Below are 55,250 nucleotides of genomic sequence, written 5' to 3'. Positions count from 1 at the left end.
ATTCAGTACAAACGAGTGACACCACGTTTCTTTGCAGTGTCCAGCATTCGCAATGGGCGAACCTGGTACAACCGCTGTAACCGGGTGAACGAATACATGAATTGCGTCCTAATAAATTATCCAGCCGCGGAAGACCGTCAGTGGGATTCGGTCGTCACTCGGATCAGCCTGTCGCTCGGAAACTAGCAGGCCTAAGATCTAGCGCGAGAATGTGGGTCAGTAACCGGTACCGGTACCTGACCAATTTCAATCCCGGCATACCGCCCCCCGGAAACCACCATCCCTCGTAACCAATATCCGGTCTCAGCCACGGTCGAGCAAATTAGCAGCCACACTGGCGATATAGCGGCGGCGAACGAGGCGTGTGTCAGGGCATGATGGCGTGGAGGGGACCGGACGTCATGCGGAACAAATCGGTCTGCCCATCGTATCCGGAGGGAGGCCGAACGACGAGGCATGGATGCGCGACCCAAACACCGTCGCAGCGATTGTCAACGCCTTACGGCAAGTTTATGGCGACGACATCGCGCGGGTCAGTTTGAACGACGGCTTATCTCTGGCCGCGCTGATCGAGGTCCTGTTGTATTCACCGCTGAAAAACCACGACGCGATCAAGTTGATTACGCGGGCGCTTAGCTCCGGCGATTTCATCGTGACACCGGACTTTGGACCCGTCTGGCATCTCAAATATTTCTATGACCGTCCCAGATCGCTGCACGTCGTGGACATAGCCGTCATGACCCTGGATCAGGGCACTATTCCAAGCACGGAGATCCACTTACGCCTGCCAAACGACAATTGACAGCGCCCGAGACCGCGCCGCACGGTGACGGTAAGCGCGTGCGGATGGCGTCAGGCGACGGGGCGGTGTGTCGTAGTGGAAATGGAGTCGGCGCAACAAGCCGTCACCGGAAGCTGGGGTAAGACGGTGACGGCCTCTGCTTCGCTCACGCAATACTAATGTCCCCAGAAGGACGGGCCGATGGTGTTCTGAGCCGGTTCACGATCCGTTAACGACACGGGATGCTCACCGATTAGGAGCCGCGACGTTTGGATGGGCGCACCGTGTGATAAAGCCAAGGCGCTGCAACGGCCATTGCCGCACGATGCACTCAGGATCGCCACGCGCGGGGCCGACAAAGAAGCTAGCGCGCGCGAACGCAATTCAACGACCCTTTCCTTGACGGCCTCGGATGAAGCGGCGGCGTCCTCCGGTTTCACCGACCCGTGCCTGCCGACAAGACGGGGCGATCTATTGACATCAGCGCACACCACCGAAATGCGAACGAACTACGAGCCGTAATCCGAGGCCGCGACCGCGCGCATTCTGGCGAGCGCAACCGGCATGGCCGCTGCCTTATCTTGCGGATGCGTCTTCGCAGCTATCGTTTCCGCGCTCTTGCCACGGCTTTCGTGACGAGGGATGTAGAAACCCTCTGCGGAATACACGGAAATCTTGTTCCGAAGCGACCGCACTGAGACGCCAAGCAGATGCGCCGACACGGTTCTATTCCCTTGAGTATGAGCGAGGGTTTCTAAGATCAGGTCCCGCTCTACGACACTAATGGTCGAGCCGACCAGCCGCCGAGCGAGACGACGGCGTGACGAATAGGAAATTGGAGCGTGAGTACTCATTGCCTGATACTCCACAACACAACGCCCAACCCACCCCTTCGTCAGGACACAACAATATAGTTAATAGTTTATGAAGGGTCTGAGATCGGCTGCGGTCATGGCTAGTCATGCCGATAGGTCGCCTGTCAGGCCCCTCACGCATGCCCATCGGATAGAGGGCATTGTGTCAAAGGGCGGATGAGCGCAAGCGCGAGGAGCAGTGGCGATGGCCTTGCTGGGCCTTTATCGTGCGCCTATGGGGGTGGAGGCGGACCTGCGCCATCTGCCGCTGATCGAGAAGCGGCGGCTCGCCAAGCTGAGGCCAAGCGGCGCTCCATGCAGGTCGTTGAGCATCTGCCAGTGTTTTCATCCACGCGATCCGTGCGGCGATGATCTCAGTGCGGCTCGGACTTTGGCGGCGATGATGCTGATCGGGTTTTGACCGCCGCGCAGAACTGCTCCGTGACCGCCGCCCTTTCGGCGGCGACGTCCCAGCCATTCGTCTCGGCGTTTTCCTTGGCCAACTTATGCTCGATCTGAAGTACCTGTTTGAAGGCTGCGTACGATTTCCAGTCGGCCTTGGACAGCTTGGCCGGGGGCGCACCGCAGACGTTGTGGGCAATCGCGTTCCGCACACCATTGCTGACGTCGCTCATGTGACCCTCGATCACGGCGGTAAAACGCGCCTTGCCGTATTGGCTGTTGGCTGCGATGAAGTCCTTGCAGAAGGCGATCCGTTGTCCTGCGTCGCGGGCCTTGATGTAGGCCGTCTGCGTTTCGTAATTGAGGCGGAAGGCGAGTTTTTGGGCGTTCGGGTCGGATTTGACCGCTGCGAGCATGGCGGGGTGCTCACGCAAGATGGCGTCATTGATCCTGATGTCACAAAATTTGGCGAGGGAGACGACCGGAACGTAGGCCCGCACCTTGGCTTCCAAGGCATCGTTGGCGTTCGCAACTGGTGCAAACAGGCTGGCGGCGATTGTGAAAGCAGCGAGACAGCGTTTCATTGGTGACATTGCTCCAGATCACCGAACGGCAGCAGAGCCGGGTCGGGATCGCGGTGGCCGACCGCACACGCCAGCGCGGCTTCTCAGCCGTCAACCACTGGGCGAATTCCTCGGACGGCTGTCGAGCAGCAGCGTTGATCTGAATTATGCTGCGGGATGTGGCCGTCCTGAGGCCGAGGCCGCTTTGGCAAAGAGCAAGGACTTCGGCCAGCGACGGGAAATCATGAGTGGATATAACCGGTAGCAGTACCTGACCGATTTCAGGCCGACATACCGCCTCCCGGAGGCCCCCACCCCCTCTAGCGATTTCGCCAAGCAAACGAGACCGTCAACTGGATTGGACTAACTGCAGTGCTTCGGCGGTGTCCCCATTGCCCCAACGGCAAAAACGAACGACGGCGACCACGGCCACGCTGAGGACGACGGTGGCGATCCCGGCAACTTGGATCTTGAACGCCCGTCTCGGGTTAAATGGCATGCGCCATTCTCGACGGCAGGCGAGCGACCGCTTTGACCTATGTCAAGCAAGGATTGACGATGCTGTCCCTTGCTGGCTGGGTTGAACCGCCCGGCTGCTGCTCGTGCCAACGGTCAAAGGAGATCGCCGAATGTCCAAGGACAGCAAACTGACGAAAACGGCTGCCGTCTCCAAGAGAAAGCCAAGGAAAAAGGGCACCGTGTCCAAGGACAGCAAGCCGATGAAGACGGCCACCGTCTCCGACGACATGAAACCGAGAGAAAAGGGCGTAGCTGGCGAGACGCCGCTTTTTGACTTCACCAAACTTATGAGCCAGTTCCAACTTCCGGGCGTCGACTTCACGGCGCTTGTGGACCGTGAACGGAAGAACATCGAAGCTCTCGTCAAATCGAATAGAATCGCTTTCGAGGGCTGGCAGCGCCTCGTTCGGAGGCAAGCAGAAATGCTTGAGGAAACGATGAAGAAAGTGGTTGCCGATGCTGGTCAGGAAGACCCCAAAAAGCGCGCGGATCTCGCAAGAGAGGGTTTTGAAAAGGCCTTGGCCAACATGCGAGAACTAGCCGAGATCACCACCCAATCTCAAAAAGAGGCCTTCGACGTGGTTCGCAAGAGAATCGAAGAGAACGTGGAAGGCATCCGAAATTTTGGAAAGAAAGCTGGCAAATGAACTACATCTCCGGCAGGTGCCTGACGGGATCGGGCGCCCGGAGGGCCATTGCTGTCGCAGCGGCTGATCTCCTCGGCTTCGCCCACGATGTTCGTCATGTGCCGCCTCCAATCCAAGACTGTCTGTCCCGGCCTTCATGATGTCGGACCGGTAGCGGTACCCGATGCGGTGGCATATCAGTGCAGGCTCTGCGATCATCGACGGCGAGATCGTTGTGCCGGCCGCGGATGGCACGACCGATTTTTCCGTTCTGCAGAACGAACTCAAGGGCAAGTCCGACAAGATCGTTTTCGTCGCGTTCGACCTGCTCTATCTCAATGGTTACGATCTCCGGAAGCTGCCGCTGATCGAACGCAAGACGCATCTCAAGAAGCTGGTTGTTGCCAAAACGTCGATTCAGTTCAGCGAAAGCTTCGAAACCGATGGCCCCGAGATCTACGCCTGCAAGGTCGGCCTCGAAGGCGTCGTCTCAAAGGTACGCGACATTCGCTATTCGTCCGGCCGCGGTAACGACTGGATCAAGAAGACCTGCGCCCAGCGCGAGATGCTGACGATTGCCGGCTTTGCGCTCGACGGTAACGATTGGGACGGTATCTATCTTGGTCGGCGCAAGGGCAACGACCTCCTCTACGCCGGCAAGGTCGACCACGGCTTCGACAAGACATCCGCGGCAGAGTTGCGCCGACGTCTCACGCCGCTGATCCGCAAAACCCAGCCCTATTCTAAGCGCATCGCGCATCGAGGCATCTGGGTTGAGCCGGAGCTGTTGGAATACCGAGCAAAATCGGCCGAAGGCAAGGTTCGACACCCGTTCTTCAAAGGCTTGAGAGAACTCTCTGACGCGGTGTACGCGTCATCGGCAGCGCCCCCCGGAAGCCGCGGCTGCGGCTTCTGAAGGTTATCGACTAATGTGGAGATGTTCCGGTTTCCCGGTTTAGATATAGCCGCCCCGCCCCCCGCTGTTGGTAAGATATGCGGTCATATGAGCAAAAGCGCCAGCAAAGTCTCCTTTTTTGAAACTGTCCCTAGCTGCTGTTAGATCCGCGGCGCCGGGACGACCACCAGCCACAACCGCGATATTGTCGTCCGTCAGTTCGCCACTTTCACGAACTTCGCGGCTCTCGGTACGCTTTGTGTTGCTCATGATCTTCTCCATATAGGCCAGCGCGGGCCATCCGTCGCTGAGTACCACACTCGCTCAACAGTCCCCGCAGTACCGTGAGGCAAATCACTGACGGGAGAGCAAATCGACATTGTTGTGATGGCAATCACAAATCTCGCGGCGATTTTATGAGTACACCCCCAAGATCTCGCGATCCCGCGTGGATGGTTGTGGCTGCACGAGAGTGGCACGTATGCGAAATTTACACCCGGGGCGGCACTGTTCGCCTGAGATCGCGAAAAGCCGCGCCTTCAATTATAGCACGCCCACAAAGGCAGAAACGACCAAGATTGCCGCTCCCACCGCTAGGATTACCACATCAACTGTTATGCGTCGCCTGGCAGATTCGGTCATGGCTGAACCCTCCATCCACGGGAGCGCGTTGTCTGACCAATCGCGACCAAGCACTGTGCGTCAGCTCACATACATATCAGGAAAGTTCACTGAAGCGGGTGCGGATCTGTTGGCCTAAACCAGCTGACGCAGTCACCTGCGCTTCAATCAACGGGCAAAGCAACCGCCAGCCCGGCCTAATACAAACCCGGCCTGCCTGGATCTAGCGTCATGATCGGCTGGACGACCTCGCGCTAGATGTTCGACCATTGAAGACTACGCCATTCATCAACGCCAACCAAACGAACGGCCAATTTGGCGCAGCATCGTTGATACCAAATGCCAGTAATGACCATTATAAAATTCGTAGTCGATAAAAATAACGACTCCAACCGCAACGGCAACAATCCAAAATATTCTCATTAGCAATGTCCCCGATTAAATGATGGTGACAAGCAAGACAACGAATGAAAGTGGCCGCCAAGGGAGGCCCTAGTGTGTCTCCAATTCAATGCGGTTGCACCCGTAGCAACCGAACACCTTGATTAACGGCTTGGTCCCAATAGCTGGCAGCTTGCCGAGCGGCATCATCTCAGCACGGCAATTCTCGCACTCGCGAATTTTCGAAATTGATTCGATCATTTTGCGACGATGCGCGCCAAACCAGTCGGAACGATGAAGAATTCCTCCGTAGGACTACGGCAATCACAGGCCCTGCTCTGTCGATGCGGGCGGGATAAAGTGGCAGAACAACTTTTAATCGTACTTATCGTTGAGGACGATGCATTAGTTCAACCTATCGTCGAAGACGCATTGAACGAGGCAGGCTTTGAAACTGCGATTGCTCAATCGGCTGAGGAAGCTATTACTTTACTAAAGAGCAAGCTCACAAATTACCGCGCGCTGGTGACAGATATCAATCTCAAGGGCTGTATGAACGGTTGGGATGTCGCAAGACAGGCTCGCGAGATCGATCCTGCATTCCCAATCGTCTACATAACCGGAGCTGCAGGAGGTGATTGGGCGTCGCAAGGTGTCCCCCACAGTATTCTGCTCGAAAAGCCTTTTGCTCCTGCCCAGCTTATCACAGCCGTCTCCCAGCTTCTAAACTCGGCTGCGCCGAACGGGTGAAGCGAGATGGGCATATCCATATTTCTCGTTGAAGATGAAGCCCTCATCCGGAGGATGCTCGTCGAGATGCTCGAGGAGCTTGGGCATCGCGTTGTCGCGGAGGCGGGAAGCGTCCAAGAGGCGGAGCCATTCGTTGCGGCACGAGGCCAGCCCTTCGTATTTGTCAGCGGCTACGGTCCCGAAGGAGCACCAGCCTCGTTCAAGGACATGCCGGTATTGCGAAAGCCATTCTTGATCGAATTTCGCCGACATGATCAACGCGGCGGTGAACGAAGCGAAGTCGGCCAGTCCTTAGGCCCAAACCCCATCCTTGCGACGTACCAGCGGCGGTTCTGGGCTTAATGGCCTACGGTCCTAGTCTAGCGGAAGCGCCTAGCAGAACAGGCAAAGCGCCTGCGGCGCGCGGCACCCCGCCCGGAATTGAGCGTGAGAGGCTAATCCGCAGGGCGCGGCAGGCGGACCGGCGCCCATATGCAGGATTAGCTAAGGCTGCCCGGCCTCCAGCCTCCGAAGTAAACGATGCCAGCATGGGGTATTATGCCTACGTCATTGGCGACGACGGTCATATCCGTAATCGCATTGAGGTCCACTGCGACAATGACGAGGAAGCCAAACGCTGCGCCGAACAGTTAGTAGACGGGCACGCGAGAGCTGTGGCAAGAGGCGCGCAAGGTAGCCACCTTTCGACCTAAAGGGTAAGTCCGACGCTGTTTTTCAAACACTGTTTCAAACATTCGCAGTCATCAAACTACACCTGAACGTCTAAAAGCGAACCGACACCTTTAAAGGCCCTTACTATCTTGACGGTACGCAACTGGGGATCGTGGGGCGCGGCCGTGTTGGAAGTGTTGGTTACCAAGCGAAGCCCGAGCAAGTGGGAATGGCGGGTCTGCGACCGCTACGGGGTCACGATTATCGGCGGGTTTGAAAGCACCCAGCCAGCGGCCAAGTACCGGGCTAATCGGGCGCTATTTCTTTTGTTGTCTACGCGCTGGACACGATAATTAGCGAAGTTGCGCGCTAGAGTGCGATCAGCAGTCGAAGTAACTAGCGGCATTAGCATTATTGGGATGGCGGGAGCTAACAAATGGCCCCGAGGCTATTGCGCATCGAGGCCGTTCAAGATCTTCCTGCCGGTTAAAAGCAAGCGCTGATCACGATGCCTGACTCGCCGAGTCATTATGGGCGGGCCGCAGAGGCTTCAGTGTGCCCCTGACCGCGGTCACCGGCCGGATAGTTGGCCCCTGACTCTGTAATATGGCGGCGTACGGCGGCGACCAACGCGTCGATATCACGTGTCTCGATCGCAGAGACGATGTCGACGTGGTGCGCGGCGCTTCTTTGGAGATCGGCATACGAGGGCCACAGCGCGATCGGTCCGGGAATGACGCGATTGCGGATTTCGACGACGAATTTGGACAGCGATCGGTTCGGCGCATGACGATAGATCTCGTCGTGAAAAGCCGCGTTGGAGTTGGCCTGGTCCGCCTTGCTGCCGCGGGCCACCGCGTTCTCGAACGCTTTCTGAGCGGACTTGATCCGTTCGAGCTCGGCCGGACCGATATGCGGCAAAGCTTGTGTGACGGCCTCGACTTCCAGCAGAATTCGGATCGCCAGCATCTCGCGAACGACCGTCAGGTCCGGCCGCATGACCTGGTATCCGCGATTTGCAACGTGGGTCACCATACCGCGCGCAGCCAGTTCGCTGAGTGCGCTGCGGACATCGAAACGTTTGGCAGCGAACGTCTCCTCGAGATCGATCTGTCGCAACCATTCTCCCGGGCGATAGGCGCCTTCCGTGATCGCGGCCGCGATCTCCGCTGCCAGATGCCGTTTTGGTTGTTCCTTCCGGATTTTTGTCATCGCCTCGCCTGCACCGCCCCTTGACACCAATCCATTATTGCGCACAAATTGGCGCCAATATAAGCGCAGATCTACAATAGCGCAGATCGGGAGAAATACAAAGATGCCAAGCATCGATCGCAGAAGCGTGCTGGTGATGTCACTTTTGGGAGCCGCCATGGGCCTCCCCGCCGCCCGCGCTCAAACCGGACCGAGCGGCTATCCCGATGTCTATCGCCAGATCATCGCCGATGCTGAGCGCGAAGGAAGCCTGCTGATCTATTCCATCATGTCGCCCGAGAACTGGCGGCCGGTTATCGAAGGCTTCAACAAGCTCTATCCAAAGATCAGGGTCGAGACGCTGGATCTGCCGGCCTCGCGTGAAAGCTTCGAGCGCTATTTGGCCGAGCGCAGCACCAACAGCCGAACCTGCGATCTGATCGCCACCGCAGATCCCGGCGGATGGATCGATTTCCAGAAGCGCGGCGAGATCCTGGACTACATGTCCCCCGAGGCGCAGGCGTGGCCGGACTGGGCGAAACCATTTCCCGGCGTCTACACCGTCTCGTCCGACCCCATGGCGATGATCTGGAACAATAGCCTGGTGCCGGAGGGCAAGCGGCCCAAGACGTTCGCGGAGTTCGTGGCGCTCGCGACGGCGAACGAGCGGCCCTGGCGAAACAAGATCACCAGCTATGGCGTGCATCAGACGACCTTCGGCTATGGCATCAACTACGCCTTCGCAAAGAAACACGGCGAGAAGGCATGGCAGTGGTTCGCGGAGCTCGCGAAGCTCACACCACGCTTCGAACGCTCGGGTGGACCGATGACCGAGAAGGTTACCGCCGGCGAGTATGCGGCTGGGTATTTCGTCTCGGCCATCACCTTCTGGCCGCGCCTGAACGATCCGGCGCGGGCACGCATCCTGGGCTGGAGTTTCATCGCCGATGGTCAGCCTGTGGTACTGCGCGGCGTGGCGATCCCGAAAGGATCTCGCAATGTCAACGCCGCCAAGTTGATGATCGATTACATCATTTCCGAAGATGGCCAGCGCGCGTTCGGACGCGGCGGGCTGACGCCGGCGCGTCCAGGTATCAAGCCCGGCGATGGGATTCGGCACACCTACTCTTCGATTGCCGAAGCGGTCGGCGAACAGAATATTTGCTATATCGGCTACGACCCGGACGCCCTGCGGGATTACGACGCCTTCGTGGCGCGCTGGAAACAAACCTTCAATGTCTCCTGATCCCGGCGGCGCGCAGACAGCGGCAATAGCCGATGCCTTGCCGACACCCCTACCCGGCCGCGACACCGCCGTACAATACGGCATGGCGCTGCTGACTGTTATCCTGGTCGCCGCGCCGCTCATTCCCGTTCTGTACCAGTCGCTGCTAGATCGCGCGCTCTACGACGCCGGGCAACAGTTCACGCTGGGCAATTTCGGACGACTGTTCCAGACCAACGGCTTCGGCCTGGTGGTCTGGAATACGGTCGTTTTCGCAACACTTACCACCGTGATTTCGCAAACGCTCGGCACCCTGGCGGCGGTGCTGTTCGGCCGCACCGACATGCCCGCCGCGCGGTTGTTCGGCGAACTGTTCCTCTGGCCGATCTATCTGTCGGCGCTGGTATTGTCGTTCGGGTGGTACACGATCTACGGCCCCGCCGGTTATCTCACACTGTTGACGCAGGATATCTTCGGCGATGCGCCGTGGAATCTCTACACTCTGCCGGGAATGGCGATGATCGCCGGCGTCTCGCAAGCGCCGGTCGCCTACATTTACTGCATGTCCTCGGCGACCATCACCGATCCCTCGCTCGAGGAAGCAGCGCGCGTCGCCGGTGCCGGTACCCTCAGGACGCTGTGGCGGATCACGCTGCCGCTGTTGCTACCGGCTATCACCTACAGCGCGGTGTTGAACTTCACCGTGGGACTGGAACTGCTCGCCATTCCCTTGGTATTCGGCGATCCCGCCGGCATCACGGTGCTGACCACTTTCCTCTACAACAACGGCGTAGCGTCGGCCCGGCCCGACCACGGACTGGTAGCGACCGCTGCCGTACTGATGCTGATCGTGGTCTGCGTACTGGTCTGGCTGCAAGGACGACTGCTCGGCAATACCAGGCGCTTTGTCACCCTCGGCGGCAAAGCCACGCGGCCGCGGCCATTCCGTCTCAACCGGCTGCGCTGGCCGCTGTGCCTGGTTTCGGCGATCTATATTCTGGCGACAGTGGTCGCACCGATCGGTGTGTTGGTGCTCCGCTCCTTCACCAGCCTGTTGTCGCCGATGGCGCCGCTCGCTGAGGTGCTGACCCTCGGCAATTTCACCAGCATGCTCGAATATCCGGTCTATCTGCGCTCGATCTGGAATTCCTTCCTCGTCAGCGCCGTCGGCGGAGTGTTGGCGACGGCTATGATCGCGCTGATTGCCATTATCGTGCTGCGTTCGGATTTCCGGTGGCGCGGGCCACTGCATTATGTCGCTCTGTTTCCGCGCGCAGTCCCCGGCGTCGTCGCCGGCATCGGGTTTTTCTACGCGTTTGCACTGGTGCCGGGCCTGGGAAGCTTGCGCAACACCATCTGGATCCTGATCATCGCCTTCACCATGCACTACATCCCCGTTGGTCTCGGCGCGGTGGCGCCGATGCTGATGCAGATGAGTCCCGACCTCGACCGTGCCGCGCGCGTTCAGGGTTCGGACTGGTGGACGGCCAGCCGCCGTATCGTGCTGCCTCTGATGCGGCCGGCTTTAGTTGCTTGCTTCATTATTCTCTTCATCACCTTCTTCAAGGAGTACACCACTGCGATCTTTCTGTTTGCGCCCGGCAGCGAGGTCATCGGCACCACGCTGCTGCAGGCATGGACGCAAGGTGAGGTCGGCTTGGTGTCGGCGCTGGCGACAGTCCAGGTGCTGGTGATCGGAATCTGCGTCACGGCTGCGCGCGCGATATTCGGGGTGAAGCTTTATGGCTGAGTTGTTGATTGAAAACCTGCACAAGCAGTTCGGGCCGGTTCGCGCCGTCGATGACGTCAACATCCGTGTCGCCGACGGTGAATTCGTCACCCTGCTCGGACCGTCGGGCTGCGGCAAGTCAACCACGCTCGGCGCCATTGCCGGATTGGATCAGCCGACCAGCGGGCGTATCCGCGTCGGTAGCAAGACCTACTTCGATGGCGACAAGGGAATCTTCCTGCCACCGGAGGCGCGCAATTGTGGACTGGTGTTCCAGAGCTATGCGTTGTGGCCGCACATGACGGTCTACGACAATGTCGTGTTTCCGTTGACCTTACGAAAAGTTTCCTCAGCCGATCGAAAACGGCGCGTGGCGGAATGCCTCGCGCTGGTCGAGATGGAGCGATTTCAGAACCGTTATCCACACGAGTTGTCCGGAGGACAGCAGCAGCGCGTCGCACTGGCTCGAACGCTGGTCTATCAGCCGGAAATCCTGTTGCTCGACGAGCCACTGTCGAACCTCGACGCCAAGCTGCGCGACCGCGCGCGAACCTGGCTTGCCGAATTGCGTACGCGCCTTGGACTCACGACCATTTATGTTACCCATGATCAGGTTGAGGCGTTGGCGCTTTCCGACCGCATCGTGGTCATGAATGGCGGCCGGATCAGTCAGATCGGCACACCACAGGACATCTACGAACGGCCCGCCGACAGTTTCGTGGCCGACTTCATCGGTACCACCAATTTCCTCGCCGGCAACGTGGTCGAAGCACCGCGCGCCAACGGACAAACGCTGGTCAGCCTCGCCGATGGGCAGCGCGTCACGATCCAGTCCGCCCGCCGCCCGGCATTGGGTGACAAGGTCACCTTTGCCTATCGGCCTGAACAGATGCGGATCGCCACCGACAACGAGACAGCGACAGACGGCACCATCGTCAATGCAGCGGTGATGAGTCATTCCTATGTCGGCGGCCGTTGGCAGATCGGACTCGATGTCGGCGGCAATCAGATCCGCATTGAAACGCAAGCTGCAACCACCGACCGCCGGTTGCGCTTGTGGCTTCCCCTAACTGGCGGCATTCTTTTTACAGAACAGGCCCATGCCCAATCCCACTGACGCAACCCAAGCCGTGTCCGGACTGCCGCGCGCGGACTACACGCCCGGCGCGCGCGGCCCGCTGAGCGGGCTTCGCGTCATCGATCTCTCGCGTCTGGTTGCCGGCAATCTGTTGACGCAGCACCTCGCTGATTTTGGCGCCGACGTCATCAAGGTCGAACCGCGCGAAGGCGACACGCTGCGCGGCTGGCGCATCAACAACATCGAGACCACCTGGAAGGTGCATTCGCGCAACAAGCGCAGCCTGTGCGTCGAATTCCGACACGACGACGCCGTACCCCTGATCCGCAAGCTGATTCCCGGCGCCGCGATGCTGATCGAAAGCTTCCGGCCCGGCACTTTAGAGCAAATGGGCCTTGCGCCGGACGAATTGCTGCGTCTCGAACCCAAGCTCGTGATCGTCCGTATCTCGGGCTGGGGACAAACAGGGCCGTACCACCGCCGGCCCGGCTTCGGTACGCTGGTCGAAGGCTTTTCCGGGTTTGCCGAGATGAACGGTTTCGCCGATCGCGAACCGGTGTTGCCGCCTATGTATCTGGCCGACGCATTGTCTGGCCTCACCGGCGCCTTCGCCGCCATGGCGGCGTTACGCGAAGTCGAAATCAATGGCGGGCGGGGCCAGGTCGTCGACCTGCCGCTGCTCGACCCGATCGTCAATTCGCTGGGGCCGCAAGCGGCGAATTACCGGCTCACCGGCAAGGTCAAGCCGCGCAGCGGCAGCCGCTCGAGCGGATCAGTACCGCGCAATGTCTATCGGACGCTCGATGATGGTTGGGTTGCCCTGTCGGCATCCACCCAGGGCATGGCGATGCGGGTGTTGCGTTCGATCGGCCGGCCTGAGCTCTGCGACGATCCGCGTTTCAAGACCAACGAACAGCGCCTCATTCATGTCGTCGAACTCGACCGAATCATCGGCGATTTCATCGGCGCACGGACGATGGACGACAACGTGGCGTTCTTCGAAGCGGCCGAAGTGACCATCGGCCCGGTCAACGATATCGTACGGTTGATGAACGACCGCCATGTGCAGGCGCGCGCCCTGCTCGCTGATTATCCCGACGAGGACATGGGATCATTCCCGATGCATGCGGTGCCAGCACGCCTCTCCGAGACGCCTGGGACGATCCGGACACCGGCACCGCGCCTTGGACAGCATACCCGTGAAATTCTGGCTGAAGCCGGCCTGACGGACGAAGACATTAAGGCCGTATTAGCCTCTGGCCTTGCGAAGGAGAAGACGACATGACGATGCCGCAAAAATTCCCTGTCTGGCGTTCTGCGCTGTTCGTGCCCGCCAACGTCGAACGCTTCGTGGTCAAAGCCGTCGCCCGCGGCGCGGATGCGTTGATCATCGATCTTGAGGACAGCATCCCACTGGCGCAGAAGGACGCCGCCCGCGCGCTTGTGCTAGGCATCGTCAAGCGCTTCCGCGACACCGGCCATTCTGACGTGATGGTGCGGATCAACCAGCCGCTCGAATTGGCGGTGCGGGATTTGGAAGCCGCCGTCATCCCCGGCGTTGATGCCATCATGATTACGAAGGTGGAAGGCCCGGAACATCTGCGCCTGCTCGATGAGATGGTGACGCGGCTGGAACTGAGCCGCGGATTGCCGGCCGGCAAGATCTGGTTCATCGGACTGATCGAGGCGCCGGGACCGCTGGCCAGGGCATATGATATTGCGCGATCGACGCCGCGGCTGGCCGGCATTTCGCTGGGCGCGGAGGACTATGCCACCGCCATCGGTGCCAAGCCGTCGGAAGAGACCATGCTGATGCCCAAGCAGCAGATTGTGCAGGCGGCTTGTGCCGCTGGCATCATGCCGCTTGGCACCATCGGCTCGGTGGCGGACTTCGCCGATCTCGATGGTTACACCCGCATCGTGAGGCGCTCGGCGGATTTCGGTTTTGTAGGATCAGCCTGTATTCATCCATCGCTGGTGCCGATCCTCAATGCCGGTTTCAGTCCGTCGGCGCAGGAAGTCACGGATGCCGAGCGCATCGTGACGCTCGACCGGCAAGCGGCGGCCGAGGGGCGCGGCTCATTCGCCATCGACGGCAAGATGATCGACATCCCGGTCGTACAGCGCGCCGAGGCCCTTCTAGAGCGGGCCAACGCGATTGCAGCGCGAACCCGAAGGGACCCGGCGCCGACATGAGAGCTGCCGTCTGTTGGAGACATCGTACTGCGACCGGTCCGGCTTGGGCCGACCCCGCGCCATTCCCGTTTTGTGCAGTGGCCTGAAACCAGGAGGTGGGGATTCACGCCTCTCAGCGGGCCTCGTCTTGCAGAATTCCTCACCTGGACTGGCGATCCGCAGCCCGCCCTAACGTCGACGGAACGTCCGGGCTCGCCGAAATTAGAGCCCGACGTCGTCAACCATGCGCTTCACAGCGATCTTTTCGGCTGGCTGGTCGGAGGTTGGCGGCGAACGAGCCGCACCGTTTCAACTGCCTGGCAAATAGCGCACCGGTAGTGAATGAGATCGTTGCCGTTGTCGTCCGGGTCGGCCTTTTCGATCTTCATCGTCTGCATGCAAATAGTGCAGGTCATCAAATCCAGCAGTGGGCTACGATCGTCGTTCAGGGGAGAACGATGATTTCTCATTTGCGTGCTGTGACGGCTTTCACCTGTTTCGCTTCCTCGAACTCGGTTACCACGCACGAAGGCGGCCGGCGCGCTTGCATGGCGCGCCGGCCGGCAGTCCTTATTCGACTTCGATACGCTCGACGGCCGCCGGCATCTGGGCAACCGACATCAAGCTCCGGGCCACCTGATTCAGCAGTTGATCGGAGTTTTCTTCCTCTGCCAGTGACTTTGACATTCCACCACGGCGCTGTAGCGCAGTTGCTGTGCCAGGTTTTTGGCGGTCGTGTATCCGGAAATCTCGTAGTGCTCGACCCGCTGCGCCGATCCGATGAGCGCGAGATCGGCAAGCGCGTCTTCTTTGTCCGCACCTTGCTCCATGACTTCCTGGCCTTCCTCCACCAGACCCATCATGCCCTTGCACGTCGTGGCCCGGGCGGCCTCGCCGAGCAGCGAGAAACATTCGTTGAGCAGCGCGCCGATGGTCGTTAGATCAAACCTCAATTACGGGATGATGTTCCAGACACTGCCGAGCTTCCTACTCCGCCGCGGCGACCGCCTTCTCGACGGCACGCACCGGCGATAAGCATCGCAGATTTGAACAGCGCAGATAGGATGGCGACCAGCCAAACTTGGCTTTAATGCATCTTCACCCGGCGACGCATGGGGCTATCTAATCCTAAGCCTCCAGCTTCGAAGTAGCGTGGAAGGATTACCTGCCGCGATGCACTGGACAATCTGGCATATCCGGAAACCGATATACTGGTCGAAACAGCTCAACGTGGTGGGCATTAATCCGCGTCGCACTGTAGTTCGATGGAACGTTGAACTGCTCAGCATGTTGGCTCTTCAATCATGACCGTTTTGGTCAATAGTAATCTTTGGAGTGCTGAAATGACCAAACGTAAAGCGCCAACAGCGTCAAAGCCCGCCCGCAGTTCGAAAGTAACCGCGAAGGCCCAACGGGCCAATTCGGCTGTTATTAGAAGCTCTAAACCCAGCCGCGTGCGCTCGGTTGCAGCCGACCCGATTAGATTGTCCCCCAAGGGTCATGCCCCGAAACAAACGGCTGCCATTCTTGAGAGTCCGGCGATGGCACTGCAGGACTCCGTCAAACAGATCATGAGCGAAACGGAATTAAAGAAAGGTTCTGATTTTTCTTCAGCCACGGCAACAGCGCGGGCGTATCAAGCAAAGCTGTTGGAAATGGCACAAGCCAACATGCAATTTGCGCTTGAATTCGGACCGAGGCTTGCGTCGATTAGGTCGCCCTTTCAGTTACTCCGCGTAATTGAAGAGCTCACAAAAGAGCGGATCGCAATGTTCCGCAAGTTCTCGAATGAAATGGTTGAACTAAGTATTAAGCGATGAAGTCCCAAAGGCCACTTATCCGAGCAGCGACACTTCCATCCTTACGGACATATAAGTAGAGGGCGGTGGGTGTTCGATTGATGATGTGGCAGTCAATCGCGTAATCGCGTTGCGAATGATGCTTTGAATCTCAATCAATGGAAACGTGAGCGAGGCTGCCCTCCCCCTATCGCTGCTTTCCTGATCCACTGCGCCGCCGATCTGACGTGCAAGCGAGGCAATCAATTTGAGGCCAGATCCGTTTTCGTTAAGATTCTGGATGCCCCGTTGTCGGATACCGTCAAACGGGCCTCACCATTGCCGATACCCTACCAGGCGCACCCTTATCCTACCGCCCTCCGGGCCGAATGCATGCTTGATACTGTACATCGCAGTCTCATTTAGAATGAGGATCAATGCAGATTGGCCGCCGGCTTTAGCTGGCCGCAATGCTTCACATGAGGGTAGTCGTCTTAATATCAATTGCCGAAAGGCCGCTCGTCGCTGGTTGTCAAGGAAGCGAATGCCCGAGGAAAAAACGCAATATTTCCCTCGTTGCGTCCGGTCCCCGCGGATCGGTGTACGAGCCCGCAGGACTACCGCCCGACCAAGCGTGGGCAGCGCCATGGATATTCCAATACTCCAGGATTTCGCGTCCGCCCGCGTCGGTGTGGGTCGTGCGGGTGTACTCATGCCCTCCAGGTATCTGCCCGCGATACACCGTTTTTTGCGTGCTCGTTGTACCTATGGCCTGCTCAAGAACTTGACCGCCATTGTTTGGATGCACGGTGGTGTCGCGGTCACCGTGAAAGATAACTGCCGGTACAGACGGCCCGTTGCCCGAAATGCCCCTGCGACCGGATCCGCCGCCTTGCCGCATCGCGGCAAATGCGGAGGGCATGTCAGTAGCGGCCCCGCAGGCGAGGCCGGAATGGATCCCTACCGCCGCATACAGATCGCTGTACGTCGCTCCCATGATAGCTGCAGCGGCCCCTCCGGCCGACAGTCCGGCGACATAGACGCGTTTTGGATCGACCGAATAATCGCGCATGACCTGGCGGGTAATGCCCGCGATAAGCGAGGGCTCACCGCCGCCGCGTTGCTGGTCGGCTGCGCGAAACCAGTTCCAGCACTTCGATTGGTTGGCGTCGCTGCGCTGGGCAGGATAGACCACGAAACAGGTTTGTTCTTCTGCGATGAAGTTCATTCTCGTACCGGCAGCGAAATCATCCGGCGACTGGGTGCAGCCGTGAAGCATCACGACCGAGGGAATCGGCTGCCCCTGATAGCCACTAGGGACGAAGAGCTTGTAAGCTCGGCTTCCCGCCGGATTGCTGTAAGCGGCTTCGATGAAATTCGTCCCGTCCGGCGCGATTTCCGATGTCGACGGCGGGGTGCGCTTCAGGCCTCGCATTCCGAGCCAGGAGCCATCCTTTGCTCGATCGAGTAACGGCCGGAGCCCGCGGGGTGGAGCGGAAGGGGCCCGCGCCAAGAGCGCGCTATCGGTCTCTCCGACGTCATTGACCTTCGCATCGATGGTAAGCGGCTCGCGGCCTGTAAGGGGGATGCGCCCCGCCGTGCGCCATGTCGCGTCCGGCGTGCGTTTGCCGCCGAGCATGCGCTGAAGTAGCGCCGTGGCCTCCGCGAGTTGGCCCGCATGCGTCAGCCGTGTGGCTTCGCGAATCGTGTCCTGATTCAGCATCGAATTTACCCTATTCTGTCGGCGAGAGCGGCCTTGACCGCCGGACTGGCGTGCAAAGCTCCGAGCACGGAGACTGAGCCAATGGTCGCGCGGGCGAGATCGGCAGTGACGTCTTGGGCGATGCTGGCAAGGCCCAGAACATTGATGTGCACCATCTCGCCGGCCCGCCGCGCCGCTTCGAGATCCGCTCGGCTGTAATTCCTCAGACCGAGCTCCAGGCTTTTTCGGGCCGCGGACTGTTTGACTACGTCTGCGTGCCGTTCGAGTTGGTTACGGATCGCTGTTCGGATAAAATCAGTGCGGTTCGAATAGAATCCTTCCTGCACCATCAAATCCACGTGCCCAAGATCGACATACCCGAGATTGATCGTGATTTTTTCGGTCTCGGCAGGCTTTGGTCGCAGTTCGTGGACATTAGGGGGCATTTCTCACCATCCATTTACCATCTGTATGGATGGTATATGGATGGTGAGCGCCGGTATTCAAGGGCGCGCCGGCTGAATGATTGTGCGCCGTCGCCCCGACCATCGGCAATGGTTTGGGCGCATTGCGGTGACGGCCGCATTTGTGGCTCGCAGGCCGCTGTCTGACTCAACTGCATCAGCAGATTGGTCTCTGCGAGCCATAAGCGGTTGTGTCCGGAAGGTCCGCTTCCAGACGGACTCGCCTTCCGTCGATATGCCCGGAACTATGGATGGGCTAGGACTCGCTCACGTGCGCGCGCGGCATATAAAGCTTTATCGTCGTCCCTTCGCCGACGACGCCTGGCACATTAGCGCCGGATCCGCGATTATCGACGGCGAAGTCATCGTTCCGGCCGCCGACGGCACCACGGATTTTTCGGTCCTGCAAAACGAAGTGAAGGGCAAGTCGACGCGCATCGTGATGGTTGCCTTCGACCTGCTCTATCTCAATGGCTACGACCTACGAAAATTGCCGCTGATCGAGCCTAAAGCGCCGCCGGGCTATCCATTTCGATCCCCGCGGCGTGGCAAATATGGATCGCATGATTCAACCGGATTTTGCCCTTGATTTCGAATGTTTCGAGCTTTCCTTTGAATCTGATTTGATCACACTCAATTCTCCGTTTGCCTCCAGACAAGCCTCTCGAACCTCGGCGAGTTCAGAAACTCCTTGTTGTCGCAACTGACTTCTTAGCTCTTCTTCGGTGATAAACTCCTGGCGCATATTACGGCGATTCATCTTGCCATTTTTTATAAGCGGAAGCGGCGGGGGAGATAAAAGCCGCTCAAATATTTTGAAGCGGTAGCTGATCCAATTAAGGAACAGGTTCCAGAATACGATAGTGAGGACCAGAACTACACCCTCTGTAATAGACTTATACTCTTTGGCAAATCCGTTTTGTGCAGCGTCGGCTATCACGACGATAACAAGTATGTCGGCAATCCCAATGGTTGAGGTCTGACGCACCATCACAAACCGTAAGATAATGAAAAGCGACAGGTACATCACCGTGCCCCTCAACATCATCTCCGCAACGGAATGGGTCGGAATTATCAGCTCCGCCCATTCGACTAAGAGTAATTTGTCCAAGTCGTCCTCGTATTAGAGCCTGAATTGCCGCTTGCCAGCTTTCGTCCCATGACCACAAATCAAGTCTCAAGAGATCGGCCCTGTCCGTAGGCCGCACGCGTTGCTATCGAAGCTCGTTCGAAGGCTTGCATAACATCATCAACTGATCCAAATCTATCGAGCGTTGTACCGTGATTGACGACGATCACAGGAAATCAGCAGAGCGGCCGCCTGCTTCCCGTACCAGCAGTCGGCCGTCATTCTCATCGTTCCAAGGTTGGTTCTTGCTCACGGTCATCGCATCAACCGACGCGGTTTGTGAGTTGCCCCGGCCTTGCTAGTTGGCGTCGCGGTTCTCTTTCACATAAAGATCTTTTGTCGCCTGATCGGTTATTCGCTTTTCCGCGCTGGTGCGGCTGCGGGTGCGCAAGATTCCATAAGCGATGGCAATGCCCAAAACAAAAGCACCGCCAAGCCATAGCGCGACCGGAAGATGCGATCCTTTCTCAACCGGTAGTCCTTGGGCCGCGGCACCTTCCGGTAAGCAAAGCAACAAAAGCGACCCGAAGATGCCCGTGGCTGTGCCGGATAGGTAGGTAGCCGCTACGCCGCGAGGCAAAATCCCCATCTGCAAATCCTCCGTTTAGGGAGTCTAAATCCCCGACGACGTTGAACGTTCCTGTACGCGTCTTAAGCGCTGGCACCTCCAAACTTTGTCTTCAGCACTAGGCGGTGAATTTGCAACCAACAGCCTGGAGCAGCGTTAGACCACGCACCGCCGGGTGACAACCGGACGCAACGGAGATGTTGGACGCGGAGCATTTTTCCGGTTTCTGCGCGCGACATCAACGCATCGGTACGCGCTGACAACTAACCCGTTTCCGGCGAGTGCACTTTTCAATCGCCTTCATGTTGCCCGCGGGGAACAAACCTTTCGATTCAGAACTTGGTGTTTTTTGGAGGCATCATGGCCGTTAATAAACCCAAAGGCGACAACGCTCGTAGAGGCACAGTCAAGAAGCGCACTCAGTTAAAAAATCCGCTTACGAAGACACCGACCAAGCGCAACAAGAAGGGCGGCCAGTTCATGGCCGTCAAGCAGACCGCCATGAAATTCAAAGGCGTCCGACGTGAAAAATAGATGAGCCGCTTCTTCCTCGCGATAATCGCGATCAGTGCTCTGATTCTACTGGCGCTCTATCTGCATGTGGTTGCCCTGTAGGCTGTTCAACGCCACCCGGATGCACCGGCATGGCATTCCGGCACCGCACTGGCAACCTTGCAAGGAACCAAGCCACATGTGGGTGGCTCTCGCACGCCAATCTGATTCCTTCGCAATCCGGACAATCAACCCCTCATAGCTTATCCCATCGTTGCCGCAAGTCCCCTTGGTGTCATTTGCGGACACTGGCGCAATCCCGAGACTTTGCAAGGAGGGCAATCTCCCAGGGGCGCTCAGCCAGTGTCCTGTGATCTCATTCACAGAGCTTTAAGCCTGACGGGAGGATACTCGGAACGAAGGCATTTGCTTCAACTTGTGCCGGAGAGGTGCAACGATGAATCTTCTTGATCAAGCTTTCCGAGCCGAGCGTTTGGCACGATCGATCCTGGATGAGAGAACCAGCGAAGCCCTGCTCCGCTACGCTCAAGAATGCCGGGAAAAAGCCGCCCACTTAGCCGGCCCGGCCCAACTGATGACTGCCCGGTTGAATGACGCGGCGCTACAAGAAGCCCTGTGATACCGCGGGCCGCGACCCAAAGGTAGCTTTGAAGTCCGAGTCGCCTAATGGCACTGGCGCCCTTTGAACCTTGGACTTCCACTGCGCCGGCTTACTTCCGTGGCCTTCCACGCTTGGCGAACAAAATCCCTTTTAGCATCGACCCCTTGCGCAACAGGCCTGCCTTTCTCTAGGCTTCAGTTCTTCTCAGGCCCGCTCGGCATTGACCGCGCCGTCTCCAGAGCTTCGACAGCCTCAGTATCTAGGTCGCGTTTTGGGGGGATCATTTGCCAATGGAGCCTGCGGACTTATCCCATGAACGAACAACCGGGTAAGTGCGATTGGGGTTGATCAACCAAGATAGCGGGGATTGGATGTGTCAGGTCTTCCACGGCACGCACCTGTGGTGGTGTCGGGTAGCATACTCTCGATGGCTGACTGTCGCATGTGCAGTTTGTGCCACGAAGGAACGTCGTGCGTCGGGCCCTCCAAAAGCTCGGCCCCTGGAGCGCGCAATCCAGGGCCGCCTTGCGAGGCTTCTGTAACGTTTCTGCAAGCTCGCGTTGGGAATCGCCGCGTCGGTCAGTTAGCGAATACGAGAAACGGCCCCAGTCTCGGGATGAGACGTTGGGGCCGCTTTGTTCGGCCCGGCGGCCTTGGGGGCCGATCGCCGGGCGAGCGCGTACCAAGTTACCAAAATTGAATCGTGCCATGGGCCGTTTCAAGGACTCGCGCGACATCAAGGTCAGCGAAAGTTTCAGACCGATTCCGCAGGCTTGCGCAAAGGCGACATCGTGGTGAAGGCCGGCCCGATTCGCAGCGCGACGCAATTCGGGAACAGGATCGGTTTCGCTGCGCAGTGGGCACGGGGACCGACAAGAACGCCAAGCGATTCTATCACGTAAGGCCTATCCGGCCTGATCCTGCATTCGCGATAACGTCGTGAACCGGAACAACCGGATGGTTTGGGGATTCATCCCTGACGAGGGAGATTTTCCGGTGCTGATGACTCACACGCCAAGGTTACCGAGCCGCACACTTCAGGGATGGGCTATCGAAGTGCTGCAGGAAGTCGGCGCCATTCGAGAGTGCGGAGAGCACGGATGGATGCAGGACGGCGCCGATCCGCATGCCCGCGAGCGCGCGCTCGAAATCGCCCGCAAAAGTCCGCCGCCAGGAGTATCACCGCAGGTGGCTGCTGGAGCCGTCGCACAAGTTCTCGATTCGATAGGAGATACGTGCCCCGAGTGCCCGCCAGATTGATCCCGGTTGCCCGCCGCCACGTCGATTGTTTGAACCAATCTTGGGTGCCTAGCCACGCGCACGCTGCAGCGCAGCTTCCAATCGCTCCCTCTCCTTATCCCAGCGGACGTTTTCGGTCCGCGATCTCCTCTCGAGAGCGCCCGCCTCGGCCTGGATGGCCGCAACTTTCTCCTCATGCTCCCGCTCGGCCGCGTCCAGCGCCGCTTGCGCCTTATCAACGGCCCCTCGCCGGCGTTCACGCTCCTTCTGTTTGGCAGCCTCTTCCCTCGCCCGTTCACGCTCGCGCCGTTTCTGCTCCTTTTCGAAGGCAACTGAGGCCTTGCGCTCCGTCGCCTTGTCGACGGCGCGCGGGGAAGGCTTCTTCACCTTGTGGCTTTTCGGCTTGCGGACAGTCTTCAGTCTTTCGCCGTCACCCAGATTGGTAGGTAGTTCAGCATGCTCGTCAAAGGGTCCGTCGGAGCCGACAGGCCGCCTGAGAACGACGCCCGGCTTCGCCAAGGTCGCCGAGAGTACGTCCGGATCGTCAGTTTCCTTCGCCGCGCCCTGGTGGAAGAGATTGCTGTCGGCGCCCCACGCTTCCAGAGCCGCCTTCATCGACGGAGCGGCAATTGCCAGATCGAAAAAGCCCAGCGAAGTCTGATAGGTTTTCAGTTTTCTCGCCATGGACCGCTTCCCCGCACCGTGCACTGGCCACTGCCGTGGGTCAGCCGGATCGTTCCCTGGCAAGTAGGGAGTTTGCGAAACAAGCGAACAGCGAGGCCGGACCAGGATGGATCTCGGCGGCGCCGGCCTGCCGCAGCGAACTCTCCGTGAATCCGCCGCACAGCACGCCGATGGTTGCGATCTTCACCTTCCCCGCAGCGATCGCGTCGTAGGGCGTGTCGCCGATCGCGACGGCCTCTACGCCTTGGATCCCGAGCTTCTCTAGAACTACCTCGAAGATGTCCGGCGCAGGTTTCGATTCCTCGACGTCGTCAGACGACGTCGTCAATTCCATCAGTTCGGTAATGTCAGCGATTTCAAGATATTTCTCCACTTCATCCTTCTTAGCGGAAGAGGCGACGGCAATCCGAAGTCCAGCGTAGCGCACGCGTCGTAGCAAATCCGGAACCGCCGAAAAGGGACGTACAAGCGGCAGATACTCGGTCTTGAAACGATTGCCGCGCCACTCTTCCAATTCTTTGCCGTGGTCCCGTTGTTCATCAGCGGACAGGAAGACGGGAATGAGCTTGTCCCCTCCTTTGCCTATTTGGCTTCGAGCTTGCTCGAAACTCACATTATGGCCGAACTTAAGCATGGCTTCTTGCCATGCGAGCGCGTGGAGATCGACCGAGTCCAGAAGCGTGCCGTCCAGGTCGAAGATAGCGGCTTTCGGCAACTTACGATTCTCCATTGTCGCAGCGAGCGAGTTCGCTTCCTGTGGCACGGCAAGTTACCCGCTCAGTATCCGTTATTATGAACCGCACTTTGGCCGCCAAAGTCCTCTATGCTGAACGGCTTCGGCAAAGATGTGTACGGCATCCAGCACGCCATTGTGGACGATGGCGTTCCGCGTGTAGCCAGTGGTGAACAGTACCTTGACGTCTGGCTTCATGGCCAAAAGCCGGGTCTAGGCTGACTTACGCTGCGGTTTTGCCGACGGCTTCTTCGCCGCAGCTTCCTTCGCCGACTTCTTGCCGGCAATCGGCATGAGCATTTCCTTCTGACCGCTTGCGACCTTGCGCGGCTTTTTGGCCGGCTTGGAGTCCTTTGAAGCCTGTGCACCGCCAATACTCTTGCGTAGCGCGTCCATCAGGTCGACGACGTTCTCCCCACGGGGACGCTCTTTCGCAGTGATCGGTTTGCCGGCGCGCTTCTGGTTGATGAGGTCAATGAGGGCCGTTTCATACTGGTCTTCGAACTTGTCCGGCTCGAAGTGGCCCGCCTTCTGATTGACGATGTGCTTGGCGAGATCAAGCATGTCCTTGGTGACTTTGACGTCCTGAATATCGTCGAAGTACTCTTTTTCCGACCGAACTTCGTAGGGATAGCGCAGCAGCGTTCCCATCAAGCCCTTGTCCAGCGGATCGAGCGCGATGATGTGCTCCCGATTGGTTAACACCACGCGACCGATCGCGACCTTGTTCATCTCACGGATGGTTTCACGGATGACGGCGAAGGCGTCGTGACCGACTTTCCCATCCGGCACCAAGTAGTAGGGACGGATCAGATATCGCGGATCGATCTCGCTGCGGTCGACGAACTCGTCGATCTCGATGGTTCGCGTCGATTCCAGCGCGACATTCTCGAGCTCCTCCTTGGTCACCTCGATGTACGTATCGGTATCGACCTTGTAGCCCTTGACGATGTCTTCGTTTTCAACTTCCTCACCCGTGTCCGCGTCCACCTTCGCGTACTTGATCCGGTGGCCCGTCTTTCGGTTGAGCTGGTTGAAGGAGACCTTTTCGGATTCCGACGTGGCGGGATAGAGCGCTACCGGACAGGTGACGAGGGAAAGACGCAGGAAGCCTTTCCAGTTAGCGCGGGGGGCCATGGCTGGGAACTCCAAATACTGTTGCTGGGTTCAAGACGAACGGGCAGCCTTGGTTCCGACAGGGTGGCTTCCCGAGAAGATGATTTTTTCTCAGACCCCAGGACAAGCGGACTCGACTTTCGTTCTCTTTATGTTCTAGTGGAGGAATGATCGACCGACCTGCGAGCTGGCCCATGCCTACCCCGAAACAGATGGAAAAACTGGCCGCAGAGGCGGTCCGGATAGCAGCGAGCCACGGTGCGGCTCCTGACCTTGCAACCCCTGCCCAGTACTGGGATGCGACCCTCAAGGATCCTCGAGCAGAGACAAATGGACTTCGATTGGCGCAACGACATCTCTCGGAAATCCGGCGCCACGTCCTGCGCGTCTCCTGCCGACGTTGCGAGCGGACTGTGGAAATCCAGACCGCCGATGCGGTCCGATTGTATGGCGGCAACGCGGTCTGGAAGGATGTCGCGCAGCGGCTGCTGGACAACATCTGCCAACAGCGCACCGGCCGGCTTGAAGAAGACGGGTGCTGGCCGGCGTTCGATGCGACTTAGCCTTGGACCCAATTTGGTCTGCACTTGGATCTCCGAATGGCGCCGAAACACCATCCCACGCCGCCTTCGGGAAGTCACCGAAAGGCTTTGACAAAGGAGCTCGGCAAGGCCCGCGCGATGACGGGTATCCTGGCTGCGCAGTCATTGGAAATGCGTTCCAAGGGCGATGCGCTGATTCAACAGGCCGACAGGTTGCTCTGCGAAAGCTGGAACGAAAGGATGTGGAGCGATGGCGAGCCGATCGATCCGTCACCCACCATCGACCAAGCTATTAATGGCGGCTTTCCCTGGCTGGAAATCCGCTGCTCAAGATGCAGCGCGGCGAACGATGTCGACCTGGCGTCTCTTAGAAACCCACCGACCACTGTCGTGCACGATCTCGCAAGTCGGCTGCGCTGCCGCAGGTGCGCCGAGACAGGGCGCCGCCCCTCGGCGACGCTGCTCCAGCTTAGCTGGCAGCCACGCCATCTTAGAACCGAAGCTTAAACGCACAATCCCCGTGACGTCGGCGATCAACGAAGTCGCAGGCTAGTCGACTGAACTTGCCGCATAGCCTGACCTAAGGCCGGGCTTGCGGCGTCGCAAAAGAGTCAATCTTTGGAAGGCTTTGGTTGAGTTTCGCTGACCGGATCAGAAGCCGGAAAGGTATCCTCGAGGCCCTTTTCAAGCTTCCTCTGCTTCTTGTCGGCCGGCGCGGCCTGCTTTGGATCGTCTGCGTGTTTGTCGTGAGGCGCCGGGTTGAATTCCTTGGTCATCATGCCCTCCTCGTTACGCACTTAGATCAATCGAGTGCCAGCGTTCGCTCGACAACCCGCGAAACCAGCTTTCGTTGCTGACACTTAGGAACGGAATCTAATTGGGGCAGTTGACCGTCCGGAGTTTCATAATGTCCGACGCTGTCGACTATCTGCACGCATACGCCGTAAGAGCCATCTGCAAGGCACGACGGATGCCGATCGGTAAGTCAAAGCGTCTTCAACGAGCAGTCGGACGAGTTTATCTACTTTTGACCAAGGAAGCAGCTGTCGCCCCGAATGTCGATCATCTCGACGATTTTCGAACGGCGCGCCACGTGGAAAAGTCGATCGCCACGCTTCCTGAATCCGGCTCGGCGATGCCGGTGATCCAGAAACTGCCATAACGCCAATGTGGTGTAAGCGCGCTCGTGAAGGGTTCGCAAAATCAGGACACTTGTTCGCCCCCCTTTCCCACGCGGTAAAGCTTGGATGGATTCGATGTTTACGCCCTCCTTCAGACGCCGCAGCCGGAACCATGTTCCTCGTAACCTGGTTGGTGTAACGGTTGATGGAATGAAAGCATACTGAATGCGCTATCTAACCAGTCGGTCACTCGGTTGTTGGATTCTTCCTTTTCTTGTTGTTTCCAGCGAGTGCATCGCTGCGCCAGAGTGCGACTCCCTCGAAGCCCGGAAAGCCGTGCTCCAATTTGTCTTGGACGACGGCAAGAATCCACTGGTTACTTATGCGGCCAAGAATTCAACGGCCGCTAAGACGTCGACTGACTCGATTTCGCAACATTCAAAAAGCGAAAAGCCTCTGTATCAGCTCGGTCAGAGGATAGTTACGACCTCAACGAGCAAGGACAAGCTGACGGTGAAATGCAGTGGCGAGATTTCGGCCGCCGTCGGCAATATCAAAGCGACGAAAGAAGTAACGTTCACCGTGCAGCAATCCTCGGACGGCAAGACTTCAGTCTCCGTCGATCCGTTTCAATTTTGAACCCTGCTACAGCCTCATTTCAGGTGATGAGGGCCGTTGGCGGCGCAGATAAGCGTGCGCCGACTCCTGGCTCCATCAAGCGCCGCCCTCATGGCGTCCAGGCCGGCGGAGACTGCTGGTCCGCTGATGTCTGACATTCCGCGCGGACAATGATCGAGTGAGAAGCCGACATGCCGGGACCGCGCGACGATGTCGGCTTCCGACCCACGAAGGCGGCGACTTAATCGCCCAATTCAGGCAGCAGCGCGCCGGCTGCGCCGGACCTTATGACTTACCAACTGAACAACATTCGGCGGAAGATCGGCCGGTTCGGAATCCACCGGCGACGTAAACGCGACCGCCGGGACAAGCGGTTCAGCCAATGGCGTTTCAATCATGATTAGAAACTCACGGCCCTTCTCCGATATCTGCCACCCGCTGGGCTCTCGTAGCACGTAGCCGCTGGAGAAAATATCCAATCCAGGCGCGCGTGCGGCCAGCTTCTTCATCCTTTGTGACCAATCTGCGCCGCTACAAGTGAGAACCGCAACGTATTGCTTAAGGTCCGCAAGCGAGGCGCGCCCTTCAGGGTGTCCTGCTAAGACCTTCAAGACTGTGATCTGAAAATTCACGCCACGCCCCGCAACCGAGACCTTAGTATAGTGGTGAAAGCTATGGGCAGGATGAATTCTGGTCCATCTGGTTGCGATCAAGAAACGGGACGGGATTGCCGATTTTTCCCAAGCGCGTTAAATCCGCAACATATTGGAACTTTCTAATTTTGTGCAAGTGCGTCACCGGCGTTGCTTGGGGTGGCAGCCTATAAGAATCTTGCACATCTGGACATGGCTTTGCTCGAGTGCCGTGCCCTGCGGCCGCCGCGCGATATGAGAATGGGCGGCGCCAGATTAGTCGGAGCCCGGTCTCGCGTATTCGCGCCATTCTGCCTCAGAGGTAAAATGGCATTTCGGGCAGGTAAATTGAATCATCGGCCGAGACAACCAGGACGGCTTCACGATGTTCAACGCCATCGGCCACGCGTTGCATTCTGGACATGCGCTCAAGACGGCTTCGGGGGTGAGGTCGGGGGTTCTCATCCGATCCACCTCACCCCGCCCGTTCACGCGGCTTCGCGTCGATAGGCAACTCCAGAACCGCGAGCGCCCATCCAATGTGGCATCGGCGCACCGTCACGGTGGCGGCCGCCTATGCCGGCCGCTGCCCATGCGATGACAGCACCCAACAACAGAGCCGCGGCGACGGAGAACGCGAGGATCACCGAGCTCCGGCGAGATTTGGCTATCGCGGCCCGTGAATATGCGATCGCACCATCGACCCGTTTTTCGGCTTCCGGCCCGGCAAGACCGGTATTCGCCGCGACGAGTTGCGCCAAATAAGATCGATCCTCATTGCTCATTCCCGAGTGGCTCGACGACGTCAGGAGGATTCGTCCGGCCTCGGCCCGCTCCTGCGAAAGGTCCACGTTCGCGGCACGGCGCAAAGGCCTGAACAACCGGTCGATCTCATAGCTTAACAGCGGTTCTGCGGCGCTGGTTCGTGCCGAGAACATGTTGCTGTTGGACCGCGTCAGGGACGCGCTTCCAAGCAAGGCCGCGAGCCCCACTCCGAGAACGACGGCAAGCGCCCAGGCAGCGAGGCCATGTAGGCCGTCGCGATGCTCGATTTCGTCAACATCCGAGACGGCCGGAGCGACACTCGTTCGCCCCGCAATGTAACCTCCCACGCCGAAACTCAGTGCAGCCTGGATAATGAGATAGAGTCCCGACAGAATCCAAAGTGCGGCGGACGCGTCCCGCCACGTCGGCGCAGTCGACGAAATCCCCAACCCGACCGTCGCGCCGAACGCCAACAGGATCGACGACAGCGCGGTGGCCACCAGCGCACCCAATATCGCGGGCGACCAGTTCAAATACCTCGGGGAAACTCCAATGGGAGCCGCGCCGGGTTCAAGCTGTTTCACCATGTCAGCGCAGCCCGAAGAACGACAATACGGCCAGGATGACGACGACCAATCCAACCAGATAAATCAAACCGTTCATTTTTCTCTCCTCGTTTTGTTACCGATCGCACTGCAGGTTCATGTTGCGCTTTGCGACGCGCTCTTTCCCGCCGCGTCGACCACCCGGCTGACCTTGCCTGAAAGGTCGTCCATCGCCGCCTTTGCGTTATCGATCGTGAGGCCCTGCCTGCGCGCTTCGTCCGCCGCGGTTTCGACGACGGTCGCCGCAACCGTGGCCGCCTTCTCGATCTGCTGGCCTGCGATTTCGGCAGCCTTGCTTTTCAGGGTCTCGCTGGTTTCGCCAATGTATGATTTTTCGATGTCGGTGTTGGGCAAGGCCGCGGCGATGCCGGCGCCGATGGCCAATCCGATGGCGCCCAACGCCAGGGGCTGTGCCTTGAACAGATCGGCCAGGTTGCCTCGCACGGTGCCAAGAACATCGGCAGAATCGGGCAGGGCCTTTGCGTATTCCGAGGCCATGCGGGTCGCGGTTTCAACACCGTCGCTGCCCGTCTCACGGACGGCTTCGGCAGCAGATGCAACCCGGTCCTGTGTGGCGCTCATCGCATGCCTTGCCGCGTCTGGGAGGCGATCGAGGCCGGTCTTCTGAAGGATATCGCCCGGTGCCCCCCCGGCTTTGCCGGCGAACAGCCATACCAGTCCCATTCCGATGAGTGCCGCAGAGACCGGATTGCGTCGCGCTGCGTTGCCAAGGTCCTTGATAAAGTCCGAGCCTTTTTCAGTCATGTCGGTCATCGAACCATCTCCCTCGCCGCCGCTTTGTCGCGCTGTACTTCTTTAATCGTTGCCGTCGGCTTCAACGCATCGCCCGACAGGCGGTTAAGGCCCACCACGATGAGGGCGACCGATAGGGCCGCTGCGCCGCCACCGGCGATGAGATATGCGATGGGCTCCGAAAAGCCGCCCTGTATGAGGGCAGCCGCCGCGGCAAACAACAGCAGGACAAGCGCGGGGATCATGATGACCGCTCCAGCCCCCATCATTGCGGCGGCTCTCCCGGCCTGTCCGGCCTTTTCGGACAGTTCGGCGCGAGCCAGCGCAAACTCGTTTCCGATCAGCTTTGCAAGCTGACCGACCGCATCGCTGAACAGTTCCGGGATCGAACGGTCAGTTCGAGAAGTCATCGCGGTACCCTCGGTTGTCTGCTGCGGAGGAGCGGCTGTCCGTTCTCATGGCTTGCGAACTCGGGCCGTCGTCAGTGGAGGAGCTCTTGAGGAACCGAACGGCACCAAAACCCGCGAGGACCGCCAAGCCAAGGAAGGCCGTCGGTTGACGGCGCGCAAAGGATTGCGCATTCCGGACCATATCGTTCAGGTTGCCGTTGCGGATGTGGTCGGAAACGCCCTCGATCTGGGAGGCCGCCTTCCGGATGTAGCTGCCCGCGAGCGGGAGATCCGTATCGAACTCCCGTGCCGCGCGCCGCATTGTATTTGCCAAGTTTCCGACGTATTCCGCGCCGGACGATTTTTGACTGTTGACCGCGTCCTTGAGCTTGTCAGTAGCCTGAGATGCAACACCCATGGCCGCATCGACGAGATCGGAGGCGTGGCCCCTAATGGTGTCGGTCGAGCTTTCAGCAATATCCTTCGCCTTGTCGGTGAGGTCTCGGCCCGCCGACATGGCCTGCTCACTCAAACTTTTGGTCGATGCGACGGCGTCGTCAAATTTGGCTCTTGCGGAGTCCTGGCCGGAAGACGCCGTGCCTTGATGTGCAGTTCCAATGAGGTCAGCCATGTCAGTTTCCTCCGCCGTTGTGTGATTGGGACGTCTTGTCCGTATCGAACGCCGTCGTGACGGCGCTTTCCGCCACGCGCCTGACGCGTTGCCCGATCTCGCGGGCCGACTCGTCCAGCTTGTCCGGGGTTAGGCCTTCCGCGCCAGCCTGCCGCGCCACGTTTTCAAGAATTTCGCCGGCTACGCCCTTGGCAGCGTCGAAGCCTTTGGAAGCTGCTTCACTCGCCCGCCTTCTGGCAGCCGTGGCTGCATCGCCCACGAGATCCTCCTCCAACTCACTCTTGGGGAGCGCACTCGCAATGAGACCTCCAACCAGCAGACCGACGCCTGCGACCAGAAGTGGATTCTGCTGGATCGTATCCAACATGGTCTTTCCGGCGCGATTGGAATAATCCGCTGCCCTGTCCCGAACATCCCGGGCCGCTTCCAGCCCCGCATTCGCCGCCGACGAGGCGGCGCTTCGCGTGGCGGCGGCTGCACCAGCGGCGATATCACGCGACGAATCCATCGCGGAACCAGCCAGTTCAGACGCACTGTCTTTCATATCGGAGACACGCGTATTGATCGCGTCGCCTGCCGAGGCGGCCGAGTCCCTTAGCCGGTCTGCCAGACTGAGCTCTGGCGTCGAGGACGTTGCGGTGCGGCGAACCTGGTCCGCGCCCGCGGACAGCACCTCGCCGGCGCGCCCGGTGGCATCCGAAACCGCGCCCGTCGCCGAACTGACCGCCTCTCCAACCTGTGCCGCCATATCCTGGCCACGCCGGCCGAGTTCGTCCGAGAGATCGGAGGCCATGTCGGAGGCTTTTTGGGTAATCGATTGGCCGCTCTTTGTGCCGGCGAAAAAGATTCCCGCGCCGACCATCAGCACGGGCAAGGGAATAGCCCTTGCGAACCTGAAAAGCGGATAGGCGAGGCTTGCGCCCACGGCCACCGCCTGCATCGGGTTGCGGCGCGCGGCCGCCGTTATGTCCTCCAACATGCTTTCGCCTTTGGAGCGGACGTAGCTCGTGACCTCCGCCTTTATGTTTTCGGGACTGATGCGCTGGCGAATTTCGCTCGCGGTGTCGGTCACGCTCGCTTTGAGCTGATCTACCGTTTGGGTCAGACCTTCGCGCGTCTGTTCGGTCTCGCGCTGTAGCTCTCGGAGCGATCGATCGGCCGTCTGTTGCATGACCTTGATTCCTTGCTGTACCAAACCTGAACTCTCGGACATTGCCTATTGTTCCCGACGCGTTTTGATGCTGGCACTCTTGGCTACGGCGGCGATCACGGTCGCGAGCGACTGCGGCGCTACATCATCACTCCGCTGCTCCTTGTCCGCTTCGAAATTTCCCAACCGGCAAACGATGATCCTGGCCGAAGCCGCCCGTCGGGAGAACTTGCGAACCGTGAACGACGACCTCGCCTCCGATACCTCCTCCAGAAAGCAAACGCAGATCGTCTCTGCGTTGCCGGCGTCAATCTCGGTATCGGCACCGGAAACACGGGCGTTGAATCCCTCACGTTTCAACGCATCTGCGACAATCAGCGCGGCGCAATCGTCGAGCCGACCCAGTCCGGGTATGCAGAAAACCGGCTTGCCCAGCTTGCGCGCGTCGATGTTGACGATCTTCCTCTTCCTGGCGGGCACTTCCGCACCCGCGCTCCCCTCAGCGGTCTCGTGCGAGGCGATATCCTCAATGATTTCGGAAACCGTCTCGTGGATATTCTCGAGCCTGACGTCGTCAAGCCGGCCCTGGGCGGCATCGGCCTCAGCCAATCTCAGGGCGCCCAGCAGGATTTCTTCGTAATAGGCCAAAGCGGTCCCCTTCTTCAGGAACGACCGTGCCTGTTCGATCGCGTCAATCGGATCGCCCGTCAGCATGCGCTGGTATGCGGTCTGCTGCGGCGTCAACGCCGGCTGGTCTCCCAGCATGACGTCGATAAACTGGAGACGGTCGACGTGCCTGGCAAACACGACCAGACACAGCGTGAGTGGCGTGGAGAGCAGAAGCCCCAGGGGTCCCCAGAGCCAGGTCCAGAACGATGCGGCTACTACCACGGCGACCGGCCAGGGCAATTGGCAAGCCGGCAGCGAGGATCGCGCCGATGTAGGGCACGAAGCGAAGGATCATTGCCAGCAGTCCCCAGAGCGGCGAACTCGGGACGCCGATGACGGCGAGGCCCAGTCCGATCACGACGCCGAAAGTCGCATTCAGAATGAGTTGCGTCAGGAACAGCCTGCCTAACCGTTGCCCTGCGTCATCGAGCGCCGCCGTGGTGCGCTCCAAATCCTCGCTGCCGAGCAACCGAATGAACCGGTCGCGCAGATCCTCCCGCTGAAAAAGGAAGAAGATGAGGAAGATCACCACGATTCCGGTGGTGGTGAAGGGAGCTGCGAGCGGTCGCAACATTGCGATCAGTGCCTCAGACGCACCCGGGTCTGGCTGATGGACTTCGACAGGGATAGGCGTTTTTGTCGGGCCGTCCGACAACGATGGCTTCGCCGTTTCAGCATCGCCACTTCCGGGCGACTTCAGCTCCCTGTCCAGGTTCTTCAACAGGCTGGAGGCGTTCTTGAGCACGCCCACGCTGCCAATCCTGTCCCGCAGGTTATGGATTTTTTCGCCCAACGTGGATTGATAGCGCGGCAGGTCGCTCGCGAGTTGGTTGACCTCGATCATCACCATCGCCGCAAGACTGAGGGCGATGGCCAGCGCCAGGCTGACCGCACTGAGCACCGCTATCGACCGCGGCACTTTCATGCGCTGGAATGCCCTCACAAGGGGCGACAAGACAAAACTCAAGAGGATGGCGACTGCGATCGGGACGAGGATTTCACGCGTGAAATAGAGGGCGGCGACCACAAGTGCGCCGATCAAGAAGTTTGAAAATGCCAAGCCAGCTGGGACCAACACCTCTATCTACCGATGCGCGAATCAACCCGGCACGGGAGTGCGCCGCGTAGCCACTTAATGGAAATCCTGCTTGGAAGGTTCCAATCGCGAACCGCATGAGTCGTCTCGATTCGTCTCCACCGATGCCGGGTGCACCGCAAGATTGATCGGGAAGAAGTGGCAAGTTGCGCCTCGTTGCTTCTTCGCAGACAGCAACGGAACCAATCGGAAGTTTGCAGTTTACGCTCTACGACGACCAGCCATTTGCCACTTGCCGTCACGGGCCCGTCGATCGCTTACCGAACTCGAGCGAGATATTTAGCTGTCCGACTCTGAGGCGTGGACGCAACACGTTCTGGCGGTCCTGATGCAACGATTTTGCCGCCCTCGTCGCCTGCTCCCGGTCCCATGTCGATGATCCAGTCGCTGGCTGCCGCAACTCCCATATCATGCTCGACAACGACTACGGTGTTTCCAGACTCGACGAGGCCGTCAAGCTGCTTCATCAGTTTCGCTACGTCCGACGGGTGCAAGCCCGTGGTGGGTTCGTCAAGCACGTAGAGTACCTCGCCACGTTGCGAGCGCTGCAGTTCGGTAGCGAGTTTAATGCGCTGCGCCTCCCCACCTGATAGTTCCGTGGCTGATTGGCCGATCCGAATGTATCCCAGTCCGACCTCTCGAAGAACGCCCAAGGATCGACGGAGGGATGCGTCGTCGGCGAAAAACTCAAACGCTGAATTCACAGTCATGGCAAGCACGTCAGCAATAGACTTGTCGCGAATCTTGATCTCCAGCGTCTTGGCGTTGTAGCGGGCTCCCTTGCAGGTCGGGCAAGGTGCGTACACGCTCGGGAGAAATAGCAATTCAACGCAAACAAATCCCTCCCCCTGGCAGGTCTCGCAGCGTCCTTTCGCGACATTGAATGAGAAACGACCAGCATCATAGCGCCTGGCGCGGGCCTGCTTCGTGGCTGCGAAAAGCTTGCGGACATGATCGAAGAGACCGGTATAGGTCGCAAGGTTCGAGCGCGGCGTTCGGCCAATCGGCTTCTGATCGACCACCACCAGCCGCTTGATGCTGTCGAGACCTTCAGCAATGTCGCCACCAAGCGTTTCTACGCCCGCTTCAAGCGCGTCATCATCTTCGCTAGATCTCTTCCGCTGACCCAGTTTGTCGCCAACGGCCTCCACCAGAAACTGACTGATCAGGCTCGATTTCCCGGACCCCGAGATTCCAGTGACGCTGGTAAATACTGCCAGCGGAATGTCGACATCAAGACGATCGAGGTTGTTGCGGGTAACTCCCCGAAGCTTGAGCCATTTGTGAGGATGCCGGAGCGACCTGGCGGCCGTTTGAGCTTCCGCAAACAAATAACGCCGCGTTTGAGAGTTTCGCGCTTCGGCGAGGCCTGACAATGGACCGCTGTACAGTATCTCGCCGCCCTGCTCTCCGGCTGCCGGGCCGACGTCGACAATCCAGTCCGCGTGCCGGATGATGTCGAGTTCGTGCTCGACGACGAAAAGCGAATTTCCGGCAGCTTTCAAACGCTCCAGCGCGCGGAGCAATGCCTCGGTGTCAGCCGGATGAAGTCCAGCCGACGGTTCGTCCAACACATAGACCACCCCAAAAAGGTTGGATCGAACCTGTGTCGCTAGACGAAGTCGCTGTAGTTCGCCTGGAGACAGGGTCGGCGTGCTGCGCTCGGGGGTCAAATAGCCGAGACCGAGATCGAGCAGCACGTCCAAACGCCCGAGCAAATCCTCCGTAATACGCTGGATAACGAGAGCCTTCTCAGGATGAGTTTCGGAAACGCTGCTTCTGCTATTGAAATAGGGTTTGAGAAGTTCGCCAAGTTGCTTCAGCGTCAGTCGTGAGATTTCGGCGATATCCATTCCGGCGAAGGCAACCGATAGCGCCTCCGGCCGTAATCGCTTGCCGTTGCAGACCGGGCAGTCGGTACTGGACAGAAACTGCGCCACACGACGCTTCATCATCGCACTTTGCGTCGTGGCGAAGGTCTGCAGCACATACTTGCGGGCCCCGGTGAAGGTCCCCTGATAACTGGGCTCCTCCTTGCGCTTGAGCGCTCGCTTTGTCTCGGCGGGAGTATATCCGGCGTAGACCGGCACTGTCGGTTGTTCGTCGGTAAAGAGGATCCAATTGCGGTCCTTCTTCGGAAGTTCTCGCCATGGCCTATCGACGTCGTAGCCGAGGGTGACCAGGATGTCCCGCAGGTTCTGCCCCTGCCAGGCAGTCGGCCACGCGGCGACGGCCCGTTCCCGGATGGTCAGCCTGTCATCAGGCACCAGCGAGCGCTCACTGACCTCGTGGACGCGGCCGATGCCATGGCAATGCGGACAGGCCCCCTCAGGCGTGTTCGGCGAGAACGCCTCCGCATACAGCAGCGGCTCATTAGGCGGGTAGTCACCAGCGCGCGAATACAGCATTCGCAGCAGGTTCGACAATGTCGTGACGCTTCCCACCGACGACCTAGTGGTGGGCGATCCGCGTTGTTGCTGCAGCGCCACCGCCGGGGGCAGACCCTCGATCTCATCCACCTCGGGCACCGCCATCTGGTGAAACAGCCGGCGCGCGTAGGGTGAAACGGATTCAAGATAGCGGCGTTGCGCTTCCGCATAGAGCGTACCAAACGCCAAAGACGATTTGCCGGATCCTGAGACGCCTGTGAATACCACAAGGGCGTTGCGAGGAATTTCAAGCGAGACGTTCTTTAGATTGTGCTCACGGGCTCCTTGAACGCGGACGAAGCCGCCGTGCGCGCCATTTCTCGGCAATTTGCGGTTGCTAACTTGGGCGTCCATTTTTGTCCCTTCGCTCAATCAAGGACAGCATTCCGCTACGTCCAAGAGCCAAGGGGAAACCGTTCGGCACGGGCGCGGGTTCCATACAAGGTCGGGTCTGACGACCTTAAGGGGTCTCGCGCTGCAGGCAGGCCTGGATGGATCGCAGAGTCCCACGATTAGCGATATCCACGTCGGGGGAAATATGGCCTATGCTTCAGTGATAGCTGAGCCCACCCAATCCGAGAGCCATATGACCCTTGTAAAAACTTCGAAAATTGCGGGTTCCGCGTCCAAAACACGTCGTTTGGCTGAGGCTAACCAATCTGCCGTTGTTGCAGCGCCACCGGCGTCCCGAAACCGCAACTCCGGGAAGACGCTAGGAAAGGACAAGATCTCGGAAAGGGTAGCAGCGGCTACAGAAGAATTGGCCAGCGGACTGGCGCAGGCTTCCGCGGCAGCGGAAGAGCTTCGGCGATCCATGGAGCAGATCGCGGCTGGCGCCGATGAGGCAGCGGGAGCGTCACAGGAACAGTTGACGGCCATCAAGCAAGTTACCGCCAACCTGGCAACCGCCCGCGGGGAGGCTAATAATTCACGAAGCCGGACCGAATCCGCACAGATACTGCTTACTGAGTCCGCTGCCCTGATTGGTGCGTCAATCCAGTCTATTGAACGAAACTCGGAACGACAGGTCTCCTCTGGAGTCATTATAAGCGAACTTGAACGTAGGGCGAAGGATGTGAGCGAAATCACCGGCGCCGTTAGCCGGATTTCCGATCAAACGAACCTACTGGCGTTGAACGCAGCCATCGAAGCCGCACGCGCAGGAGACCATGGGCGCGGTTTTGCGGTCGTCGCCGAGGAAGTGCGAGCTCTCGCCGACGTCTCGGACAAGAGCGCGGTTCAAGTGCAGGGGTTTGCGGAGGAGATCCAGACAAATGTTCGGCAGTCAGCCTTGGCAGTCAAGGCGGCGGCCGAAGTGGCGGTTGAACAGGCCAAAGCGGGTCGATCCGTTATCGAAACGCTGAGCGGCCTGCGGGAAAGCATGGTTGAACTCGCCAAGGGGAGCCAAGATACGCTTACGGCAGCGATGGAAGCCGAGCGCGCCATCCAGGAGGCACAAAAAGGCGCAGAGCTTGTAGCTGGAGCTGCTGAGGAGCAAGCTTCCGCAGCCAGCGAGGCCCAGTCGGCTGTCCGACAGCAAGCTCAGTCCCTCGATCAAGGTCAGGTAGCCGCCCAGTCGCTCGCTTCCCTGTCGGAAAAACTTCGTAGCGGGTCAGCAGGAGACTCGGCGCCCGAGCAGATCGCGAGCACGGCCGAAGAATTGTCGGCGACCATTCAGGAACTTTCCAGCGCTGCCAGTCAGATCTCGACTGCGGTGGAGCAAATAAATCGCGGATCTCAACAGCAGTCCGCTGCCGCACAACAAACTTCGGCAGCTCTCGCCCAAATTGAGAAAAGTGCGCGTCTCGCCCAGGAGAAGGGACGACTCGCCACTGATCGTGTTTCGGTAATGGGAAAATCACTCGCTGATGGCCGCAAGGCAGTCGAACTCCTGATCGAGGGAGTCGCGGGAGCTCTCGACAATACCCGGGAGAGCCTTGAAACGATCATCTCTCTGGAAGTCATTGGTCGAAAGATCGAAAAGATTGTCGACGCAATCACGCTGGTCAACATTCAAACCAACATGCTTGCGGTGAGCGGGGCAGTAGAAGCGGCGCGTGCGGGCGATGCCGGCCGGGGGTTTGCACTAGTATCAAATGACATACGGGCGCTCGCGCGCGAAGCGTCAGATAGCGTCGAGCGTGTCAAAGATACGGTGCGCGGAATTCTCGACCAGATCGCACTTTTGCGCCGCGACCTGGAACAAATCATCTCCGCGGGAGAGATGGAGGTTCAAAATAACCGAGCTGTCATCAAGACACTCGAAAGCATCACCGGCGAGTTCGCCGCGCTAGGAAGTGCCAACAAGGCTATCCAGCAGGGAGCTGATGCAATACTTGCCGCTGCCGGAGAGACTGCTGCTGCGGCCCGTCAAATAGCTGCGGCTGCAGAAGAAGCGAGTGCGGCCTCGCGTCAAGCCGCCACGGCATCCGCAGAACAGGCCCAGGGCGCGGACGACCTTGCGGCCGCCATTGAAGAGATTGCGTCCCTTTCGGACGAATTGAAGAAGCAAAATGGCTGAGATAGCCAAGACGATAGAGTTGACCGACGAGCGTTTTCTGACATTCAGGAGCGAAGGGCACTTCTATGCCTTGCCGGCCGAAACCGTGTCGGAAGTCGCGCGGCTGCCGCCGATCGCCCGAGTTCCGCAGGCGCCGCCAAGTCTGATGGGCCTTGCCAACCTGCGAGGGGCGGTCCTGCCGGTCGCAAGCGTCCGCGCCCTTCTGGGCCGTGCGGATGTAGCTGCGACCCATGCTTCGCGTCTTATTGTCCTCGAAGGCGCCTCGCCAGTTGCTTTAGTGGTGGACGAAGTCTCCAGCTTGGTCCGCATTGCACCTGAGAAGGTTAAGACGGCGGAGGCCGACATTGCCTCCGAAGGCGGCGAGCATCTGCGAGGCGTATTCGATAGCGGTTCTCACGTTACCAAGATTCTAGATATCCCGGAACTGCTGCGCCGGGGCTTCGCGCAGACCGCACCAAAACAGCAATCGCTCCCCACCACTGCTGGCGCGACAACTACCGCAAAGGATGCTGCGGTCGAAATGACTCGTCAGCGCCTGGTGACGTTCGAGGTCGCTGGTCAGGACTATGCTCTTCAGCTTGAAGTGGTCAGAGAAATCGTTCCCGCTCCAAAAAACCTGACATTCGTTCCGGGAAGCGACGATGCGGTACGCGGCGTCATGCCTTATCGAGGCGGGCTATTGCCATTGCTTTCGCTACGACGTCTCCTCGGATTGCCATCGGCGATCCTTTCGCTTGAGAAGGTGCTCGTCGTCACAATCGGCGATGTATTAATCGGGTTCGTCGCAGACCGTACCCGGGCCGTCCTTTCGGTCGATCCTGACCGCGTCGATCCGGCCCCGCCAGTGCTTGCAGCCCGCGCCGGCGGTGAAGCGCAGATCAAGGAAATCTATCGGGCTGGACAAGGCAAACTCGTTTCGATCCTGGTGCCGGAACGCTTACTTCGGGAAGAAATCATGCAGAAACTCGCGCAAGACGAGACAACCATGAAGCCGACAGATGAAACTCGTGACGCGTCGGATGCAAAGGAACTGCGGTTCTTGATTTTCCAGCTAGACGACAACGATTTCGCGCTGCCAATCGATGCGGTCGAAGAAGTCGCGCGGGTGCCAGATCAAATTACGCGCCTGCCAAAGACTCCGAAATTTCTTGAAGGCGTCGTCAACCTTCGAGGCGAAGTCCTTCCTGTCGTGGACCAGCGCCGCCGTTTTGACATGCAGGCGACGACCGTTAACGCGAACAGGCGGCTTGTGGTGCTTCGTACCGAGCAGCATCGCGCCGGCCTGATCGTGGATAGCGTGTCAGAGGTTCTGCGTTGCTCGCCGGATAAGATCAAGCCATCTCCGGATTTAACCGGAGACGCGCTTGGCATCGTGCACTCAGTAATTAATCTTGAGGCGTCTGGCAGGATCATTCTGCTGCTGGATCCATCCGAATTGCTGACCCGGACAGAAAGAGGTCTGCTGGACACGTTCAACAAGCAGCCACGCAGTCGAGAGTTCCGGCAGACTAAACCGTGATCAAAATACTCGTTGTCGACGACTCCGCGCTCGTGCGGAAGTTGATCGGCCAGGCATTTTCGACGCAGGCTGATTTCCAGGTTCGGTTCGCCCGCAACGGACGAGAAGCACTCGCTGCGATAGCTACTTCTCGGCCGGACGTCATTACCCTCGACGTTCATATGCCGGAAATGGACGGGCTTGCTTGCCTCGACAGGATAATGATCGAGACCCCCTGCCCGGTGGTTATGGTATCGTCGATGACGGCAGCGGGCGCGGACGCCACGCTCGAAGCATTACGTTTGGGTGCGGTCGACTTCGTGGCAAAGCCCACAGGGGCGGTATCGCTCCGGTTCGACGACCTCGCCCGTCCGCTGATTGAGAAGGTGCGGGCTGCGGCTGGCGCCAGGTTGAGAACCAGTTTGCGATTGCGCGAGAGGGTTCGCTTCCGCATGGGGGAAGGTACCAGGACACGCTCATCCGTCAGAAAAGCCAAGCACGTTCCAAAAGGAGAAGGACTCGTCCTGGTCGGGACATCAACCGGTGGTCCACCGGCTCTGGAAGCGCTACTGGACGGCCTTCCCGCCTCATTCCCTTGGCCCATCGTGGTTGCCCAGCACATGCCGGCCACGTTCACGGGGCCCCTGGCTCGCCGCCTGGACGGGATTAGCCGACTTGGCGTGCAGGAAGTCCGGGATCCAACGGCGCTCGTGCAGGGGAATGTCTACATCGGCCGTGGCGACGCCGACATCATTGTCTCAAGGCGAGGAGCAGGTCTCGTCGCCATGGCCGCCCCGGCCCAGGCTGACTACCCGTGGCACCCCAGCACTGACCGCTTGGTCCGCAGCGCGCTGAACCATATGGCTCCGAGCCAGTTGATTGGCATACTCATGACGGGCATGGGAAACGACGGAGCGGAGGCCATGGCGCTGATCCATGCAGGCGGCGGCCGGACCATAGCAGAAGCCGAGGAAACTGCGGTCGTCTGGGGTATGCCCGGAGAACTCGTCAAGGCCAATGCCGCCGATTTTGTTGAGCCCCTCTACAGGATTGCAGCACTGTTGAAAAAATTGGTGAGTTGATGCCGCTCATAAGGAAACCCGCATCTCCCCCGGAGACGCCTGCGCCAGATGATCGGAATATCGCCGAGATGCTTATCGAGGGATCCGATGACGAACGTTGGACCGCAGCACGGAGGACCACCCTGCTTCCCGAAGCGCTCCCGTTGTTGACCACAGCATTATCCAAGGAGCGCATAGCGCGAGTCCGCGAGGCCATATTCACGGCGCTTGCCAAGATGGGCTCATCAGAAAGCGCCGCTGTCATCATTCCATATTTACGTTCGGACGACGCCGCCCAGCGTACCGCAGCACTCGATGCGTTGCGGGCCATGCCGGGGGCAGCAGCAGTGCATCTTCCCGGACTGCTGAAGGATGCCGACGCGGACGTCCGTCTGTTAGCATGCGAAATTGCGCGTGTGCTCCCTGCCGATGATGCGAGCCGATTGTTGGAAGAACTTATCGAACGCGAATTAAACCCGAACGTGTGTGCCGCAGCCATCGAAGTCTTGGCAGAGACAGGTACTGCCGCAAGCTTGAAGGTTCTGGGGCAGTGCGCCACCCGCTTTCCAGAAGAACCGTTTCTTGCCTTTGCCATCAAAACTGCTCGCGATCGCATCGGATCGCGCTGACCGATGGATGATACGCAGCAGATAACCGAAGACGAATTCAAACGACTTGCCGACTTTCTTTATCGGCGGACCGGCATGGTCTTTACAGAGACGAAGCGCTACTATGTGGAGCGTCGTATTATAGAACGGATAGTTGCGACCTCAAGCCGATCGTTTGCTGGATATTTCGCATATCTCCGCAGTGAAACGCGCAACGAGGTCGAACACCTCATTAACGCCTTCACAGTCAACGAAACGTACTTTTATCGCGAAGACCACCAACTCGCATGTCTGAGTTCCGATCTCCTGAAGGAACGTGTCACGGCTAAACGGCCGGGCGACACTATCCGGATCTGGTCGGTCCCTTGCTCGACGGGAGAAGAGCCCTACTCCATCGCAATTTGGTTGCTGGAAAACTGGAAGGACGTTGACGCATACGACATCGAGATCGTCGGTTCAGACATCGATACCCGTGTACTTGAAGCGGCGGCCGAGGGCATATTCGGCAAGCGGGCTCTCATGAGATTGTCGCCGGAATTGATCGAGCGCTACTTTCATGGGTTGGACGACGAGCGGTGGCAGATCCTGGAAGATCTCCGCCAATCGGTTCGCTTTTCTCGGGTGAATCTGATCGAGACCAAAGAAACTAGACCGCAGGGCCGATTCGACGTGATCTTCTGCAGGAACGTTCTAATCTACTTCGACGATGAATCTCGCCGCATTGCAGCAGAAAATCTCTACGATAATTTATTGCCGGGTGGCTTCATTTGCCTGGGACATACTGAATCTATGAGCCGCATCTCGCCCCTTTTCGAGGTTTGTCGGTACTCGGGAGCGATCGTTTACCGCAGACCACAGGAGTTGCGCGCGTGAGCGATTATTCCAAAAAACGGGTCCTTGTCATCGACGATGCCGCACTCGTCAGGACGTACTACCGCTCGGCCCTGGAGGCCCGCGGATTCGTTGTCGAAGAAGCGTTAAACGGGTTGGAGGGTCTAGAGAAGGTGCTTTTGCAAGCGTTCGACTTGGCTATCGTCGATGTCAACATGCCGCAGATGGACGGCATCACATTCCTGCATACGTTGCGATCGAAGGAACTTCCGATATCAGGCATTCCGGTCCTGGTGACCAGCACGGAATCCGGAATGCAGGACATGGCAGCAGCCCGACGCGCCGGCGCCAATTATTACCTTGTGAAGCCTATCAAGCAGGAGACGCTCGCCGAATACGCTGCCATTTTCTGCGGGGCGGCGCGATGAATGAGTTCGTCGAACAGTTTCTCCTCGAGTCGAGGGAGCTTGTCGCCCAAGCAACCGACGATCTGATGGCACTTGAGGAGAACCCCGGCGATCGCGAAAGGTTAGATGGTGCGTTCCGGGCTTTTCATACGCTGAAGGGCGCTGCTGGGATCGTCGAGTTCGCCGCCATGTCAAGAACGCTGCATGCCGCCGAAGATATTCTGGCGAAGCTTCGCGCATCCCATGAACCGGTTGCCTCAATGGTCCTTGACGAATGTCTGACGTGTCTCGATCTCACCTCGCGATGGTTAGATCACATGCAGGCAAGCGGCGAGATGCCACCTGCCGCGGACATCGAGGCGGACGATATGATCACTCGACTGGTCAGTTCGATGGACATCGGTGAGGGCGAGAAAGGCGTCGCGCTTCCAGCGAACAACGATTGGTTGGACCGGCTTCGCGGGGCCGCGGGAGGCCATTTCCCGGAGGCAGTCTCAGCAGTGCGCTACTTGCCGGATCCGGACGCCTTCTTTCAAGGAGACGATCCGCTTTTAGTAATCGCGTCCCTGCCCCAACTTTTGACCGTCGAGTTAGCGCTTTCAAATCGAACGGTCTCTCTTGAGAACATGAATACGTTCCGTTGCGACCTGGAAATCTTGGCTTTGACAAAAGCGCCCGCCGCGGAAATTCGAAGCGCACTCCTGACTGTCGCTGAAAAGGCGGAAATCCGCGAGTTAACGGCGGCTTCGGTTTCCACAGTAGCGGAAGATTATCTCACGCAAGCAACATCGGTTCTCAAGGCGCAGGTAGTTCTGTTGCGTGATAGCGGCTTCGAAGGGCTTTTAGGTCGCCTTTCTTCTGCGGGGCGGACCGCCGTCAACGCTCTGCACTACCTTGGCAGCAACGAAGCGATTACCAAGGTAGAACTCGCAACTTCTGCCGCACAAGCACAGCGAAATGTTGAACCCTTGATTGTGGCTATCGAACGCGCCTTAGAAAGCAAGACTAAGGCCGACTCCCAACCAATCATCTCTCCAGCACCGATCGTAGCGCCACGCGCATTGCGGATCGACATGAACCGGATCGATGCCCTCGTGAAGCTTGCGGGTGAGTTGATCATTGTAAAAAATGCGATAGGACACGCAGCGAAGCGAATGCAGGGCAATGAAGATCTAGCAACCGTTAAATCGATCTTGCGCGATCAACATGCCCTGTTCGATCGATTGGCGAGCGAACTGCAAGGGGCCGTTCTTCGCATCCGAGTTCTTCCGTTGCGCACCGTCTTTCGCCGTTTTCCGAGGTTGGTACGCGAAATCGCCGGCAGCGTTAACAAGACCGTCAGACTGATCACGGAAGGCGAAGACACTGAAGCCGACGCCACCATCGTCGATGCCCTTTTTGAGCCGTTGCTCCATGTGCTGCGCAATGCAGTAGACCACGGCATCGAGGCATCGGAGCGTCGCATTTCGATCGGCAAACCATCTATGGGGACGCTGATCCTGCGCGGCCGACGCGTCGCCGAGAATGTCCGGATCGAAATCGAGGACGACGGTGGCGGGATTGACGTTGACCGGGTGCGCGCGGTCGCCAGCGCTCGAGGCGTCGCTTCAGAGGAAGCTTTGGCGGCCATGGCCGACGGCGAGATAATTGACCTGATCTTTGCGGCCGGCTTTTCTACCGCGGAAACTGTGACAGATTTGTCAGGCCGCGGGGTCGGCATGGACTCCGTCAGGACGGCCGTGGAACGTTTGGGCGGATCGGTTACCCTGCAAAGCGAGCCTGGAAAGGGCACTGTTGTCAGTCTGATTCTACCTTTCAGTCTGATGATGACGCGAGTAATGACCGTGGAAGTGGTCGGTCAAGTATTCGGGCTGCCGCTCGACAGCGTCGTGGAAACCACAATTGTCAATCGCGACATGATCGTCGCGATCGGATCGGGCCGAGCATTCATCCTGCGCGATCGGACGATCCCCCTGCTCGATCTCGCAGAGACACTTGGCCTCGCCCGCGTTCCACAAAGGGAACTTCCGGCGAAGATAGTCGTTGTGACGGCGGCCGGGCAGATTGGCGGAATTGAGGTCGACCGGTTAGGGGAGCGCTTGGACGTTATGCTTAAGCCCATGGAGGGCCTGTTGGGTAGCATGCGGGGCGTCGCAGGTACAACGCTACTGGGCGACGGGCGGGTTCTGGTCGTGCTGGACGTACAGGAGATGTTTAGATGACCGTTGTATTGCACGACGCGCAGACCATCCGGCTCATCGGCGCTTGCCCCGCCGAGGACGGAGAAACCCTTTTGCAGCAACTGCTGGCCAATCCAATAGCCCAGGTTGACTGGCAAGGCTGCGAGAGCGCCCACGGCGCCGTGGTCCAAGTTCTTCTAGTCTCCGGCCGACCACTTCAGGGCCCCCCAGCCGGCGAGTTCCTCCACCGCTTCATCGGCCCCGCTCTAGAGCGCCGGAGCACCCAGTTTAACCTTTCGCCTTCACGCTAAAGATGCGAAACCATTGATTAATTTGGAAACCCTACGGGTCCTCTGCCGGAGAATTCATGCCCTACAAGCTCCTGATAGTCGACGACAGTAAGCTCGCTCGGATGTCCGCGGCCAAGGCGTTGAACGCCCTATACCCGGACTGGAGTCGCATAGAGGCGGCCAATGCTGACGAGGCCCTCTCGCTTGCCAAGCAGACTGCATTCGACGTTGCCCTTTTGGATTTTAACATGCCCGGGCGAGACGGGCTTGAGCTCGCTGCGGAGTTGCTGGCGCTTCACCCTTCGACGCCGCTTGCCGTAGTCTCAGCCAACCACCAGCAGGAAATTGTAGGGCGGGCAAGAGACATCGGAGCCGTTTTTCTCATGAAGCCCCTGAACGAGCAGGCATTGAGCGCGTTCCTACAAGACGCGGTGCGACGGCTCGAACAGGCGAAGGCATGACCGCAGGGTCCGCAGAACTGCTTGGTGAGCTACAACTCGACGCACTGACCGAACTCGTGAATATCGGTGTCAGCCGCGCCGCATCCAGTCTGCGCGAGATGGTCGGCTCACAAGTGCATCTGTCCGTGCCGAACGTTTCGCTCGAGACGCGGGCCGGCGCTATAGCCATTCTGGCCGAAAGGGAAATTTCGAACCTGGTCGCGGTCCATCAGGTCTTTGAGGGAGATATTACCGGCCGGGCGCTCCTGATCTTTCCTGAAACAAAAAGCCTGGAGCTGGTCCGGGCAATCACCGGCGGCGACCTGCCACTCGAGGATATCATCGAGTTGGAACAGGAAGCATTGGCGGAAACAGGCAATATTCTTCTCAACAGTTGCCTGGCGACGATTGCGAACATGCTCCAGCGCAGTTTGAAAATGTCGCTTCCCGAAGTGCTCCGCGGCAACGCCGCAACCTTTTTCAGTCTCGCGCCTCCTCCAGAGGCGGGCGACGTCGTAATGTTCCTGTACATCAACTTTGCCGTCCGAGAACGCGACATCAGCGGCTATATCGCGATGATCATGGATCTCCCGTCCCTAACTGCTTTAACGCATCTGCTGGACGACTTCATCCGACGAGCAACCGGTGAAACCACACAATCCCTCAATGATTCGGCTTGAAGACGAGCAGCTAGTTGCCGCTTTCGACGCCTTGGATTCTGGCGTCGTCGTGTTGAACAGCGACAAGCGTGTCGTCTGCTTCAACTACTGGTTTGAGTCCGCGAGCGGTATTTCCTCCCAGGAGGCCGCCGGCAAGACACTGGAAGAGTTGTTTGCAGGGCGCCCTCTGGCTCGCCTGACAACCTCGATCTCCGAAGCGTTCACCTTAGGCTCGTCTGCCTTTCTGACCTATATGCTCAATCGCGATCTACTGCCGCTTCGGACGAGAGCTGGTCTGCCGTTGATCCACAACGTTTCCGTGCGTCCTTTCGGGCCGCCCCCCTACTCTCACTGCCTCCTCCAAATTTCCGATGTCACCGCTGCCGCTCATCGCGATCGCATCCTTCGCGAGCGCCAAAACGCGCGCTATGATGCTGTCGTAGAAAGCGCATCAGATGCCATCCTGACGTTGGATGCGAGCGGCGTGGTTCAGTTCGCCAATTCCGCATCGCTTCAAGAAACGAGTTTCGAGCGCGCCGAATTGGTGGGGCGTCCGTTGGATCATTTGTTCGATGACCCTCGGCGATGGCAGGAACTTTGGGACCAGGTCCAGTCTGGAAAAGCGTCGTTGCGGGCAGTTGAATTGGTTGGGCGCCGCAAGGATGGTTCGCGCACTTTCCTTGATGTGTCTGCCTCTCGCTGGTTGAGCGACGGGCGCGTGTTCGTAACCGCGATACTGCGGGATATCAGTGAGCGACACGCCGCAGAAGAAGAACTTCACGAATTGAATGCGAGCCTTGAACAACGCGTCGCGGAGCGTACGCAAGAGCGCGACCGGATCTGGCAGGTCAGTCGGGATATGCTCGGCGTCGCAGCTACCGACGGCACCTGGATCAGCATTAACCCGGCCTGGACAACCGTCCTAGGGTGGTTGCCAGACGAGATCCGCGGCAAGACGTCGGAATGGCTTGAACATCCGGACGATCGGCGCAAGATGCGGGACGCCGTCGCTGCCCTTGCACTTCCCGAACAAAGCGCGGCGTTCGAAAGCAGCTTTCGCACACGGCATGGAGAATACCGCATCCTGACCTGGACTGCCGTCAACGTCGACGGATTACTTTATTGCGTAGCCCGCGATGTGACGGAGCAGCGACGCCAGCAGGACGCGCTGGACAAGGCGGAAGACGCACTGAGGCAAGCCCAGAAGATGGAAGCCGTAGGACAGCTAACCGGCGGCCTTGCGCACGACTTCAATAACCTCCTGACAGGCATTTCTGGCTCTCTCGAACTTCTCCAGATTCGGATAAGCCGTGGCAGGTACAAGGATGTCGAACGCTATATCTCAACGGCTCAAGGGGCCGCAAATCGAGCCGCCGCGCTCACACACCGTCTGTTGGCCTTTTCCCGGCGTCAAACCCTGGATCCCAAAGCAACAGACGTAAACCGGCTAGTCGGAAGCATGACAGACCTCATCAACAACACCTTGGGTCCGGAAATTGCGATGACCACGACCACCTCACCAGATCTCTGGACAACTCTGGTCGATCCGAACCAATTGGAAAACGCCCTTCTTAATCTTTGTATCAACGCCCGCGACGCGATGCCGGACGGGGGCAAACTGAAGATCGAAACGGCAAACTTCACGCTCGACAGCGCCGAAGCGTTTTCGTTTGAAATGCGTCCCGGCGACTACGTTGGTCTGAGCGTGGCTGATACAGGAACGGGCATGAGCGACGAAGTCGTCCAACGAGCCTTCGATCCGTTCTATACGACCAAACCCCTGGGGCAAGGAACCGGTCTGGGTCTCTCGATGATCTACGGGTTTGCTAAGCAATCCGGCGGGCAGGTCCGCATTTCGTCTTCCCTTGGGCAGGGCACTACGATTTCCTTGTTCCTGCCCCGGCACTCTGAGCAGGAGCACATCCCAAACGAATCCATCGATTTTTCATTGGCACCGCGGGCTGGCGCTGGCGAAACCGTACTTATTGTCGATGACGAACCTTCGGTGCGCATGCTGGTGGCAGAGGTTCTTGGCGAACTCGGATACACTGCAATTGAATCAGCAGATGGAGCGAGCGCCTTACAAGTCCTCCGCTCCGATACGCGTATCGATCTGCTCGTGACCGACGTAGGTTTGCCCGGTGGCATGAATGGACGTCAGCTCGCTGATTTCGGCCGGATTGCCCGACCGGCATTGAAAATCCTGTTCATTACGGGTTACGCCGAAAAAGCGGCCATGGGTGCGAGCGGTCTGGACAACGGAATGGCTATCGTTACAAAGCCGTTTGCGATGGAAGGCTTGGCGGCCCACGTAAAGGCCCTTCTGCTTCGTTAGACTTCCTAGAGGCAGCCCTCCGATCGTTTGCACTCGTTGAGGCGGAAAGGCGGACGCTCCCTTCGCCGGGTCTACCTACCGAAATGGATACGATCAAGAATGACGAGCTCACCAAGCTACTCAGTGTTACTCGTCGAAGACGAAGTAATGATCCGGATGATGGTGGCCGACATGCTCGAAGAGCTTGGCCACACCGTAGCGGGCGAAGCGGGTGAGATTAGCCAAGCCATCCAGCTCATCCAATCGATAGAGTTTGATCTTGCTATTCTCGATGTGAACCTCAATGGCCAGATGATTACGCCAGTGGCCGAAGTCATCAAAGCAAGTAGGCGTCCATTCATTTTCGCGACCGGATACGGCGCGGCCGGCGTCCCCGACGGCTACCGTGATCAACCAACCCTCCAAAAGCCTTTCACGATAGAACGACTCGCGGAGATGTTAGACGAAGTGCTGAAGGACCATGTCCGCCTAAGTGCGTCGTCTTAGACAAACTGCTCCTAGTTCCCCGTCAGTCCCAGCATCAGAATGGGAGGTCGTCTGCACGGCTGACACCTCGGTGCCAAGCTGCCGCCACGCTAAAGCTTGACTGAAGTTAGAGTTCACCGGCTCCAAACCAAGAAGCTTCGTATAGCGAATCCCCACACCGAGTTCCACTCAGGCTTTGGAACCCTTACCACTTTTTCCCGTTGTCGAGGTAATTCCACCCCTTGCTCGTGTTAAAAGCATGAAGGACTTTGCGGATGCGTCATTTTCTCCGGAAGCGATCCAGGTGATGGATATCGCGCTCCAGGATGCCGTCAACGCACTGCCGGAGCCGGTCAGTTCACACATCATCCATCGATTGGCAGAAACAATCCTTCGACTCGTCCGGGATGGCGAATGCGATCCACTCGTTTTGCAGCGGTTAGCGTTGCTTGAGCTCCAGATCGGGCCGGACAGCTGACGTTGGCGGAGGGACCTTGAGCAATTTTTGGAATAATGTCAGGCGCCAGATTGCCAGTACTCTCCATCCAACAATGATTTTGGCCGCGATAGCGACGTTTTTGGCTTGGGTGGTCACCGATCTGCTCAGAGCGACTTTTGGCTAACGTTACTTTTCGCGCAATTCTGGAGGCCCGCGGGAACGTCGGACGTCGCCCTCTGACGGGGGAAACTGGGGCGAAAGAAGGTTCGAGAGCTGACCTAAGTCGGCAATCCATGGAAGGCCGGATAGAAGCGTTCATGCACCAGCAACATCGGGTCAGAAGCGAAGAACTCCGAAGATGAGGAGAAGGACGACCGTAACGACGGCCGAGAGGATGAGCGAGCCGAAGCAGCCCACCCGGTTTGAAAAGAAGAAGAACATGTGATTTCGCCAAACCTCAAATCGTACAGTTCGCTAGCTGGAACTATCGTCCGGGCCGCAACACGACCTTGATCACACCCTCCTTCTTGTCCCGGAACTTCTTATACATTTCCGGCGCGTCTTCGAGGCTCGCAGGATGCGTTACGACGAAGCTCGGGTCGATATCGCCAGCTTCAATGAGCTTCAGAAGCGGCTTCGTATAGGCCTGGACGTGGGTTTGGCCGGTCTTGATCGTGAGCCCCTTATTCATGGCTGCGCCGAGCGGTATTTTGTCGGCCATGCCTACGTAAACGCCGGGTATTGAGACCGTACCCGCCTTGCGGCAGCACATGATCGCCTCGCGGAGAACGTGAACCCTATCCGTCGCCAAAAATGTTGCAGCCTTCACTTTGTCAAGTACGGCGTCGGTCGCGCCGTGACCGGATGCCTCGCACCCGACCGCATCGATGCAGCTATCCGGACCGCGCTTGTGAGTCCGTTTCATGAGTTCATCGTAGACATCGGTTCTCGAGAAATCGATAGTCTCGGCACCGCCGGCTTCAGCCATGGCCAGCCGCTCGGAGACTTCGTCGATAGCGATCACGCGTCCGGCTCCAAGCAGCAGCGCGGAGCGGATCGCGAACTGCCCTACAGGACCGCAGCCCCAAATTGCCACGGTGTCGCCCGGCTCAATCTGCGCATTCACGGCGGCCATATAGCCGGTGGGGAAGATATCCGACAGGAACAGCGCCTGCTCGTCAGTCACATTGTCTGGTACCTTAAGCGGGCCCACATCAGCCATCGGAACGCGGAGATACTCGGCCTGTCCACCGGCGTATCCGCCCAGCATATGGCTGAAGCCGAACAGCCCAGCAGGCGATTGACCCATGGCCTTCGCGGCCATTTCGGCATTCGGGTTGGTCCGGTCGCAGCAGGAAAACAGTCCTTTCTGGCAGAACCAGCACTGGCCGCAGCTGATGGTGAAAGGGACGACGACGCGATCGCCGATCTTTAGATTTTTGACTTCGGAGCCCAGTTCAATCACCTCGCCCATGTTCTCATGGCCGAGGATATCGCCGCTTGCCATGGTCGGCTGATAGCCATCAAGGAGATGGAGGTCGGAGCCGCAAATTGCGCAGGCGGTAATCTTGATCACCGCATCTCGCGCGTGCTGAATCTTGGGATCGGCCACCGTGTCGACGCGAACGTCGCCTTTGCCGTGCCAACACAATGCGCGCATGGTCGTTCTCCTTTGCGGAAACGGCATGCACAACCCTGGTCCATGTCGTCTGAGCGCAACAGGCTCATGCCCCAAACGTTCCAAATGCTGCAAGACGATTCATAGCCGCAAAGTTCGACAGCGCGCCTCTTCAAACAAGCCAAGACTAATCGCCGGCGGCCCCGCTGTTCGGCATCAACTGCTTCGACTTTATGCCCCGCGTCTTTGCTTTAGAACCCCCAAGCGGCCCTTATGGCTGACGACGCACCGCCTAAGCATGAGCCCAATGGAGAGGACTGACTTCCCCGCCGCTCGCAACTCAAGAAGCCGCCGGTCGTCCTCCTCGGCCCATTTCGTATTGCTTTTACGCGCCATTGATTGAGTCCAGTTGAACGAAAGATAGGATTTTGCGTCGTTAAAAAGGCTCCGGAATTCTCCGGAGCCTGACTTTCGAAGAGATATCTGCGCCCTTCGATCCGGTCACATTTCAACTTCGACGCTGATCCACGAGTTCCTCATAGGTAGCGAATTATCCAGCCCAACCGACCATAGTATATGCGTGTCATCGTGCGGACCGGGCCTACTGAGGCGTCTAGCGGTTCTCGCAGGCTCGGTTTCGGCCGATCGCCCATCGGCGATGACTTCGGCACCCCCGACCCAAACAAGAATACTTGCGCCCAAAGTTACGATTAAAACGCCTGCCGCGCCGTTACCCGAGCTGCGCTGTTAGTTCGCAGTCAGCACCGATCAGGCCTCGCCAACGCTAACGTCACCGCCGTCACGAGTTTCGCCAGTATCCTGCCAAGCAAACTTGGCATCCGCCCATAGCGGCGAACAGCGCCTAATTAGCCCGATCGATGCAATCGCGTTTTAGGTGGAAAGATGAGCATACTCTGCCAACCGAAAGGTCGATGCTGCGGTAGCACTTCACTGGTGACGTTGCCGGAGTTAAGCCGCCGTTGTTGCGGATAATTCGTCATGCTTTGTCTTCAGACTGTCGACGTTCAAGCCCGTGGCCTCAATTGCCAGTTTGATCGCTTCGCCGAGGTTGCTCGCGATCAGATCAGCTTTTGCTGCCTCGCGGAGCCGCTCGAACTCTGCCTGATCAATGTCCTTAAGCCAGCAGCACAGAATTATGAGTGCTTTCGGCAATTTTCGACGAAGACGTCGAACGGCATAGCGCATATGAGCGGGTCCAGTCCCATCCAAGTAGACTAGGCAGACTATCGAAACACCGTCTGTCTGGAGCCGAAAGATATTGGAGGTTGTCAGCGCTTCGGGTCCCTCGGCGCGAGCCGTCAGCCCGTGTGCCGTAGACAGCTGCGCCAGCATAATGGCGGCGGCTTCATCAATTAGACTACGCCCACCCATGCATACAATTGGGCATTCGCTCTGCCATTCGCCTGGCAAATCCTCCTTGCTGACGATTGGCAGATTTGCGTATGGCGCGTCTTCAGCCACGCTCTCTACCGCCGAGGTCGCTTCTGCGTCCGAAGTTGAGCGGACTTTTTGCGCCGGACGATCGTCCTGATCAGAAAGGTTGTTGGCAAACTCGATTGCCGCATCTCTAATTTTTGTCAACCGTTCCTGATCGAGAGCGCCGCGTTCTGCATCCGCTTGAGCCAATTGTAGGCCCTTCAAAGCTACTTCATCGTAATAGGAACTAAGGGATCTCTCCTTCAAAAACTCTTCCGCCTTGTCGGACGCTTCGGTTGGATCTCCCGCAAGCATCCGCTGATAGAAAATCTCAGGTGGGGAAAGCGCGGGCCGGTCACCAAACATTACGTCAAGAAATGCTAAGCGTTCCACATGCCGCCCAAGCACCACTAGGCAGACAGTTAAGGGAGTCGCCAACACCAGTCCGATTGGACCCCAAAGCGCCGTCCAAAACGTGGCAGATGCAACAACGGCTACTGGGGAGAGCCCAGTGCTGTGACCATAGACCATTGGCTCGATCACGTGCCCAACAATCGGCTCCACAATTAGAAAGAGGCCAAGAGTCCAGAGCAGCATCGACCACGTCGGATCCACGGCAACGGCAAGAGCCAATGGAAAGGCCGCGGCGATAGCTGCGCCGATGTAGGGCACGAACCGCAAAACCGCCGCTAAGATTCCCCAGAGGATGGCACTGGGAACACCTATGAACCATAGGCCAGCGCCAATGACTACGCCGAACGCTCCGTTCAACAGGAGTTGGATAAGGAAAAGCCGACTGAGGCGTCTGGCCGCGTCGTCGAGTGCTGCCGTTGTTCGTTGCAGGTCATGCGACCCTGCCAGCCGAATGAGCCGATTACGGAGGTCTTCCCGTTGAAGCAAGATGAAAATCACAAAGATGATAATGATACCCGTCGTAGCGAGTGGGTGCAGGAGTGGCGAGATTAACGCCTGCAAGCTCTCCAGAGCACCTGGATCCGGTTGCCGCACCTCTACGGGCACCGGCGTAAGCGGCGCTTTGGGGTTGACTATCGTACTCGCACCGAGCGTGGACCCGGCGTCTTTCGGCTTATCGAGTTCTTTACTCAAATCCTTCAGCATTCCGGAGGCCCGTTCGAGTGTGCCCCGGCCAGCCGTCGTGTCCCGAAACAGTTGAATCTTCTCACTGATCGTCGATTGATAGCGCGGCAACTCACTAGCGAGTTGCGTTAATTGCGACGCAAGGAGGCTGCCTATTGCAAACAGCAATGCAAAGGCAAGGACGACGACACTTACGACCGCAATCGCGCGGGGAACGCGCGTTCGTTGAAGCAATCCCACAAGGGGGGCCAGAACAAAACTAAGCAGAATTGCCAGCGCGATCGGGATGACGATGTCGCGTCCGAAATAGAGCGTCATCACGATGATTACAGCCAGGATCGCGGTCGCTACCGCACTTTGCAGTGCAATCAATTCCTCTGAGGTGCGCGCTTTGAAGGGCTGATTAGCCATTTTGACCTCTGTTTAACGGCAGACGACTGGTTCAGGTTTCGGCGCATCTTCCATCCTGCTGAACTTTTCCGATGAGGCGACTAGAACAATGTATTCGATGGCGGACGTTACGTCCGTTGTCGTTAGGTCGACCATACGTCCGTTGCAGGAACTCCAATGAATACTGTGAGCCATGCGGGCCAATTGCCGGCCTTGATCCAAGACGGTTGAGAAAGTGCTCTCTCTGCGATGGGCTATAGTCATAGGGGCGCTCGACAGTGCATGCACGATATCCTGAGTTGCCAAGGAGATGTTGCAGCGCGGGTTGAACGAGGAAAACTGTCCTTCGTTCCTGTCCCTTGGGGGGCACCAACAACGAAACGATTGATTGCCGCGGCCCGGATGGAGGCGGCCATTCTAAATGGAACGATCAACGTCGCGCTTGTCGTTACGAATATGAACGGCTGTTCAATAACTTACGCCAATTTAATGTCGCACATCGGAACGGAAGCTATGCGTATCAATTAGCACTCCACATGTAACCGGGAGTGTTCAAATGAATAAGTTAGCTATCGTATTTGCCGTCGGTGCAGCAGCCCTGCTCG

55 protein-coding genes and 4 pseudogenes (1 of these 59 cut by a window edge) are annotated in these 55,250 nt (G+C 58.5%); 34 read left to right on the top strand and 25 right to left on the bottom strand.

Translation table 11 applies throughout. The features are described 5' to 3' along the window. Nucleotides 1-186: pseudogene (locus JQ575_RS07640) on the top strand (hypothetical protein); the annotation flags it as partial. Nucleotides 187-460: 274 nt separating this feature from the next. Next, entirely contained in the window at nt 461-802 is a 342-nt protein-coding gene (locus tag JQ575_RS07635; RefSeq protein WP_212032596.1) for a hypothetical protein, read from the top strand. 488 nt (nt 803-1,290) lie between these two features. On the opposite strand, the gene JQ575_RS07630 is transcribed toward JQ575_RS07635, so the two are convergent. Both JQ575_RS07630 and JQ575_RS07625 read right to left on the bottom strand, forming a co-directional pair. After that, on the bottom strand, nt 1,291-1,635 hold the full coding sequence (locus JQ575_RS07630) for a helix-turn-helix domain-containing protein (protein ID WP_212032595.1): 345 nt from the start codon (nt 1,633-1,635) through the stop codon (nt 1,291-1,293). A gap of 374 nt (nt 1,636-2,009) precedes the next feature. After that, nucleotides 2,010-2,549 (bottom strand): hypothetical protein, encoded by a 540-nt coding sequence (locus tag JQ575_RS07625; RefSeq protein ID WP_212032594.1) that lies wholly within the window; start codon nt 2,547-2,549, stop codon nt 2,010-2,012. 680 nt (nt 2,550-3,229) lie between these two features. Here JQ575_RS07625 and JQ575_RS07620 point away from each other — a divergent pair. Beyond that, the gene (locus JQ575_RS07620) at nt 3,230-3,766 is read left to right on the top strand and encodes a phasin family protein (protein WP_212032593.1); all 537 of its coding nucleotides are present in this window, start codon (nt 3,230-3,232) and stop codon (nt 3,764-3,766) included. A 169-nt stretch (nt 3,767-3,935) separates the two neighbouring features. Continuing rightward, nucleotides 3,936-4,661: pseudogene (locus tag JQ575_RS07615) on the top strand (DNA ligase); the annotation flags it as partial. 39 nt (nt 4,662-4,700) lie between these two features. Here JQ575_RS07615 and JQ575_RS07610 read toward each other — a convergent pair. Next, complete coding sequence (locus JQ575_RS07610) at nt 4,701-4,910, bottom strand: hypothetical protein (RefSeq protein WP_212032591.1); 210 nt, start codon at nt 4,908-4,910, stop codon at nt 4,701-4,703. Nucleotides 4,911-6,002: 1,092 nt separating this feature from the next. Between JQ575_RS07610 and JQ575_RS07605 the strand changes: the two genes are divergently transcribed. Together JQ575_RS07605 and JQ575_RS46395 are read left to right on the top strand one after the other, a co-directional pair. Continuing rightward, a complete protein-coding gene (locus tag JQ575_RS07605; protein WP_312015898.1) occupies nt 6,003-6,392 on the top strand; it encodes a response regulator in 390 nt (129 codons plus the stop codon). Nucleotides 6,393-6,398: 6 nt separating this feature from the next. Further along, complete coding sequence (locus JQ575_RS46395; protein WP_249166492.1) at nt 6,399-6,734, top strand: response regulator; 336 nt, start codon at nt 6,399-6,401, stop codon at nt 6,732-6,734. 837 nt (nt 6,735-7,571) lie between these two features. On the opposite strand, the gene JQ575_RS07595 is transcribed toward JQ575_RS46395, so the two are convergent. Beyond that, the gene (locus tag JQ575_RS07595; protein ID WP_212032589.1) at nt 7,572-8,414 is read right to left on the bottom strand and encodes a GntR family transcriptional regulator; all 843 of its coding nucleotides are present in this window, start codon (nt 8,412-8,414) and stop codon (nt 7,572-7,574) included. Between JQ575_RS07595 and JQ575_RS07590 the strand changes: the two genes are divergently transcribed. From JQ575_RS07590 to JQ575_RS07570, 5 genes are read left to right on the top strand one after another with little or no spacing between them, the layout of a single operon-like run. After that, nucleotides 8,413-9,480 (top strand): ABC transporter substrate-binding protein, encoded by a 1,068-nt coding sequence (locus JQ575_RS07590; RefSeq protein WP_249166491.1) that lies wholly within the window; start codon nt 8,413-8,415, stop codon nt 9,478-9,480. The genes JQ575_RS07595 and JQ575_RS07590 overlap by 2 nt on opposite strands. Then, the gene (locus JQ575_RS07585; protein WP_212032588.1) at nt 9,470-11,209 is read left to right on the top strand and encodes an iron ABC transporter permease; all 1,740 of its coding nucleotides are present in this window, start codon (nt 9,470-9,472) and stop codon (nt 11,207-11,209) included. The genes JQ575_RS07590 and JQ575_RS07585 overlap by 11 nt, the downstream gene beginning before the upstream one ends. Next, entirely contained in the window at nt 11,202-12,305 is a 1,104-nt protein-coding gene (locus JQ575_RS07580) for an ABC transporter ATP-binding protein (RefSeq protein WP_212032587.1), read from the top strand. The genes JQ575_RS07585 and JQ575_RS07580 overlap by 8 nt, the downstream gene beginning before the upstream one ends. After that, complete coding sequence (locus JQ575_RS07575; protein WP_212032586.1) at nt 12,289-13,551, top strand: CaiB/BaiF CoA-transferase family protein; 1,263 nt, start codon at nt 12,289-12,291, stop codon at nt 13,549-13,551. The genes JQ575_RS07580 and JQ575_RS07575 overlap by 17 nt, the downstream gene beginning before the upstream one ends. Continuing rightward, the gene (locus JQ575_RS07570) at nt 13,548-14,462 is read left to right on the top strand and encodes a CoA ester lyase (protein WP_212032585.1); all 915 of its coding nucleotides are present in this window, start codon (nt 13,548-13,550) and stop codon (nt 14,460-14,462) included. Before JQ575_RS07575 ends, JQ575_RS07570 begins: the two co-directional genes overlap by 4 nt. 230 nt (nt 14,463-14,692) lie before the next feature. Here JQ575_RS07570 and JQ575_RS07565 read toward each other — a convergent pair whose 3' ends face one another. Together JQ575_RS07565 and JQ575_RS07560 are read right to left on the bottom strand one after the other, a co-directional pair. Continuing rightward, nucleotides 14,693-14,830, bottom strand: coding sequence for a hypothetical protein (locus tag JQ575_RS07565; RefSeq protein WP_212032584.1), 138 nt, complete (start codon nt 14,828-14,830; stop codon nt 14,693-14,695). Between the two features lie 181 nt (nt 14,831-15,011). Next, nucleotides 15,012-15,361 (bottom strand): annotated as a pseudogene (locus JQ575_RS07560) (DUF892 family protein); the annotation flags it as partial. A gap of 423 nt (nt 15,362-15,784) precedes the next feature. Here JQ575_RS07560 and JQ575_RS07555 point away from each other — a divergent pair. Next, complete coding sequence (locus JQ575_RS07555) at nt 15,785-16,261, top strand: Phasin protein (protein WP_212032583.1); 477 nt, start codon at nt 15,785-15,787, stop codon at nt 16,259-16,261. A 490-nt stretch (nt 16,262-16,751) separates the two neighbouring features. On the opposite strand, the gene JQ575_RS07550 is transcribed toward JQ575_RS07555, so the two are convergent. Both JQ575_RS07550 and JQ575_RS07545 read right to left on the bottom strand, forming a co-directional pair. Further along, nucleotides 16,752-17,942, bottom strand: coding sequence for a PHB depolymerase family esterase (locus tag JQ575_RS07550; RefSeq protein ID WP_212032582.1), 1,191 nt, complete (start codon nt 17,940-17,942; stop codon nt 16,752-16,754). 5 nt (nt 17,943-17,947) lie between these two features. Next, entirely contained in the window at nt 17,948-18,367 is a 420-nt protein-coding gene (locus JQ575_RS07545; protein ID WP_211996179.1) for a CopG family transcriptional regulator, read from the bottom strand. Between the two features lie 328 nt (nt 18,368-18,695). Between JQ575_RS07545 and JQ575_RS07540 the strand changes: the two are divergent. Further along, nucleotides 18,696-18,899, top strand: a pseudogene (locus JQ575_RS07540) (DNA ligase); the annotation flags it as partial. A 54-nt stretch (nt 18,900-18,953) separates the two neighbouring features. Here JQ575_RS07540 and JQ575_RS07535 read toward each other — a convergent pair. Together JQ575_RS07535 and JQ575_RS07530 are read right to left on the bottom strand one after the other, a co-directional pair. Then, nucleotides 18,954-19,496, bottom strand: coding sequence for a DUF421 domain-containing protein (locus JQ575_RS07535; protein WP_249166490.1), 543 nt, complete (start codon nt 19,494-19,496; stop codon nt 18,954-18,956). A 316-nt stretch (nt 19,497-19,812) separates the two neighbouring features. Next, nucleotides 19,813-20,103, bottom strand: coding sequence for a hypothetical protein (locus JQ575_RS07530; protein WP_212032627.1), 291 nt, complete (start codon nt 20,101-20,103; stop codon nt 19,813-19,815). 339 nt (nt 20,104-20,442) lie between these two features. On the opposite strand from JQ575_RS07530, the gene JQ575_RS07525 reads away from it, so the two are divergent. The 3 genes from JQ575_RS07525 to JQ575_RS44450 all read left to right on the top strand — a co-directional run bounded on the left by JQ575_RS07525 (nt 20,443) and on the right by JQ575_RS44450 (nt 22,456). After that, nucleotides 20,443-20,616, top strand: coding sequence for a hypothetical protein (locus JQ575_RS07525; RefSeq protein WP_212032581.1), 174 nt, complete (start codon nt 20,443-20,445; stop codon nt 20,614-20,616). A 415-nt stretch (nt 20,617-21,031) separates the two neighbouring features. Next, nucleotides 21,032-21,214, top strand: coding sequence for a hypothetical protein (locus JQ575_RS07520; RefSeq protein WP_212032580.1), 183 nt, complete (start codon nt 21,032-21,034; stop codon nt 21,212-21,214). A 978-nt stretch (nt 21,215-22,192) separates the two neighbouring features. After that, the gene (locus tag JQ575_RS44450) at nt 22,193-22,456 is read left to right on the top strand and encodes a hypothetical protein (RefSeq protein WP_409364771.1); all 264 of its coding nucleotides are present in this window, start codon (nt 22,193-22,195) and stop codon (nt 22,454-22,456) included. Nucleotides 22,457-22,504: 48 nt separating this feature from the next. Here the strand turns inward: JQ575_RS44450 and JQ575_RS07515 are convergent, their stop codons facing one another. The 3 genes from JQ575_RS07515 to JQ575_RS07505 all read right to left on the bottom strand — a co-directional run bounded on the left by JQ575_RS07515 (nt 22,505) and on the right by JQ575_RS07505 (nt 24,989). After that, nucleotides 22,505-23,119 (bottom strand): cell envelope biogenesis protein TolA, encoded by a 615-nt coding sequence (locus tag JQ575_RS07515; RefSeq protein WP_212032579.1) that lies wholly within the window; start codon nt 23,117-23,119, stop codon nt 22,505-22,507. Between the two features lie 40 nt (nt 23,120-23,159). After that, nucleotides 23,160-23,849, bottom strand: coding sequence for an HAD family hydrolase (locus JQ575_RS07510; protein ID WP_212032623.1), 690 nt, complete (start codon nt 23,847-23,849; stop codon nt 23,160-23,162). Between the two features lie 216 nt (nt 23,850-24,065). Further along, nucleotides 24,066-24,989 carry a Ku protein gene (locus JQ575_RS07505; RefSeq protein WP_212032578.1) on the bottom strand — a complete coding sequence of 308 codons (924 nt, stop codon included), beginning with the start codon at nt 24,987-24,989 and terminating at the stop codon, nt 24,066-24,068. A 146-nt stretch (nt 24,990-25,135) separates the two neighbouring features. On the opposite strand from JQ575_RS07505, the gene JQ575_RS07500 reads away from it, so the two are divergent. Together JQ575_RS07500 and JQ575_RS07495 are read left to right on the top strand one after the other, a co-directional pair. After that, complete coding sequence (locus JQ575_RS07500) at nt 25,136-25,531, top strand: hypothetical protein (RefSeq protein WP_212032577.1); 396 nt, start codon at nt 25,136-25,138, stop codon at nt 25,529-25,531. Nucleotides 25,532-25,567: 36 nt separating this feature from the next. Further along, a complete protein-coding gene (locus JQ575_RS07495; RefSeq protein ID WP_212032576.1) occupies nt 25,568-26,017 on the top strand; it encodes a hypothetical protein in 450 nt (149 codons plus the stop codon). Nucleotides 26,018-26,121: 104 nt separating this feature from the next. On the opposite strand, the gene JQ575_RS07490 is transcribed toward JQ575_RS07495, so the two are convergent. Further along, nucleotides 26,122-26,286, bottom strand: coding sequence for a hypothetical protein (locus JQ575_RS07490; RefSeq protein WP_212032575.1), 165 nt, complete (start codon nt 26,284-26,286; stop codon nt 26,122-26,124). 131 nt (nt 26,287-26,417) lie between these two features. On the opposite strand from JQ575_RS07490, the gene JQ575_RS07485 reads away from it, so the two are divergent. Next, nucleotides 26,418-26,672, top strand: coding sequence for a hypothetical protein (locus tag JQ575_RS07485; protein ID WP_212032574.1), 255 nt, complete (start codon nt 26,418-26,420; stop codon nt 26,670-26,672). A gap of 184 nt (nt 26,673-26,856) precedes the next feature. Beyond that, complete coding sequence (locus tag JQ575_RS07480; protein WP_212032573.1) at nt 26,857-27,270, top strand: hypothetical protein; 414 nt, start codon at nt 26,857-26,859, stop codon at nt 27,268-27,270. A gap of 233 nt (nt 27,271-27,503) precedes the next feature. Here JQ575_RS07480 and JQ575_RS07475 read toward each other — a convergent pair whose 3' ends face one another. The 9 genes from JQ575_RS07475 to uvrA form a co-directional block, all read right to left on the bottom strand. Then, nucleotides 27,504-27,758: a hypothetical protein gene (locus tag JQ575_RS07475; RefSeq protein ID WP_212032572.1), complete on the bottom strand. Its 255-nt coding sequence runs from the start codon at nt 27,756-27,758 to the stop codon at nt 27,504-27,506. Between the two features lie 611 nt (nt 27,759-28,369). Further along, a complete protein-coding gene (locus JQ575_RS07470; RefSeq protein WP_212032571.1) occupies nt 28,370-29,233 on the bottom strand; it encodes a hypothetical protein in 864 nt (287 codons plus the stop codon). 114 nt (nt 29,234-29,347) lie between these two features. After that, a complete protein-coding gene (locus tag JQ575_RS07465; RefSeq protein WP_212032570.1) occupies nt 29,348-30,025 on the bottom strand; it encodes a hypothetical protein in 678 nt (225 codons plus the stop codon). Further along, nucleotides 30,022-30,414 carry a phage holin family protein gene (locus JQ575_RS07460; RefSeq protein ID WP_212032569.1) on the bottom strand — a complete coding sequence of 131 codons (393 nt, stop codon included), beginning with the start codon at nt 30,412-30,414 and terminating at the stop codon, nt 30,022-30,024. The genes JQ575_RS07465 and JQ575_RS07460 overlap by 4 nt, the downstream gene beginning before the upstream one ends. After that, on the bottom strand, nt 30,398-31,024 hold the full coding sequence (locus JQ575_RS07455) for a YtxH domain-containing protein (RefSeq protein ID WP_212032568.1): 627 nt from the start codon (nt 31,022-31,024) through the stop codon (nt 30,398-30,400). The genes JQ575_RS07460 and JQ575_RS07455 overlap by 17 nt, the downstream gene beginning before the upstream one ends. Nucleotide 31,025: 1 nt before the next feature. Continuing rightward, nucleotides 31,026-32,237 carry a hypothetical protein gene (locus JQ575_RS07450; protein WP_212032567.1) on the bottom strand — a complete coding sequence of 404 codons (1,212 nt, stop codon included), beginning with the start codon at nt 32,235-32,237 and terminating at the stop codon, nt 31,026-31,028. 3 nt (nt 32,238-32,240) lie between these two features. Next, nucleotides 32,241-32,918, bottom strand: a complete 678-nt coding sequence (locus JQ575_RS07445; RefSeq protein ID WP_212032566.1) for a hypothetical protein — start codon at nt 32,916-32,918, stop codon at nt 32,241-32,243. Further along, on the bottom strand, nt 32,866-33,903 hold the full coding sequence (locus JQ575_RS07440; RefSeq protein WP_212032565.1) for an AI-2E family transporter: 1,038 nt from the start codon (nt 33,901-33,903) through the stop codon (nt 32,866-32,868). The genes JQ575_RS07445 and JQ575_RS07440 overlap by 53 nt, the downstream gene beginning before the upstream one ends. A gap of 293 nt (nt 33,904-34,196) precedes the next feature. Further along, nucleotides 34,197-36,722, bottom strand: a complete 2,526-nt coding sequence (gene uvrA, locus JQ575_RS07435) for an excinuclease ABC subunit UvrA (RefSeq protein ID WP_212032564.1) — start codon at nt 36,720-36,722, stop codon at nt 34,197-34,199. A gap of 232 nt (nt 36,723-36,954) precedes the next feature. On the opposite strand from uvrA, the gene JQ575_RS07430 reads away from it, so the two are divergent. The 13 genes from JQ575_RS07430 (at nt 36,955) to JQ575_RS07370 (ending at nt 50,141) form a co-directional block, all read left to right on the top strand. Continuing rightward, nucleotides 36,955-38,889, top strand: coding sequence for a methyl-accepting chemotaxis protein (locus JQ575_RS07430; RefSeq protein ID WP_212032563.1), 1,935 nt, complete (start codon nt 36,955-36,957; stop codon nt 38,887-38,889). Continuing rightward, nucleotides 38,882-40,408, top strand: coding sequence for a chemotaxis protein CheW (locus JQ575_RS07425; protein ID WP_212032562.1), 1,527 nt, complete (start codon nt 38,882-38,884; stop codon nt 40,406-40,408). The genes JQ575_RS07430 and JQ575_RS07425 overlap by 8 nt, the downstream gene beginning before the upstream one ends. Continuing rightward, complete coding sequence (gene cheB, locus JQ575_RS07420) at nt 40,405-41,469, top strand: chemotaxis-specific protein-glutamate methyltransferase CheB (protein ID WP_212032561.1); 1,065 nt, start codon at nt 40,405-40,407, stop codon at nt 41,467-41,469. The genes JQ575_RS07425 and cheB overlap by 4 nt, the downstream gene beginning before the upstream one ends. Then, complete coding sequence (locus tag JQ575_RS07415) at nt 41,469-42,077, top strand: HEAT repeat domain-containing protein (RefSeq protein ID WP_409364770.1); 609 nt, start codon at nt 41,469-41,471, stop codon at nt 42,075-42,077. The genes cheB and JQ575_RS07415 overlap by 1 nt, the downstream gene beginning before the upstream one ends. A gap of 3 nt (nt 42,078-42,080) precedes the next feature. Then, nucleotides 42,081-42,929: a protein-glutamate O-methyltransferase CheR gene (locus JQ575_RS07410; RefSeq protein WP_212032559.1), complete on the top strand. Its 849-nt coding sequence runs from the start codon at nt 42,081-42,083 to the stop codon at nt 42,927-42,929. Further along, on the top strand, nt 42,926-43,315 hold the full coding sequence (locus JQ575_RS07405; protein WP_212032558.1) for a response regulator: 390 nt from the start codon (nt 42,926-42,928) through the stop codon (nt 43,313-43,315). The genes JQ575_RS07410 and JQ575_RS07405 overlap by 4 nt, the downstream gene beginning before the upstream one ends. Further along, entirely contained in the window at nt 43,312-45,516 is a 2,205-nt protein-coding gene (locus JQ575_RS07400) for a chemotaxis protein CheA (RefSeq protein WP_212032557.1), read from the top strand. Before JQ575_RS07405 ends, JQ575_RS07400 begins: the two co-directional genes overlap by 4 nt. Beyond that, nucleotides 45,513-45,785 (top strand): hypothetical protein, encoded by a 273-nt coding sequence (locus tag JQ575_RS07395; RefSeq protein ID WP_212032556.1) that lies wholly within the window; start codon nt 45,513-45,515, stop codon nt 45,783-45,785. Before JQ575_RS07400 ends, JQ575_RS07395 begins: the two co-directional genes overlap by 4 nt. 56 nt (nt 45,786-45,841) lie before the next feature. Continuing rightward, entirely contained in the window at nt 45,842-46,225 is a 384-nt protein-coding gene (locus JQ575_RS07390; protein WP_212032555.1) for a response regulator transcription factor, read from the top strand. Further along, on the top strand, nt 46,222-46,884 hold the full coding sequence (locus tag JQ575_RS07385) for a chemotaxis protein CheC (RefSeq protein WP_212032554.1): 663 nt from the start codon (nt 46,222-46,224) through the stop codon (nt 46,882-46,884). Before JQ575_RS07390 ends, JQ575_RS07385 begins: the two co-directional genes overlap by 4 nt. Beyond that, nucleotides 46,871-49,198, top strand: coding sequence for a PAS domain S-box protein (locus JQ575_RS07380; RefSeq protein ID WP_212032553.1), 2,328 nt, complete (start codon nt 46,871-46,873; stop codon nt 49,196-49,198). Before JQ575_RS07385 ends, JQ575_RS07380 begins: the two co-directional genes overlap by 14 nt. Nucleotides 49,199-49,297: 99 nt before the next feature. After that, nucleotides 49,298-49,684 (top strand): response regulator, encoded by a 387-nt coding sequence (locus tag JQ575_RS07375; protein ID WP_212032552.1) that lies wholly within the window; start codon nt 49,298-49,300, stop codon nt 49,682-49,684. Nucleotides 49,685-49,922: 238 nt separating this feature from the next. Next, complete coding sequence (locus JQ575_RS07370) at nt 49,923-50,141, top strand: hypothetical protein (RefSeq protein ID WP_192740499.1); 219 nt, start codon at nt 49,923-49,925, stop codon at nt 50,139-50,141. Between the two features lie 445 nt (nt 50,142-50,586). Here the strand turns inward: JQ575_RS07370 and JQ575_RS07365 are convergent, their stop codons facing one another. Beyond that, a complete protein-coding gene (locus JQ575_RS07365; RefSeq protein ID WP_212032551.1) occupies nt 50,587-51,762 on the bottom strand; it encodes a zinc-dependent alcohol dehydrogenase in 1,176 nt (391 codons plus the stop codon). A gap of 927 nt (nt 51,763-52,689) precedes the next feature. Further along, the gene (locus JQ575_RS07360; RefSeq protein ID WP_212032550.1) at nt 52,690-54,666 is read right to left on the bottom strand and encodes an AI-2E family transporter; all 1,977 of its coding nucleotides are present in this window, start codon (nt 54,664-54,666) and stop codon (nt 52,690-52,692) included. 535 nt (nt 54,667-55,201) lie between these two features. Here JQ575_RS07360 and JQ575_RS07355 point away from each other — a divergent pair. After that, a protein-coding gene (locus JQ575_RS07355; protein WP_212032549.1) for a hypothetical protein crosses the window boundary here: on the top strand, nt 55,202-55,250 show its start. It continues 275 nt past the right edge of the window; the window shows 49 of its 324 coding nt (coding positions 1-49); its start codon is at nt 55,202-55,204; its stop codon lies off the right edge, out of view.

Source organism: Bradyrhizobium sp. JYMT SZCCT0428 (assembly GCF_018131075.1).
Classification (GTDB): Bacteria; Pseudomonadota; Alphaproteobacteria; order Rhizobiales; family Xanthobacteraceae; genus Bradyrhizobium.
The sequence above is the reverse complement of the archived record's forward strand: the minus strand, read 5'-3'. Positions and strand labels throughout refer to the sequence as shown.

What these genes read in the sequence shown, in the direction of transcription:
- JQ575_RS07635 (WP_212032596.1), top strand. Translation starts at nt 461, where the DNA reads ATGCGCGACCCAAACACCGTCGCAGCGATTGTCAACGCCTTACGGCAA.
- JQ575_RS07630 (WP_212032595.1), bottom strand. Translation starts at nt 1,635, where the DNA reads ATGAGTACTCACGCTCCAATTTCCTATTCGTCACGCCGTCGTCTCGCT.
- JQ575_RS07620 (WP_212032593.1), top strand. Translation starts at nt 3,230, where the DNA reads ATGTCCAAGGACAGCAAACTGACGAAAACGGCTGCCGTCTCCAAGAGA.
- JQ575_RS07610 (WP_212032591.1), bottom strand. Translation starts at nt 4,910, where the DNA reads ATGAGCAACACAAAGCGTACCGAGAGCCGCGAAGTTCGTGAAAGTGGC.
- JQ575_RS46395 (WP_249166492.1), top strand. Translation starts at nt 6,399, where the DNA reads ATGGGCATATCCATATTTCTCGTTGAAGATGAAGCCCTCATCCGGAGG.
- JQ575_RS07590 (WP_249166491.1), top strand. Translation starts at nt 8,413, where the DNA reads ATGGGCCTCCCCGCCGCCCGCGCTCAAACCGGACCGAGCGGCTATCCC.
- JQ575_RS07595 (WP_212032589.1), bottom strand. Translation starts at nt 8,414, where the DNA reads ATGGCGGCTCCCAAAAGTGACATCACCAGCACGCTTCTGCGATCGATG.
- JQ575_RS07585 (WP_212032588.1), top strand. Translation starts at nt 9,470, where the DNA reads ATGTCTCCTGATCCCGGCGGCGCGCAGACAGCGGCAATAGCCGATGCC.
- JQ575_RS07580 (WP_212032587.1), top strand. Translation starts at nt 11,202, where the DNA reads ATGGCTGAGTTGTTGATTGAAAACCTGCACAAGCAGTTCGGGCCGGTT.
- JQ575_RS07575 (WP_212032586.1), top strand. Translation starts at nt 12,289, where the DNA reads ATGCCCAATCCCACTGACGCAACCCAAGCCGTGTCCGGACTGCCGCGC.
- JQ575_RS07570 (WP_212032585.1), top strand. Translation starts at nt 13,548, where the DNA reads ATGACGATGCCGCAAAAATTCCCTGTCTGGCGTTCTGCGCTGTTCGTG.
- JQ575_RS07565 (WP_212032584.1), bottom strand. Translation starts at nt 14,830, where the DNA reads ATGAAGATCGAAAAGGCCGACCCGGACGACAACGGCAACGATCTCATT.
- JQ575_RS07555 (WP_212032583.1), top strand. Translation starts at nt 15,785, where the DNA reads ATGACCAAACGTAAAGCGCCAACAGCGTCAAAGCCCGCCCGCAGTTCG.
- JQ575_RS07550 (WP_212032582.1), bottom strand. Translation starts at nt 17,942, where the DNA reads ATGCTGAATCAGGACACGATTCGCGAAGCCACACGGCTGACGCATGCG.
- JQ575_RS07545 (WP_211996179.1), bottom strand. Translation starts at nt 18,367, where the DNA reads ATGCCCCCTAATGTCCACGAACTGCGACCAAAGCCTGCCGAGACCGAA.
- JQ575_RS07530 (WP_212032627.1), bottom strand. Translation starts at nt 20,103, where the DNA reads ATGGGGATTTTGCCTCGCGGCGTAGCGGCTACCTACCTATCCGGCACA.
- JQ575_RS07525 (WP_212032581.1), top strand. Translation starts at nt 20,443, where the DNA reads ATGGCCGTTAATAAACCCAAAGGCGACAACGCTCGTAGAGGCACAGTC.
- JQ575_RS07520 (WP_212032580.1), top strand. Translation starts at nt 21,032, where the DNA reads ATGAATCTTCTTGATCAAGCTTTCCGAGCCGAGCGTTTGGCACGATCG.
- JQ575_RS07515 (WP_212032579.1), bottom strand. Translation starts at nt 23,119, where the DNA reads ATGGCGAGAAAACTGAAAACCTATCAGACTTCGCTGGGCTTTTTCGAT.
- JQ575_RS07510 (WP_212032623.1), bottom strand. Translation starts at nt 23,849, where the DNA reads ATGGAGAATCGTAAGTTGCCGAAAGCCGCTATCTTCGACCTGGACGGC.
- JQ575_RS07505 (WP_212032578.1), bottom strand. Translation starts at nt 24,989, where the DNA reads ATGGCCCCCCGCGCTAACTGGAAAGGCTTCCTGCGTCTTTCCCTCGTC.
- JQ575_RS07500 (WP_212032577.1), top strand. Translation starts at nt 25,136, where the DNA reads ATGATCGACCGACCTGCGAGCTGGCCCATGCCTACCCCGAAACAGATG.
- JQ575_RS07495 (WP_212032576.1), top strand. Translation starts at nt 25,568, where the DNA reads ATGGCGCCGAAACACCATCCCACGCCGCCTTCGGGAAGTCACCGAAAG.
- JQ575_RS07490 (WP_212032575.1), bottom strand. Translation starts at nt 26,286, where the DNA reads ATGACCAAGGAATTCAACCCGGCGCCTCACGACAAACACGCAGACGAT.
- JQ575_RS07485 (WP_212032574.1), top strand. Translation starts at nt 26,418, where the DNA reads ATGTCCGACGCTGTCGACTATCTGCACGCATACGCCGTAAGAGCCATC.
- JQ575_RS07480 (WP_212032573.1), top strand. Translation starts at nt 26,857, where the DNA reads ATGCGCTATCTAACCAGTCGGTCACTCGGTTGTTGGATTCTTCCTTTT.
- JQ575_RS07475 (WP_212032572.1), bottom strand. Translation starts at nt 27,758, where the DNA reads ATGAAGAAGCTGGCCGCACGCGCGCCTGGATTGGATATTTTCTCCAGC.
- JQ575_RS07470 (WP_212032571.1), bottom strand. Translation starts at nt 29,233, where the DNA reads ATGGTGAAACAGCTTGAACCCGGCGCGGCTCCCATTGGAGTTTCCCCG.
- JQ575_RS07465 (WP_212032570.1), bottom strand. Translation starts at nt 30,025, where the DNA reads ATGACCGACATGACTGAAAAAGGCTCGGACTTTATCAAGGACCTTGGC.
- JQ575_RS07460 (WP_212032569.1), bottom strand. Translation starts at nt 30,414, where the DNA reads ATGACTTCTCGAACTGACCGTTCGATCCCGGAACTGTTCAGCGATGCG.
- JQ575_RS07455 (WP_212032568.1), bottom strand. Translation starts at nt 31,024, where the DNA reads ATGGCTGACCTCATTGGAACTGCACATCAAGGCACGGCGTCTTCCGGC.
- JQ575_RS07450 (WP_212032567.1), bottom strand. Translation starts at nt 32,237, where the DNA reads ATGTCCGAGAGTTCAGGTTTGGTACAGCAAGGAATCAAGGTCATGCAA.
- uvrA (WP_212032564.1), bottom strand. Translation starts at nt 36,722, where the DNA reads ATGGACGCCCAAGTTAGCAACCGCAAATTGCCGAGAAATGGCGCGCAC.
- JQ575_RS07430 (WP_212032563.1), top strand. Translation starts at nt 36,955, where the DNA reads ATGACCCTTGTAAAAACTTCGAAAATTGCGGGTTCCGCGTCCAAAACA.
- JQ575_RS07425 (WP_212032562.1), top strand. Translation starts at nt 38,882, where the DNA reads ATGGCTGAGATAGCCAAGACGATAGAGTTGACCGACGAGCGTTTTCTG.
- JQ575_RS07415 (WP_409364770.1), top strand. Translation starts at nt 41,469, where the DNA reads ATGCCGCTCATAAGGAAACCCGCATCTCCCCCGGAGACGCCTGCGCCA.
- JQ575_RS07410 (WP_212032559.1), top strand. Translation starts at nt 42,081, where the DNA reads ATGGATGATACGCAGCAGATAACCGAAGACGAATTCAAACGACTTGCC.
- JQ575_RS07400 (WP_212032557.1), top strand. Translation starts at nt 43,312, where the DNA reads ATGAATGAGTTCGTCGAACAGTTTCTCCTCGAGTCGAGGGAGCTTGTC.
- JQ575_RS07395 (WP_212032556.1), top strand. Translation starts at nt 45,513, where the DNA reads ATGACCGTTGTATTGCACGACGCGCAGACCATCCGGCTCATCGGCGCT.
- JQ575_RS07390 (WP_212032555.1), top strand. Translation starts at nt 45,842, where the DNA reads ATGCCCTACAAGCTCCTGATAGTCGACGACAGTAAGCTCGCTCGGATG.
- JQ575_RS07385 (WP_212032554.1), top strand. Translation starts at nt 46,222, where the DNA reads ATGACCGCAGGGTCCGCAGAACTGCTTGGTGAGCTACAACTCGACGCA.
- JQ575_RS07380 (WP_212032553.1), top strand. Translation starts at nt 46,871, where the DNA reads ATGATTCGGCTTGAAGACGAGCAGCTAGTTGCCGCTTTCGACGCCTTG.
- JQ575_RS07375 (WP_212032552.1), top strand. Translation starts at nt 49,298, where the DNA reads ATGACGAGCTCACCAAGCTACTCAGTGTTACTCGTCGAAGACGAAGTA.
- JQ575_RS07370 (WP_192740499.1), top strand. Translation starts at nt 49,923, where the DNA reads ATGAAGGACTTTGCGGATGCGTCATTTTCTCCGGAAGCGATCCAGGTG.
- JQ575_RS07365 (WP_212032551.1), bottom strand. Translation starts at nt 51,762, where the DNA reads ATGCGCGCATTGTGTTGGCACGGCAAAGGCGACGTTCGCGTCGACACG.
- JQ575_RS07360 (WP_212032550.1), bottom strand. Translation starts at nt 54,666, where the DNA reads ATGGCTAATCAGCCCTTCAAAGCGCGCACCTCAGAGGAATTGATTGCA.